The organism is Nonomuraea sp. KM88 (genome assembly GCF_052245635.1).
GTDB lineage: Bacteria > Actinomycetota > Actinomycetes > Streptosporangiales > Streptosporangiaceae > Nonomuraea.
Map to the genome: position 1 here is coordinate 271,664 of NZ_JBQQCC010000012.1, position 49,958 is coordinate 321,621.

The window sequence follows — 49,958 nt, forward strand, 5'->3', positions numbered from 1 at the left end:
ACGGCGGCGGCGTCGACGTCGTCGGAGAAGTCGATCGTGCCGACCACCTGCGAGCGGAACTCGGGGGCGGCGAACGGCGTGGCGTAGGACGACTTCTCCGCCCACGTGTAGAGACGCGAGCTGGAGTCGGCCGTGCGGGCGGTGGTCCAGGCCAGTCCGCCGTTGCCGTTCATCCAGTCGAGCTGCTCGGCCAGCAGGAACAGCGTGGCCACGGCCGGGGTGTTGTAGGTCTGGTCCTTCGCGGAGTTGTCGATCGCGACCGGCAGGCTGAAGAACTCCGGCACGTAGCGGCCGGAGGCGGCGATCTCCTCGACCCTGGCCAGGGCGCGCGGCGACATGATCGCGATCCACAGGCCGCCGTCGGAGGCGAAGCTCTTCTGCGGCGCGAAGTAGTAGACGTCGGTCTCGGCGAGGTCGACGGGCAGGCCGCCGGCACCCGAGGTGGCGTCGACCAGCACCAGTGCGTCGCCGGAGCCCACGCGCTCGATCGGCATCGCGACGCCGGTCGAGGTCTCGTTGTGGGTGAGCGCGTAGGCGTCGACGCCGTCCTCGGCGACCGCGGCGGGGTGGGCGCCGACCTCGGAGGTGATGACGCTCGGCTCGCCCAGCCAGGGCGCCTTCTTCGTGACGGCGGCGAACTTGGAGGAGAACTCGCCGAACGACAGGTGTTGTGACCGGTCGCGGATCAGCCCGAAGGCGGCGATGTCCCAGAACGCGGTGGTGCCGCCGTTGCCGAGCACGACCTGGTAGCCCTCGGGCAGCGAGAACAGGTCGGCGAGCCCGGAGCGCACGCGGCCGACGAGGCCCTTGACCGGCTTCTGGCGGTGGGAGGTGCCCATGAGGCTCGCGCCGGAGGCCGCGAGCGCGGCCAGCTGCTCGGTGCGAACCTTCGAGGGCCCGCAGCCGAAGCGGCCGTCGGCGGGCTTGATGTCAGCGGGAATCACGATGTCAGCCACGTACTGGAGCCTACCGAGCGCCGGAGAATGCCCTGGACCGGGGCCCGGCATCTGAGACATGATGAACCACCTTCATTGATCGTTCGTTGGCTGAGCACGACGGCGGCACCGGCTGGAGGAGCGCCCAGATGGCCGATCTGCGCAGTGTCATCGAGAGGTTGATCCGCCGGCGTGCGCTCCTGCGCGCCGATCCGCCCCTGCCGACCGTGCTGGTGGTCGGCGCGCAGGCGCTCGCGGCGGTCGACCGGCTCGCCAAGCCGTTCGAGACCGCCGTCCCCTACGCCCGCGTCGCGGACGGCGCGCACGAGTCGGTGCTCGACCTGGTGAGCTCGCTGGCGGGCGACGAGGACCACACCGGCAAGGCCCGGACCGACCGTGGCCGCCTGGGCAAGCCGGTGGGCGGGTCGCTGCTGCCGCCGCCGCGCTTCCCGCTCGCGCAGTTCGTGTTGTGGGCGCGGGACAGGCCGGACGGCCGCGTCCCCGACCCGCAGTCGCACAGCGACTACCAGGCCTACAAGAAGCGGCTGAAGGACTGGCGGCGCGGCATGGCCGGTGGTGGCGGCGACGACGTCAAGACGTCGGCCGACTTCCTGGCGCGCGCCGCCACGACCTGGGTGCCGGTGGGCACCCTGGCCGTCTGGTGGGCCGGTGGCGCCGCCGACCTGGTCGGGGTCATCCCCTGGCTGCTCGGCCTCCTGGTGGCCCTGGGCGGCACCGCGGCACAGGGCATGTTGTCGATCAGAGGCTCGCTCTTCACCGGGTGGTTCAGCAGCGAGCCGAGCCTGAAGAGGCGGCGGTTCGAGCGGCTGCCCCAATACGCGCTGCGCCTGGCGGCCGCGCCGGACGACGACATAGAGGAGCTGCTGGTCCACGCCCTGATGCAGGACCTGCACGAGGCGTACAAGAAGTGGATCATTCCGTGGCCGAGCTGGGGGAGAGGCCAGTACTGCCTCCTGGTCCTCCAGATCACCGATCCCGGGGGCACCAACGCGCGGTTCCTGCGGCTGATGGAGGAGATCACCAAGAAGACCGGCCTGTTCGTGCCGATGCTCGTGCTGGCGGCCGTGCCCGGCGGCGTGCCCCCGGCGCAGGCGGCGCCGAAGCCGCTGCGCGACCTGGAGAAGGCGGTCGCGCAGTGGCGTAACGCGGCCAGGCTGGGCGTTCCCGAGCTGCGGCTGACCGTCGAGGCGACGGCCGTGCCCGCGGAGCCGCAGGACGATCCGTCGCCGCCGCGCCGCAGGCGGGCCATGGCCTACTGGACGGCGATGGCGCTGCTGGTGGTCGTTCCGCTCTCACTCGTTTACGCGATCCAGCGCGACAGGGCCGGGCACTGCGGCGGCCTGCCGTGGGTCGAGCGGATCGAGGAGGAATGCGTCGGCATCGTCAACGCGACGAGGGACACGCCCGAGACCCTGTTCGACGGCGACGTGAAAACGCTGATCAAGAAGATCGACGAGAACAACCGCTACGCGATCGACTCCGGCCGGTACATCAGCGTGGTCCTGTTCGGAGAGTTCTCGATCAAGAAGACGGCGCAGGACGACACTCGGCTCGCCGCCGCGGTCTCCGAGCTCGCCGCGGTCGAGGAATACCAGCGTACGGTCACCAGCACCCCCCGGTTACGCGTGCTGATCGCGAACGCGGGCGACAACTTCGACCACGGGCGCAGGACGGCCCAGCTCATCATCGACATGGCCGCGCGGGACCGGCACGTGATGGGGGTGGTCGGCCTGCCGCGCAGCGTGGCCGGCATCAGCGAGGCGATCAGGGAGCTGCACCTGGCGAAGATCCCGATGGTGTCGAGCACGGCGACGGCGGACCGGTTCGGCTACATCGGCAACCCCGGGCTGCCCGACCAGCCGGGCGAGCCCTCCCCCTACTACTTCCAGGTGGGGCCGACCAACGTCCGCCAGGCGGCGTTCGGCGCCCGGTTCGCCCGGCGGACCCTCCTGAAGGGCGTGGCCGAACCGGCCGCGGTCATCGTCGAGGACCGCTCGCAGGGCGACGTGTACACCCTGAACCTGGCGGACGACTTCGAGAAGGCCCTGACGGACGAGGGCGCCGACGTGGAGCGGATCTCGTACACGGTCCAGCAGGGCGGCATCTCCTCGGCGGCGGGGAAGGCGTGCGCGCTCGACCCCGACGTCCTCGTCTACGCCGGGCGGGCGTCCGAGTTCCGCGCCTTCCTGACGGCCGTCGAGGGCAACGCCTGCGGGGAGGTGAAGGTGATCGCGGGCGACGACGTCGTCAAGGTGGTGTCCGACCACGGCGACGAGATCGCGAACACGAAGCAGGCCGAGGTCTACTACCTGGCGCTGGCGCACAGGGCGTTGTGGCCGCGCTCGTCGGCCACCGCGTTCGTCAGCAAGCTGCAGGACAAGGGGCACCCGACGGCCTCCGACGACAACCTCATCCTCACGTACGACGCCGCCGACGTGGTCTACCGCGCCGCCAACGCCGCCTACCAGGCGGCCGGCATGGCCGGAGGGGAGGGGGATCTGGCGCTGCCGAGCCGGGGCGACATCCTCTACCGGCTGGCCAGGACGTCGGGCAACGCCTCATGGGCCGGATCGGGCGGGGTGGTGGGATTCGACCTCACGGAGCGGCACACGCCCATCGACAAGGCCATCGCGATCATGAAGGTGGAGAAGTCGGAATGGGGCTACAGCCGCCCCGTGAAGCGCTGCGGCCGGCTGGACACGAACGAACCGCCCACGAAGGACCCCCTGTGCGTGGACCTGCCGGACAAGTGACCTGGCGTACGGCTGCCGCAGTCCGCGCGGCAGCCGTACGGACCGTGGTCAGTAGTTGCCGACCACCTCGTCGGCGCCCGGCACGTCGCTGAGTGGGCGCGACGAGGGCCCCGTGTAGGTTGCGCTCGGGCGGACGAGCCTGCCCGTCTTCTTCTGCTCCAGGATGTGCGCGGCCCAGCCGGCCGTGCGGGCGCAGGTGAACATCGAGGTGAACATGTGGGAGGGCACCTCGGCGAAGTCCAGCACCACGGCCGCCCAATACTCCACGTTGGTGGCGAGCACCCGGTCGGGCTTGCGTGCGTGCAGCTCGTCGAGCGCGGCCTGCTCCAGCGCCACGGCGACCTCGTAGCGGGGGGCGTCCAGCTCCTGGGCGGTGCGGCGCAGCACGCGGGCGCGCGGGTCCTCGGCGCGGTAGACGCGGTGGCCGAAGCCCATGAGCCGGTTGCCCTTGTCGAGCTCGCTCTGGACGTACTTCTTGGCGTCGCCGAGCTGCTCGACGCCCTCGATCATGTGCAGCACGCGGGCCGGGGCGCCGCCGTGCAGCGGGCCCGACATGGCGCCGACCGCGCCGGAGAGCGCGGCGGCTACGTCGGCGCCGGTGGAGGCGATGACGCGGGCGGTGAACGTGGAAGCGTTCATGCCGTGCTCGGCCGCCGAGGTCCAGTAAGCGTCGATGGCCTTGACGTGCTTGGGGTCAGGCTCACCGCGCCAGCGGATCATGAAACGCTCGACGATGGTCTTGGCCTCGTCCACCCGGCTCTGCGGCACCATCGGCAGGCCCAGGCCGCGCGCGGACTGCGCGACGAAGGAGAGCGCCATCACGGAGGCGCGGGCGAGCTGGTCGCGTGCCTCCTGGTCGCTGACGTCGAGCAGAGGCTTGAAGCCATACGCGGGAGCCAGCATGGCCAGCGCGCTCTGCACGTCGACGCGGATGTCACCCGAGTGGACGGGAATGGGATAGGGCTCCGCCGGCGGCAGGCCCGGCTGGAACTGGTTGTCGACCAGCAGGCCCCAAACGTGTCCGAACGGGACACGGCCCACCAGGTCCTCGATGTCGACGCCCCGGTAACGAAGGGCGCCCCCTTCTTTGTCCGGTTCCGCGATCTCGGTCTCGAAAGCCACGACGCCTTCGAGGCCGGGTTTGAAGTCGGACATGCTTGGCCGCCTCCCTTTCTTGCCATGTCACGGCAATGCTCTGCTTACGGTCGTGGCCGCTTCGGGGCTCGTCGGCTTCGTGGCCTCGCTCTCCCGCCCCGAGCTCCACCGCTCTGTTGATGTCGAGATACCGGCGGGTCAATTTAACCCCCTCCCAGCTCACGGTCGGTCTCGGGACCCGCCGTAAGGCCAAAGCCGCTGGTGGGAGGGTCGGGTGGGATCCTCAGGAGGAGCGCGCAAGAATATCGTCCTGTGGATGCCACCCCGCGCCCGCCCGTGCTGGCTGGGCTACGCCGCACGTACGAAGGCGAGCCGCTGCTCGAGTCCGATGTCGCGCCCGACCCGACCGCGCAGTTCACGGTCTGGTTCCAGGACGCGCTCGGCGCCGGGCTGCCCGAGCCCAACGCGATGGTCCTGGCAACCGCCTCCGCGGGCGGCCGGCCGAGCGCCAGGACGGTCCTGCTGAAGGGCTACGACGAACGCGGATTCGTCTTCTACACCAACTACGAGTCCCGCAAGGGCCGCGACCTGGACGAGAACGCCCGCGCGTCCCTGCTGTTCCCCTGGCATCCCATACGCCGCCAGGTGCGGGTCGAGGGCACCGTGACCCGCATCCCGCACGAGGAGTCGGCCGCATATTTCCGGTCCCGCCCGTACGGCTCGCGCATCGGCGCCTGGGCCTCGCGGCAGTCCGCGGTCGTGCGCTCCAGGGAGGAGCTGGACGCCCGCTACGAGGAGCTGGCGGCACGCTGGCCGGAGGATCCGCCGGTGCCCGACTTCTGGGGAGGTTTCCGGGTGGTCCCGGTGGAGGTGGAGTTCTGGCAGGGGCAGCTCGACCGGATGCACGACCGGCTCCGCTACCGTCGCACGCCACCCGGATGGGTTCTGGAGAGACTGGCCCCTTAAAGTGCCCTAAGTGGCATTCGGGGAGCTGGTCAAACGTCATGTGGTGGACACCCGGCCGCTGGGCGTGCCGGCCTACCGGCGGATCTGGTTCGGCCAGGCCGTCTCGCACGTCGGCGTCGGCGCCACCGTCGTGGCCGTCGGCCAGCAGGTGTGGGAGCTGACCCACTCCTCGTTTTACGTGGGGCTGCTCGGCATGGCCAACCTCGTGCCGCTGATCGTCTTCGGCCTGTGGGGCGGGGCGGTGGCCGACGCCGTCGACCGGCGCAGGCTGCTCATCGTCGGCTCGGTCATCGCCTGGGCGGCGACCCTGCTCATCCTCGTGCAGGCGCTGCTCGACCTGCGCGACATCTGGCTCATCTTCGCCGCCGTCGCGCTCAACGCCACCGGGTTCGCGATCACCGGACCGACCAGGGGCGCGATCATCCCCCGGATCCTCGACCGCGAGCTGGTGCCGGCCGCCAACGCGCTCAACTCGCTGGTGTTCAGCATCGGCGCCGTGGTGGGCCCGATGGTCGGCGCGGTGGTGCTGGCGTCGGGAGGTTACGCCGCGGCGTACGCGGTCGACGCCCTGCTGTTCTCGGGGAGCCTCTACGCGGCCCTCAGGCTGCCCTCACTGCCTCCGCTGGGCGAAGTGACCCGTCCGGGTGCCAGGGCCGTCCTGGAGGGCCTCAGCTTCATCGCCAGGAGCCCGGTGCTGCTGATGTCGTTCGTCGTCGACATCATCGCGATGGTGTTCGCCATGCCGCGGGCCCTCTTCCCCGAGTTGACCGCCGACCGGTTCGGCGGCTCCATGATCGCGCTGGGCTGGATGACCTCGGCCATGGCCATCGGGTCCGTCGCGGGCGCGCTGTTCTCCGGCTGGGTGGGCCGGGTCTCGCGGCAGGGGGTGGCCCTCGTCGTCGTCATCGCCGTGTGGGGGCTGGCCGTCGCGGCCGCAGGGCTCGTGCACGAGCTCTGGCTCGTGGTCACGTTCATGGCCGTCGGAGGGGTGGCCGACGTGATCTCGTCGGTGTGGCGGCAGTCCATCCTGCAGCTGTACGCGCCCGACGAGATGCGGGGGCGGCTGCAGGGCGCGTTCATGGTGGTGGTGGCCGGCGGGCCGCGTTTGGGCGACCTGCGGGCAGGGGCCACCGCGACGGCGTTCGGGCTGAGCGGCGCCTGGGTGGGCGGCGGCATCGCCTGCATGGTGACCGTGCTGGTCGTCGGGCTGTCGGTGGCGGGTTTCAGGAACTTCCGCGCCCAGCAGACCGCCCAGCAGACCGGCCAGGACACCGGCAAGGCGGCGCCGGGCACCGACCAGACGGCGCCGGAAACCGGCTAGGCGGATCACGGGGACCGGTCAGGTGGCCAGGACCCGGGTCAGGCGAACCGGGGGCCGCCAGGCGGCTCAGGACGCGGGTCAGGCGGCGGCGGCCGCGGCCCGCAGGTCCGCCAGGAATCCCTCGTACGCGTCGTCCCTGTCGGGCGCGCGCAGCACCGCCGACGGATGGACGGTGGCCACCGCGAGCGCGTCGCCGAGCGGCACCGGCTCGCCCCGGTGCCTGGTCACCCGGAACTCCCGCCCCAGCAGCGCCCTGGCCGCCGTCGCGCCGAGCACCACGACGACCCTGGGGCGTACCACGGCCAGCTCGGCGTCGAGCCACGGCCGGCACGCGTCGATCTCGGCGGCCGTCGGCTTCTGGTGGATCCGCCGCTTGCCCCTCGGGGTGAAGGAGAAGTGTTTGACGGCGTTGGTGAGGTAGACGGATTCCCGCTCGATCCCGGCTTCCTGCAGCCCTCTGTCCAGGACGCGGCCCGCCGGGCCAACGAACGGGTGCCCCTGCCGGTCCTCCTGGTCGCCCGGCTGCTCGCCGACCAGCATGAACGCCGCCCGCCTCGGCCCTTCGCCGAACACGGTCTGGGTGGCGGCTCGGTGGAGGTCGCAGCCCTCGCAGCGGGCAGCGGCCCCGCGCAGGGCGTCGAGGTCGAGGTGCTCGGGAAGGAACCGGGCCGCTCCGGTGTTGCCGTCCATAACCATCGTCGGTCGTTCTCCCAATAGGCTTCTCGTGACTCCTGTGCCCGCTGCGGACGGGCCCAGTCCCCGCCACGACCGGCGTAGCATTCAGTTGGGAGGACTGCCTTGACCGCACACGGCCTTATCGACACCACGGAGATGTATCTCCGCACGATTTACGAGCTCGAGGAGGAGGGCATCGTCCCGCTCCGTGCCCGCATCGCGGAGCGCCTCCAGCAGAGCGGCCCCACCGTGAGCCAGACCGTCGCGCGCATGGAGCGTGACGGCCTCGTTCGCGTCGAGGGCGACCGGCACCTGTCCATGACCGAGCTGGGGCGCACGCTGGCCACCCGGGTGATGCGCAAGCACCGCCTCGCCGAGTGCCTGCTCACCCAGGTGATCGGGCTCCCGTGGGAAGAGGTGCACATCGAGGCGTGCCGCTGGGAGCACGTCATGTCGGAGTCGGTGGAGTCGCGCCTGGTGACGCTGCTCGACAACCCCACGGTCTGCCCGCACGGCAACCCCATCCCCGGGCTCGGCGAGCTGGGCGCCAGGGAGGCGGCCGAGTCCGGCGACAGCGCGCTCACCACGATGTGCGATGTCGCGGGGGCCAGGGAGACGCCCGTCGTCATCCGCCGAATTAGCGAACAAGTGCAAAGCGATCCCGCTGTGATGCTTAAACTCAAGCAAGTTGGGATACAACCCGGACGCGAGGTGACGCTCGCGGCGAGCGACGATGGTGTGCGGGTGACAGGTGACGGTGACAGTGACGACACTCCCGCGGAGCTTCCGCGTGATGTCGCCGCGCACGTTTTTGTCTCCAAGCGCTGACGCGCGCGCGGCTGCTTGGTTGAATCCCATCTGGGAGGCCCTCCACTCTCCCCTGGCCAAGACTGTTGCAGGAGCGCCCGTGGTCCGCTTTGCAGACACGCCACCCCGAGAGGTGGTCGCCGGATGAAGCGATGGGGGGATCTGTCACAGGAAGCGGCTGATCACCTTGGCGCCGGGTCCGTGCTCGACCACGCCGAGATGGCGGTGGTCGTCACCGACCGTTTCAGCAACCTGCTCTACTGGAACCCGTTCGCCGAGAAGCTCTTCGGCCACACGGTCGCGACGTCGGCGCGCGACACCTCGGTCCTGTCGCTCGGGATCATGGAGAAGGACCACCCGCTCGCCATCGAGCTGGCCAAGCACGTGCTCAAGGGCGGCGTGTGGGAGGGCACGTTCGACGTCAGGCGCGGCGACGGCGCCATCGTCTACGTCCGCGCCCAGGCCGTGCCGCTGCGCCACGAGTCGGGCTCGGTGTCGGGCATCGTCATCCTCGCCCGCGAGGCGCTGCGCAGCAACGAGCGCGAGAAGGACCGGTTCGGGCTGCTGGAGCGCATCGGCGAGCGGCTGGCCGGCTCCCTCTACGTCGAAGAGACGCTCAAGCGCGTGGCCGAGATGCTGGTCCCGCAGTTCGCCGACCACTGCTTCATCGAGTTGACGGAGGGCGACCGGCTCGTCCGCCGGGTCTCGCAGCACGTGCAGGGGTGGGCGCCTCCGTTGGGCACATGGAAGCCGGTGGGCGCGGAGATCCGCTACCCCTCCGGCCACTACGCCGACACCGCGCTGCGCCGCCAGGAGACCATCCTGGTCGAGGACTTCTCCAACAGCAGTTTCCCCGCCCCCACCGAGAGCAGCGCGCGGTTGTGCGGCGAGATCGGCATGACCTCGGCCATCGTCGCCCCCCTGACGGTGCGCGGCGAGACGCTGGGGCTGATGTACCTCGGCCTGTCCAACCTGACCGACCGGCGCAGCCCTCACTACGACGCCTTCGACCGTGACTTCGTGGGCGCCATCGCCACCAGGGTCGCGCTCGCGATCGACAACGCGCTGCTGTTCGAGGAGGAGCGTCACACCGCGGAGTCGTTCCAGAAACACCTGCTGCCCAGGGCGCTGCCGCAGCTCGACGGCCTGCAGATCGCGGTGCGCTACTACCCTGCCGCCCCGCTGGCCTCCCACGGGCAGGGCATCCAGACCCAGGTGGGCGGCGACTGGTACGACGTGATCCCGCTGTCGGCCGGCCGCGTCGGCATCGTGATCGGCGACGTCGAGGGCAGGGGAGCCAAGGCGGCGGCCGTCATGGGGCAGCTCAGGGCCGCCCTGCGGGCGTTCGCGCAGGACGACAAGTCGCCCGCCGACATCCTCGCCAGGCTCGACGAGTGGACGCGCATCATCGCCACGCCGGAGCAGGACGACAGCGGCGCCGACATCAGCATCCCGCCCATCGTGACCTGCCAGTACCTCGTCTACGACGCCTGGTCGCGCCAGCTGTCCTTCGCCAACGCCGGCCACGCGCCGCCGCTGCTGCTCGTCGACGGCCAGTGCGTGGAGCTCGACATCGAGGAGGTCGGCCAGCCGCTCGGGGTGCGCGCCAAGGGCCTGCACGCCGACCTGGTCTACAAGGAGGAGACCCGCACGCTCCCGCCGGGCGCGGCGCTGCTCCTCTACACCGACGGCCTCGTCGACCGCCGCCCCGGCCGCGACGGGCATCCGCCGAGCGAGGAGGAAACGCTCGGGGTGCTCTGCGAGGCGCTGACCAAGGTGTCCGGAGCCGAGGCCGAGCGCATCGCCGACGTCGCCACGGTCGCGGTGCCGGGCGAGATCGACGACGACATGGCGATCCTCGTGGTCCGCTCCAGCGACGTCGATCTCGACGTCGAGGAGCGCACGTTCCCCGCCCAGCCCATCATGGTGGGCGATGCGCGGCGCATGGCGTCGGAGGCGTTCGCGGGCTGGAACGTCCCCGAAGAACGCGCTGAGCTGGCCTGCCTGCTCGTCTCCGAGGTGGTGACCAACGTCGTGCTGCACGCCGCCACCTCCAGCGTGCCGCGCAGGGAGCTGGTCGTGGAGGGCCCGCCGCTGCCGTTCGAGGAGTCGTGGGACGTGCCGGGCCTCGATGACGAGGTGGTCGGCGACAAGGAGTTCACGCTGCGGCTGCGCAGGGGCGAGGAGTCGGTCTGGGTCGAGGTGTTCGACCAGGACCTCCGCCTGCCCCGCATCCGCAGCGCGGGCGAGAACGACGAGGGCGGGCGCGGCCTTTACCTGGTCGATCAGCTGGCCAGACGCTGGGGGTCGCGACCTACCAGGGAAGGCAAAGCCGTCTGGTTCGAGATTCCCACGCGCAGCAGGTGAGTGATTCACTGGGTGAATGGAGCTGGCCTTCGAACGCCGGGGCGCCGGCGCGCCGCTGATCCTCATCCACGGCATCGGTCACCACTGGCAGGCGTGGACACCGGTGATCGACAGGCTGGCCGCCGCCCGCACGGTGATCGCGCTCGACCTGCCCGGCTTCGGCGCCTCGCCGGGACTGCCCGAGGGCATCCCCTACACCGCCGAGTCGCTGGCCGACGCGGTCGAGTCGTTCTGTTCGCTGCTCGGCGTGCGCGAGCCGCACGTGGCGGGCAACTCGCTCGGCGGCTACATCGCGCTCGAGCTGGCCTCGCGCGGCGTCGTACGCACGGCCACCGCGTTGTCGCCGGCGGGTTTCTGGTCGCGTTCCGAGCTGGTCTACTGCCAGTCGGTGCTGCGTGCCCTGCGGGCCTCGGCCAGGGCGATGCCGCAGGGGCAGGTCGTCAGGGCGGCGGAGAACCCGGTGTTGCGGGCCGTGTCGGCCGGGGTGCTGGTCGCCCACCCGTCCCGGCTGTCGCCGACGGCGCTGATCGCGGCCACGCAGGCGCTGGGCAGGGCCGGCGGCTTCGACGAGACGCTCGCGTCGTTCTCCGGGCTGATGCCGCCCGCGCCGCCGAAGTCGCCCATTTCGATCGCGTGGGGCGAGCACGACCGGCTCCTGCTGCGCCGCCAGGCGGTGCGGGCGGCCCGCTGGTCGGGGCAGCGGGTCAAGCTGCTGAAGGGGTGCGGCCACGTGCCGATGAGCGACGACCCCGACCTCGTGGCCCGCGTCATCCTGGAGGCGTAGCGAACTACACCTTGGTCTGGCCCCAGACGAGCAGCATGGCGACGATGAAGACGATCATGACACCGGCGTAGCCGACCGGCCCCATGCGGAACGCCCGGCGCACGCGGTTGAGGCCCCACGCGGCCAGCAGTGCCAGGAAAACCAGGAGGATCAGGCCGCCGTCCATGCCGTCCAGTATGCGGCGTGGGCGGGCTTCCCGCGCGGTGACAGGTCAGAATCCGAAGGACCTGCCGATGATCTCCTTCATGATCTCGGTGGTGCCGCCGTAGATGGTCTGGACCCGGCTGTCCATCCAGGCCTTGGCGACGGGATATTCCGTCATGTATCCGTACCCGCCGTGAAGCTGGAGGCACCGGTCGATGACCTTGGTCTGCACTTCGGTGGTCCACCACTTGGCCTTGGCCGCGTCGACCGCGGTGAGCTGCCCGGCGTTGAGCGCGCGGATGCACCGGTCGACGTAGTGGCGGGCGATCTCCGTCTCGGTGGCCAGCTCCGCGAGGACGAACCTGGTGTTCTGGAACGACCCGATGTTCCGCCCGAACGCCTGCCGGGTCCTGCAGTATTCGATGGTCTGCTCCAGCACGCCCTCCGCCGAGGCCACCGCCGCCACGGCGATCGACAGGCGCTCCTGCGGCAGGTTGTCCATGAGCTGGACGAAGCCCTCGCCGTCGTTCGGCCCGAGGCGGTTGGCGACGGGCACGCGTACGTTGTCGAAGAAGAGCTCGGCCGTGTCCTGGGCCTTCATACCGATCTTGTCCAGGTTGCGTCCGCGCTCGAACCCCTCCATCCCCCGCTCCACGACGACCAGGGTGGTGCCCCGGGCTCCGGCCTCGGGGTCGGTCTTGGCCACCACGACCACCAGGTCGGCGTTGATGCCGTTGGTGATGAACGTCTTCTGGCCGTTGACGACGTAGTGGTCGCCCTCGCGGATGGCCGTGGTCCTGATGCCCTGCAGGTCGCTGCCCGCGCCCGGCTCGCTCATCGCGATGGCGGTGATCAGCTCGCCGCTCACGAAGCCGGGCAGCCACCGCCGCCGCTGCTCGTCGTCGGTCAGATCCACCAGGTACGGCGCCACGACGTCGTTGTGCAGCGAGAAGCCGAGCCCGGTGGCGTTGTTCCGCATGAGCTCCTCGACGATCACCGCGTTGTAGCGGAAGTCCCGGATCCCGGAGCCGCCGTGCTCCTCGGGCACCGAGAAGCCGAACATGCCGAGCTCGCCGGCCTTCTTCCAGACCTCGCGGGGGACCACGCCGTCCTTCTCCCATCGAGCGTGGTGCGGCACGACCTCGCGGGACATGAACGCGCGCACGGTCTCGCGGAAGAGGAGGTGCTCCTCGTCGAAGAGGTCTCGCTGCATCTGTCGCCTCCGGAATAGGGTTCTGTTACTGCGAGGTATACCCCTTTTGTCAGTACGGCGGGAGCCGTGGACACGGGTTCATTACAAGTGGTCGGAGATGGGGGGTTCGGTATGTAGAGCGGGTGTTTTCGACTCTAAGATCTACCGTCGGCGTATTTGTGGCTGATCGGAGTCTCCCGTGAGTCGATGGCGCAAGGCGTTGATCGCCGCATCGGTCGGCGCGGCCGCTTCCACCGCGTTCGTCGTGACCTCCTCCATCCCCGGCCAGGCAGAGACTTCGCTGGTGGCCACCTACCGGTGCGAGGGCGGGATCGCCGGCGCCGGAGTCGACATCGAGGCCACGATCACGCCGCAGATCGAGACCGGCGGGCTGATGAACGTCCGCTGGGGCATCTCGTACAAGGGCAATCCGAGGTTCGGCTCGCCAGGGTTCTTCCCCGCGGGCTCCTCCCTCGACCTCGAAGGCGTCGTGGACATCAGCGGCGCCTGGGTCGGCCAGTTACGGCCGAGGGGCGGCCAGGAGCAGGGCGAGCTGGTGCCGGGCGAGTTCCTCGAACTGCCCGAAGGGCTGTCCGACCAGGGATCCATCGGGCGTTCCGGAACGGTCCGCTTCAAGCCCGGCGCCCTGACGGTCAGGTTCACGCCCGCCGAGGGCGAGGTGATGGTCAACAACAACGCGCCGGACATCACGTACGAGGGTGGCTGGAGGCGGATCACCACCGCGGAGGAGTTCGACGACCACCTCTACGACCTGCACAGGACCAGAACGCAAGAGGCCAAAGCCAAGCTCGACTTCACCGGCACGAAGGTTGCCTACATCGCCAGGCGCGAGCGCGACCTAGGCAAGATCAGGGTGATTCTCGACGGCAACGTCGTCACCGACCCGCTGGTCGAGCCGGGCAAGGACCGCAGCGGGACGCCGATGACGGGCACCGCGTCGAAGGAGGTCCTTTGGGAGTCGCCGCAGCTCGCCTATGGACCGCATACCCTGGAGATCGTCAACACCGAGGCGAAGGTCGCCTACGTTGACGCGTTCAGGGTGACGGTCAGCGACATCACCGAGCCGCCGGACCACGACCAGGCCACATGCAAGCTTCAGGGTGACCCCGGAGCCATCGACGTCACCGTGCCCGGCCCGACGCAGGACCCGACGGACCCTCCCACGGAGGATCCTGACGAGGACCCGACGGACGACCCGGACGACCCGGATGACGACCCCAGTGACGAGCCGACCGACGAGGACAGCACGCCTCCGGAGGGCGACTCCATCGGCGGTGATCACGTGGCCGTGGTTCCCACGGGTTCCAGTTCGAGCTCGTCCACGCCGAAGAGCAGTACCAGCCCGACCGCGACCCGGTACTACCGGGCGCAGGTGCCCAAGACGCCCAAGGGTGGTGTGGACAGCGGCGAGGCGCCGGCGACCGGCGAAGGGCCGCCCCTCGGGCTCATGACCAGCGGAGCCGTGCTGATGGTGGGAAGCGTCGGTGGCGGTGTGCTGCTGCGCAGGCGCAGGGCCGCGCACGCGGGAGGTGCGCGCCGATGACCGAGGGGACGACGCCGATGCAGCGCGCGCTGCCCGGCCTGCTGATCGCCGGCTCCCTCGGCGGGGTGGGCATCGTCATGGTGACGCTGCTCTCGCTGGCGCCACCCGTGGACGACGGGTCGGGGCCGCTCGCGGCGCCGGTGGCCGCGCAGGAGACGCCGACGGAGGTCCCGACGAAGACGCCGGTGGGGAACGCGGGCGCGTTCGTGCTGCCGGCCACCGTCGGGCCCGGGGGTAAGGACGTGCCCCTGACGCCGGCCCGCCTGGACGCGCCGCCTCCGCTGGCTGCCGCACCGGTGGTGCCCGCCATCCCGAAGGCCAAGAAGAAGACCACCACCAAGGTACGGCCGACCCGCATCAAGATCCCCAAGATCAAGGTCAACGCCTCGATCCGGTCCGTCACCCTGGACAAGCAGGGCAAACTCGGCACCCCGCCGCTGAGCAAGGCGGGCCTGACCGGTTGGTACCGCCACTCGCCCTTGCCCGGCGAGCTCGGCCCTTCGATCATCAACGGCCACGTGAGCACCCGCCGGGGCCCCGCCGTCTTCGACCGCCTCCGCGAACTGTCCAAGGGCGACCAGATCTACGTGTACCGCTCGGACGGCAAGGTCACCCGCTTCACGGTCAGCGGGATCGAGCAGGCCAGCAAGAACTCGTTCCCGACCAAGCGGGTGTACGGGAACACCACCAACTCCCAGATCCGGCTCATCACGTGTGGCGGGGTCTACAACAAGACGACCCACCACTACACGGACAACATCATCGTGTACGCAACGTTGTCCAAGAAGAAGGGCTGACCGGCCGATTTCCGGGTTTACGGGAAAGTTGACAGGGACAGATCATAAGATCTCAACCTAACCGTGACCAACGGCTGGAATTCTGGCACGACTGTTGATACTGCGCTGAAATGGAGCTGGAAGTGCTGACGTCCAAGGCGCGGCGCCGCCTCGCCCTCAAGACATCCGCTATGGCCGTTCTAGGCGCAGGGATCTTCGGAGCGATACCCGTGATGGCTGCGGTGGCGGCACCGGCTCCCGTGGCTTATACCTGCGGCAGCTCGGCCGTCACTTTCACCATGGAGCTGAAGACGCCCACGACGGCCAGGCCCAGCGCACCGGTTACGGTGACCTGGGACATTCGCCAGCCGACCTCGGGCTACCTGTCGGCAACGGCCGAGGCCACTCCGACCAGCGTTGTGGCGTCGGGCACCGTCAGCCCCAGCGGTTCGCCGATCCCGGCCACTCCAGTGATCGCCAGCGGTTCCGTCGCGCCGGCGACGACGATCAGCGCCAACTCTCCCGTGCCCATCCCGACGATGACCATGGTCGTCACGCCCACCGCCACTGGAACGGTGGCTCTCAAGGGCGGTGGTTTCTCGGTCATGATCAACGGGGCTGAATACAAATGCCAGCCGGGCGCCTCCGGGGGTCCTTCCGTGAACCTGGTCGTCGGCACCGCCACCGGCACCCCGACCAACAGCCCCACGACCACCCCCACGAAGTCGCCGACCCCGACCCCTTCCAGCCCCAGGCCCACGAGGACCAGCACCCACACGGTGACCGTCACGCCGTCGTCGGAGTCCGAGCCCACCAGGAAGTCCCAGACTCCCAAGGCCGGTGCCGACACGGGCGCGGGTGGGACGATGGGCCCTGACGGCCGGCTGTTCATCCTCACCGGTGGCGCCCTGATCGTCGCCGCAGCCGGGGGTGGGCTTCTCATGCGTCGCCGTAACGCCGCTCGGGGCTGACGGGGATGTCCGGCTACTACCCGTACGGTGGCGGCGCTCCCGTGCCGCCGCCTGAGGACAAAGGGGGCGCGGCGCTCAGGACCGTGCTGATCGTGGCGGCCATCGCCGGTGTGGTGACCGTCGTGGCCGGGCTGCTGATCGTGTTCAGGTCCCCCGACGAGTACGGCCTGGCCAGCAACCGCGACACCCTGGCCCTGGAGGCGCAGCCCAAGCCGTCGGGGCAGCCCGAGCAGGCGATGTTCCAGGGTGGGCCCGACGTGCCGCCGCCGCTGCCGCAGATCAAGGCGGCCCCGCCCATGTTGCCGTCCACCCCGATGCGGCTGGTGATCAAGCGGCTGGGGGTCAACGCGCCGATCAGGTCGGTGGGCCTGGCCAGGAACGGCACCATCCAGGTTCCGCCGTCGAACAACGCCAACCTGGTCGGGTGGTACCGGAACATGTCGACGCCGGGTGAGGCGGGACCGGCGGTCCTGCTGGGACACAAGGACACCAAGACGAGCCCCGCGGTGTTCAACCGGCTGCCGGAGCTCAAGCACGGCGACACCATCGAGGTCAAGCGCCAGGACAAGACCACGGCGGTGTTCACGGTCGGCGGCGTGGAGCAGGCCAGCAAGAAGACGTTCCCGACCCAGCGCGTCTACGGCAGCCAGGAGAACGCCCAACTGCACCTGATCACGTGCGGCGGCACCTATGATCGTCGCACCGGGCACTACACCGACAACGTCATCGTCTACGCGACGATGACGAGCTCCTATCGAAGCTGAGCGCGGAGGCTGGGCATGGGCTGGATGGCGAAGCGACGACTGCGTACAGGCCCCACGGCGGTGCTGCCCGCGAAGCTGGATCCGGCGAAGCTGCTGCGCATCGTGCAGCTGGCCGATCCCGGCGCGCGGAAGGACGGCGACGACATCGTGGCGACCGATGTGCGGGTGTGCGCGCCGGTCGAGGCGGCGGCCGAGCTGACGGGCGGCGTGCTGGAGAAGGCGTGGGGGGTGCGGGTGGCGGCCGAGGGCCCGCTGCCGATCGATTTCTTCGACCGCTACCTCGCCGAGGGGCTGGCCTTCCGGTTGAAGGGGCTGGCGGTGTGCCGGGGCGAGGTGAGCGATCCGGCTGACGCGGCGGAGGGCGGTCCCGCCGTCATCCTCCCGGTACGCCCGACGCCCGAGGAGCTGGCCCCGTTCCTGGAGCCGGAGGACGAGGAGTTCGCGTTCACGGCGGGCGACATCAAGGCCGTGCTCGTGCCGCAGAAGGGCGGCCCGCCCGCTGCGGCGGAGCTGTTGCCGTTCGCGACCGAGCTGACGGCGATCGAGTTGCGCGGCGGGGAGCCGGAGAAGCTGGGCGCGCTCGCCCTTGAGCTGTCCGAGGCGCTGAACGGCCTGGCCGTCGACCGGTGGCGGTTCAGGATCGACGCGGCGGAGGACCTCGTACCGCCGGCGGAATGACCCCAGAACGTCGTTCTGTTGTAGTGTGCACCTAGTAACCGAATATTGCTCGGTTTCCAGGAGGCACTGTGGCAGAGGCGTACATCGTCGGGGCGGTCCGCACCCCGGTCGGCAAGAAGAAGGGCGGCCTGTCCACCGTCCATCCCACTGACCTGGCCGCGCACACCCTGAAGGCGCTGATCGAGCGCACCGGCGTCGACCCCGCGGCGGTCGAGGACGTCATCATGGGGTGCGTCATGCAGTTCGGCCCCCAGAGCATGGACATCGCGCGCAACGCCTGGCTGTCGGCGGGCCTGCCGGAGACCACCGCCGGCGTCACCATCGACCGGCAGTGCGGCTCCTCGCAGCAGTCGATCCACTTCGCCGCCCAGGGTGTCCTGTCGGGCACCCAGGACCTGGTCGTGGCGGCCGGTGTCGAGTCGATGAGCATCGTGCCCATGGGCGCCTCGATCACGGCCGCGCTCGAGAAGGGCATGCCGTTCCCGTTCGGCGAGATGTGGGTCGAACGCTACGGCAAGCAGGAGATCTCGCAGTTCCGCGGCGCGGAGCTGATGTGCGAGAAGTGGGGCTACACGCGCGAGGTCCTGGAGCAGTACGCGTTCGAGTCGCACCAGCGTGCCGCCAAGGCCATCGCGAACGGCCACTTCAAGGACCAGATCGCCCCCGTGAACGGCGTAGAGGACGACGAGGGCCCGCGGCCCGACACCACCCTGGAGAAGATGGCCGGGCTGAAGACGCTGAAGGAGGGCGGGCAGATCACCGCCGCCACCTCCTCGCAGATCTCCGACGGCTCGGGCGCGGTGCTGATCGCCTCCGAGCAGGCGGTCAGGGAGCACGGCCTGACCCCGCGCGCCCGCATCCACCAGCTCGCGCTCATGGGCGACGACCCGGTCTACATGCTGACCGCGCCGATCCCCGCCACGCAGCGGGCGCTGAAGAAGGCCGGCATGTCCATCGGCGACATCGACGTCGTCGAGATCAACGAGGCGTTCGCGCCGGTGCCGCTGGCGTGGATGCACGAACTCGACGCCGACCCGGCCAGGGTCAACCCCAACGGCGGCGCCATCGCGCTCGGCCACCCGCTGGGCGGCACGGGGGCGATCCTCATGACCAAGCTCCTGCACGAGCTGGAGCGCACGGGCGGCCGCTACGGGCTGCAGACGATGTGCGAGGGCGGCGGCCAGGCCAACGTCACCATCATCGAACGCCTCTGAGCGAAAAGGGCGCGAGCGCCGCCTCCAGGCGTACGGGGGAGGCGGCGCTCGCTCTTCACTACCATCCCTGGTAGTTGTCCTTCGGTCAGCGGCCCTTGGACGGCACGCGCCTCGGCGGCGCGATCGGGCGCTGCGGCATCTTCGGCATCTGCCGCGGCGTGGGCAGCTGCGGCCGGTTCTTCTTCTTGTTGCCTGCGCGAACTCGCATGAGGAAGCTCCTTTACGTAACTCTCGACGCGGCTCGGAGGCCGGTCGGCAAGCTCAGCTGCCGCGTCTGGACGGACTGGCGGTCTTGCTGGCTGAGCACGGGCGCTGAGGCCCGGCGAATCACAGGTAAAGGCGCATGCCCATGAAGTTAGAGGGCCGCCGGTGGCTCGCGCAACCGAATTAATCCTTGGGCAGGAGGCTGCCGAGGGGGCCCAGGTCGAGGTTGAGGTCCGACGGCTCCAGGTCGAACCGCTCGCAGAGCTCCTCCATGGCCTCCTCCAGCCGCATCAGGGTCATGCCGAGCTGTTCGATCTGCTCGTCGGACAGGTCGCCCCGCTCCATCCTCCGTACGGACTGCCGCTCGACGAGCTGGCGCAGCAGCTCGACCAGCGTGAGCACTAGCCGGGACAGGTCGCGCTCCACCGCCTCCGCGTCGGTGTCGATCCGCAGCCGCGGCTTCCTGGCCTGGCGGGCGGGCTCGGCGGGGTCACTCGTCATCGCGGATCGAGGTGATCAGTGCGTGGATGGAGATGCGTACGAGGTCGATGTCGGCGATCGACAGGACGAGGTCGCCGCTCACCACGACGCCGCCGGCGAGCAGCCGGTCGAGCAGGTCGACCAGCGCCACCCGCTGGGCGGGCAGCCGGCCCTCCTCGGCGAGCATGGCGCCACGAGGCTCCGGATACGTCATGGTTCACCCCCTTCGTCCAGCGCGGCGAACGAGTACGGCGCCCACGGGCCGGTCAGCTCCAGCTCCCCACCCTCGCCGCGCAACTCGTCCACCGTCCGTACGAACTCCGCGTGCCGCTCCTCGTCGACGAGGTAGGCGCCGTTGAGGATCATCCATTCCTTGCGCCCGGAGAGCTGCGGGTCCTGGGCCCGGTGGCGGCGGTCGGCGACTGCGACGGAGGCCAGCCGGTCGTGGACCCGCTCGGCCCGGGCACTCGCCCGCCGCCACGCCTCCTGCCTGTTGCGCAGCCCCGCCTGGCGCTTGCGCAGGTACGCCGCTCCCGGCCCGGACGCGGCACCACCACCCTCCTGCGCGGCGGCGGGCTCGGCCTGCTCCGAGGGGTCGGCGTACACCTTCACCCCCCACTCCTGGCGGCCGGTGATGCGGTCGAGCGCGTGGCAGAAGTCGTCGTGCCGGTCCTCCAGCAGGCCGGCGACCTGCTCGTCGCCGCTGTAGACGGTGACCAGCCGCACGGGTACGGCGGGCACCGTCACCGCCACCGCCTCGACCACGTGGTGGTGCGCCCTGGCGGTCGCGTCGAGCCAGTCCAGGTCCTCCATGGACCGCTGCAGCGGCTCCTCCCCGAAGTCGGCCAGCGGCACGGTGCTCACGTACGCGACCAGCCCGGAACGGTTGATCGCCCGCACCGGCGTGCCCGCCACCCCCGCCAGGCCTTCGGGGGAGGGGGCGCCGGAGTCGCGCGTGACCACGTACAGGTACGTGCCTGCGTCACCCGTCATCTCTTCTCCTTCCGGCGCCACGCCGCCGCGGCTCGACGTCTTCCTCCTCCTCGACGTGGCCCTCGATGGCGGGCGGGGCGGAGCGGCCATCCTCCAGGGCGGCGAGCCTCCGGCGCAGCCGGCGGTTCTCCTCCTCCAGGCCGCGGTCCTTCCCGGTCAGCCACGGGTCGTGCTCCCACCAGTCGATGCCCATCTCCTTGGCGGTGTCGACCGAGGCGACGACCAGCCGCAACTTGATCGTCAGCAGTTCGATGTCGAGCAGGTTGACCCGGATGTCGCCCGCGATGATCACGCCTCTGTCGAGCACCCGCTCCAGGATGTCGCCCAGGTTGGCCGGCTCCCGCCCGCTGCCCGTCGAGGACGGGTAGGCGCGGCCCGCCGGGCGGGCCGGCTCCATCATCATCCGCCCTCCCCCTGGTCGCCGCTGGCCCGCCGGTAGCGGCGCAACCTCCGGTACGACTGGAGCTCGCCGTCCGCGTCCAGCTCGGCCTGGTAGAGCGCCAGCACGTCGCCCGAGGACGGGATGCGGCGGTCCTCCACGACTTCGACGCCCACCACCCAGCCGTCTCCCTCCGGCTTGACCAGCGTGATCCCCTCGGACTCCCGGCCGGTCAGCTCGACGATGTGGCGCAGCCCAGCCGCGCCTGCGCTGGACGCCGACAGGCTCCTCGCGCGGGAGCGGGACCGCGGCTCCTCGTCGTGCGCGGCCTCCCCGTCCGGCTCCTCGTCGGCCTGCTGCTCCTCCACGGCCTCCTCGGGCTCGGCGTCCTGCTCGGCAGGGCGTCGTGCGCGGACCCTTCGCTGGGCGGGCACACGATCACCTCCTTCCTTCCCCGGGCGGGCCGGTCAGCCTGGCGAGGATCTCCTCCATGGCCTGTGCGGCCTCGTCCTCCGACATACGGCCCTCGTTCCTGGCCTCCTCGATCGCCTCCAGCTCCCGCCGCACCACCGCCGGATCGTGCAGCTCCCGGTCGACCTGCTCCTGGATCAGCTCACCCAGCCTGATCACGCCGCGTACGGGCGCGAGCGGCCAGGTGAACAACGAGCTGATCAGCCCCATCAGCCGTCACCGGAGCCCTGCGCCACGATGAAGTCGTACGCGGCCAGCGGCCCGAGCAGGCGCAGCTCGACCCTGCCCGACCAGCGCTCCTCGATCTGGCCCAGCGCCTGTTCCAGCTCGCCCTCGCGCGACGTCTCGACGAGGACCGCGAGGTGCACGGCGTCCAGCTCGTGGCTGGGGTCGCGCAGCGAGGTGAGCGTGGCGACCGGGGTGACCGCGTCGAGCACCTCCTGCGTGTCGGCCTCCCGCTTCGCGTTGATGGCCTGGTCGACGATCTCGCCGATCTGGATGCGCGCGTCCCTGGTCGCCTCCTCGGGCTGGTCCTTGATCTGCGTACGCAGCTCGGCCAGCTGAGGGTGCTCCTCCATGATCTCGGTGAGCACGGCCCGCTCGACGTAGCGGCCCTTGACGACGTACTGGGCCCGGCCCTCCAGCTCGTCGAGCGCCGCGTGGAACTCGTCGTGGTGCGGCGCGAGCAGCTCCTCCACGACCGCCTCCGGGTTCGTCACGACCGCGCCGAAACGTACGGGCAGCACCGGCACCTCGGCGGCGGTGGCGTCCAGCAGTCCCTCGTGGGCCATGAGATCGTCGGGCGTGCCCAGCGGCCGGTCCAGCCGCAGCTCGCTGACCAGCGCGGCGATGTCGCCATGCCGGACCACCGTCACCTTCGCCGACGGGTTGCCGACGCCACCGCCGGCGTCGTCGGACACCTCGACGTCCGCCGGGACGATGCCGTAGACGTACGTGCCGACGCGGGTCTCAGGCTCCGCCCCGTCTTTCTTGTGCCGTTCGGTCGCCTCGGAGGTCGACATGTCAGTCACCACCCTTCCGCCGCCGGGAGGGCTGCCGTTCCTGATCGTCCGCCGAATCGCCGACCAGGCCGCCCAGCTTGTCGGCGGCGGATTCGAGCACTCCCTGGACCGCGTCCTTGCCCTTGTCGGCGACCATGCCCTGCTTCATGTTCTGCATGAGCTCGGGCAGTCCCTGGCCGCCGGACTCCGACAGGTCCAGCCGGTTCACCGCCTCGGCGTAGCGCAGGTAGGTGTCGACGCTGGCGACGACGATTCGCGCGTCGATGGTCAACAACTCGATGCCGACAAGCGAGACCCTGACGTAGGCGTCGATGACCAGCCCTTTGTCCAGGATGCTGTCGATCACGTCGGCCAGGCCTGTCGCGGTGGGGCGTTGCGCCACACCACCTGAGGCCGGCTGCACAGTCATAGTGCCCTCCTCATGATCCGCGGATGGGGGACGGCTCAGCCGCCGCTGCGGCTCGCCGTCCTGCGGCGTACCGGAGCCCGCCGGGCGCGGGGGCGCGCCTCTTCCTCGGGCTCCTCTTCGGGCTCCTCTTCGGGCTCTTCTTCGGGTTCCTCTTCCTCTTCTTCTTCCTCCTCGTACTCGTCCTCGGCTTCGCCCTTCTCGGGCTCCTCGGGCTCCTCTTCCTCCTCCTCGTACTCGTCCTCGGGCTCGCCCTCCTCCGGCTCCTCCTCTTCCTCCTGCTCGCCGGCGGACTCCTGCTCCTCCTGGACGGCCGTGTCGTGGTCCTTGACCACCTCGCCGTCGCGGATCTCGCCGCGCCAGCCGCCTTCGGCGATCTCGTCCGGGTGCAGCATGACCTGGGTCATGACATGCCGGGCGAAGTGCTTGAGCTCCAGCCGTACGCGGCGGCCCTGCGCCCGCCAGAGGTTGCCGGTGCCCTCGAAGAAGCCCTTGGGGTGGTATTCGAGGGTGACCATGATCCTGGTGAGGTCGGGGGTGAGCTCGTGGAAGCTCACCGCGCCGTCGACGTACCCCTTCGCGCCCTCCGAGCGCCAGATGACGCGCTCGTCCGGCACCTGTTCGCGGATCGTGGACTTCCACTCGCGGTGCGACCAGAGGATCTGCGCCTTCCAGGTGAGCTTCTCGTCGGACTCCTGGTTGACCGCCTCGACCTTCTTCATGAAGCTCGGGAAGTCCCCGAACTGCGTCCACTGGTTGTAGACCACCCGGATCGGGGCGCCGACGTCGATGGTCTCGACGATGTTGGTGACCTTGAGCTTCTTGCCGCCCCCGCCCTTGCCGCCCAGCTTGCCGACCAGGCCTTTGAAGGCGCCCTTGGCCGCGCCGGCCACGGCCGAACCGCCGACGGACTTGTCGGAGCCGGTGACCGCGCCGAGCAGATTGCCGCCGCCGCCCTCCGCGAAGTCGGACAGCCGTCCGGTCACGCCCTCGACCTTGTTCGTCACGGACGACAGCGCGTAGTGCGTCGCGGCCTGGCCGAGCTTGCGCAGCCCGGACTTGATCGGGTTGCCTCCACCGGACACCTGCTCGCCTGCCTGCTTCGCCGTCTTGCCGGCCGTCTCCGCCGCCCTGCCAGAGCCCTCGCGTACGGCCTTGCCCGCCTTGCCTGCCTGGCCTGCGGCTTTGCGGAGCGGCTGGGCCTTCGTCGCCTCGGTCATCGCGCTCACCCCGCCGATCTCGTCACGGGCGCGGGACGCTTGCGACCTGTGCCCGGCTTACGGGCCCGCGTGCCCTTGGCCAGCGCGCCCTGCTGGGGACGGGCCCTGCGGGCGCGGGGCGGCTCGGGCTCCTCCTCCGGCTCGGAGGTCTCCTGCTCGGGTTCGGAAGCCTCGTCCGCGGGTTCGGCGGCCTCTTCGTCGTCCTCGTACTCGTCTTCCTCGTCTTCGGCGTGCTCGTCCCGGGGCTCTTCCTCGGCCTGGTCGCCGCTCTGGAGGGATTCGGTCCGCTCCTGGAGCTTCTCGGTGAGGGAGTTGATCTGCCGGGTGGCGGCGGCCATGACGGCCGCCTTGCCGACGTCCATGAACTGGCCGCGCAGGCGGTTGGTCAGCTCGTCGATCTCCGGCGAGGACCCAAGGATCTTGCCTCCCTGCGCCAGCAGCCCGCCGTCGCCCTTGCGGTATTTGCCGGCGACGCTCGCCGCGGCGAGCATGGCGGCCGTGCGCAGCTTGTGACGCCGGCCGAGGTAGTAGCCCGCGGCGAGAGCCAACGCCACTCTGGCCTTATCACTCATGGCATGCGCTCCTTTGTCCTCTCGGGGTGACCGGTACGTGGCCGGACGGTCCCCCCGTGCCCGAGAGGGGGATAAGGAAACGCATATCCATATAAAACGGGCATTTTCCAGAATTGGGTCGGGTTTACGGTGGAGGCAGCGGCGTCGGAATGGTCTTCTGCACCTGCTGGTACACCACCGACGTGCGAAACCCGACGATCTCCTTGCGCTTGCTCAGCCTGTCCAGCAGGAACGCGTGCAGGTGGTCCAGGTCCTGCACGGCCACGTGCAGCAGGAAGTCATCGCCCCCCGCCAGCACGAACACGCTGAGCACCTCCGGCATGCCGGCCGCCGACGTCTTGAACTCCTCGATCACCGCCCTGCTCAACGGCCGCACCTGCACCGACACCATGGCCTGGACGCCGCGGTTGAGCGCCGCCGGGTCGATGTCGGCGTGGTAGCCGCGGATGACGCCGCGGCGGGTGAGCGCCCTGACCCTCTCCAGGCACGTCGAGGGCGCGACGCCGAGCCGGCGCGCCAGCTCCCTGTTGGACTGCCGCGCGTCAGTCTGCAGCAGCCGTACGATCGCCGAGTCGAGTTCGTCCATGACCCTGATGGTTCCACCGCCGCAACCTCAGCGCCCGCCCTCCGCCCGCCGCCCCGGGGTGACCAGGCCCGACTCGTAGGCGTACACGACGAGCTGGGCGCGGTCGCGGGCGCCGAGTTTCGTCATGGCCCTGCTGACGTGGGTCTTGGCGGTGAGGTGGCTGATCGTCAGGTGTTCGGCGATCTCCTCGTTGGACAGGCCGGCGGCGACCAGCGTCATGATCTCGCGCTCCCGGGCGGTGAGCGCGTCCAGCGCGGGCGGCGCGACCGGTCGCGGCGGCGTGGCGACGAACTGCTCGATCAGCCCGCGCGTCACGGCCGGAGCGAGCAGCGCGTCGCCCCTGGCGGCCACCCTGACAGCCTGGATGAGCTCGGCGGGCTCGATGTCCTTGACCAGGAAGCCGCCGGCTCCCGCGCGCAGCGCCGCGAAGACGTACTCGTCGAGCGCGTAGTTGGTGAGCATCACCACGTGAACGGCCGCGAGCGCGGGGTCGGCGGCGATCCGCCGGGTCGCCGCGATGCCGTCGAGCAGCGGCATCCTGATGTCGATCAGCGCCACGTCGGGCAGCTCCGCACGGGCCAGCTCGACCGCCCGCGCCCCGTCGCCGGCCTCGGCGACCACCGTGATGTCAGGCTCGGCGTCGAGCATCGCCTTGAACCCGCCCCTGATCAGCGGCTGGTCGTCGGCGAGCAGCACGCGGATCATGCCGGACCCGCCAGCGGCAGCTCGGTCTCGACCCGGAACCCGCCGCCCGGCCTGGGGCCCGCCGACAGGGAGCCTCCCGCCGCCACCGCGCGTTCCCGCATGCCGATCAGCCCCATCCCGTGCCCCGGCCTCCCGTCCACCGGCTCCCCGTCGTCCGTCACCCGGAGCGTGACCGTGCCTCCGCCATATTCGGCGATCACGCTGGTGGCGGGCGTGCCCGCGTGCTTGAGCACGTTGGTGAGGGCCTCCTGCACGATGCGGTACGCGGCCAGGTCGGCCCCCTCGGCCGGCGGCCTGGGCTCGCCCAGCACCTCGTACGTGACCGGCAGCCCGGCCCGCCGCGCCCGTTCGACCAGCGCCGGCAGCCTGGCCAGCCCTGGATCGCCTCCGTCGTCGACCCGGCGCAGCACCCCCAGCGTGGCGCGCAGCTCCCGCATGGCGTCCTGGCTCGACGCCCTGATCGCCGCCAGCGCGTCGCCCGCCGGCGCCGGGTCACCCTGGGCGAGCAGGTGCGCGGCGGCCCCTGCCTGGACGTTGATGACGGAGATGGTGTGCGTGAGCGTGTCGTGCAGCTCCTGCGCGATCCACAACCGTTCCTCCCCGGCCCTGCGCAGCGCCGCCTCCTCCCGGGTCCGCTCCGCCTCGGCCGCGCGGAGCTCGACCTCGCGCAGGTAGGCCCGGTGGGTCGCCACCATCTGCCCGACGACGACGACCGCGGCCAGGAACCCGGCGGTCCACCACACGCCGTCGAACACCGCGTAGGCGCCGTGCGGCACTGCGACGGCGAGGTAGAGCGCCGCGTCGAAGGCCACCGCCACGACCACGCCCTCCGGCAGGCGGCCGAGCGCGACCACGGTGTAGACGGCCAGCAGCACGGGCGCGGCGGCGAAGATGCCCGGATAGAGCAGCGCGTAGTAGGCCACGCAGGCCGCCGCCGAGGCCACGGCCACGGTGACCGGACGCGCCCGCCGCCAGGCCAGGGGCAGCGCGGCGGCCAGCAGCAGCGCGCAGCCCAGCACGTCGAGCGCGCGCTGCTCGCCGGTCCTGGCCACGGCCAGGCTGCCCGCGACGAGCCCGGCGGCCAGGGCAGCGGCGACGGCCGCGTCCGTCGTCCACCTGGTCATCCCGTCACGCTAGCCGAGCCGCGCGCGGCCGGCGGCCCGGCGTACTTCCCTCGCAGTACGCGAGCGCCGCCGCCGGCGCGAAGTCTTCCCCGGCAGTACGCGCGACGCCTTCGCCGGCAGGACGATTTCCCCGCCGCGCGTCGCCAGCGTTGACGGCATGACGAGAGACGTTCCCACACCCTGGACGCGCCGCCTGCAGATCCTCACCGCCGCGGCGTCGGCCGTCTTCACCGCGGGCACCGCGCTGCAGAACTTCCTGATCATCAATCTGGAGATGATCGAGCACAGCATGCGCCTGGCCGGGCTGAGCCCCGCCGAGGCGGCCGCCGCGGCTCCCGGCCTGCTGGCGTTCCTGCGCGGCGTGGGGGTCGCGTTCATCGCCGGCAACGCGCTGGGCCTGCTGGCGCCGCGCGGCTGGACCTGGGTGTTCTGGGTCGTGCTCGCGGTGAACCTGGGGCAGGCCGCGGGGCCGTTCGGGATGATCCCGCCGGAGGTCTATCAGGCCAGCCTGGACCTGTACGGCCCGGCGGGCATCCTGCCGACGGCGGTCACCGACGGCGGGGCGGCGATTCTGGCAATCGTGCTGCTGATCTCTCTGGCGGTGTTCCGCCGCCCATGGGCGCGTTCGTCGTACGAGAAGGCGCGATAGACGCCGGCAGGCCGGGCAGTACTCCTACCACAGGACGGCCCAACGCCGGGAGGTTCCATGACCGAGCACGCCAAGTACGCGGAGTCCAGAGAGGTCGGCGAGCAGGCGCGCGAGACGGAGTGGACGCGGCCCAGCTTCGCCAAGCAGCTCTTCCTCGGAGACTTCCGGCTGGACCTGGTGCATCCGGTTCCCTCGCTGCCCGGCGACGCGACCCGGCGGGGCGAGGAGTTCGTCCGGGCCATGCGCCGCTTCCTGGACGCGGAGGTCGACCCCGCGCTCATCGAGCGGACCGCGCAGATGCCCGACGAGGTGGTCAAGGGGCTGGCGCAACTCGGCGCGTTCGGGATGACGATCGGCAAGGAGTACGGCGGGCTCGGGCTGCCGTACCTGTACTACTGCCGCACGCTCATGCTCGTCGGCTCGTACTGCCCCGCGCTGGCCACGCTGCTGTCGGCGCACCAGTCGATCGGGGTGCCGCAGCCGCTCAAGCTGTTCGGCACCGAGGAGCAGAAGCGCGAGTTCCTGCCGAGGTGCGCGAGGGGGGAGATCTCGGCGTTCCTGCTGACCGAGCCCGACGTCGGCTCCGACCCGGCCCGCCTGTCGACCACGGCCGTGCGTGACGGCGACGACTACGTGCTCGACGGCGTCAAGCTGTGGACGACGAACGGCGTCGTCGCCGACCTCCTCGTGGTCATGGCGAGGACCGGCAAGAAGATCAGCGCGTTCGTGGTCGAGGCCGACTCGCCGGGCATCACGGTCCGGCGGCGCAACGGCTTCATGGGCCTGCGCGGCATCGAGAACGGCGTCACCGAGTTCTCCCAGGTCAGGGTGCCGGCGAAGAACCTGATCGGCAAGGAGGGGCAGGGCCTCAAGATCGCCCTCACCACGCTGAACACCGGCCGGCTGTCGTTGCCCGCGACGTGCGCGGGCAACACCAAGTGGGCCGTCAAGATCGCCCGCGAGTGGGGCAACGAGCGTGTGCAGTGGGGGCGCAAGGTCGGAAGGCACGAGGCGGTGGCCACGAAGATCGCCTTCATCGCGGCAACCGCGTACGCGCTCGAAGCCGTCTGCGAGCTCACCAGCCGCATGGCCGACGACCAGCGCAACGACATCAGGATCGAGGCGGCGCTGGCCAAGCTGTTCGCCTCCGAGCTGTCGTACCAGGCGCTGGACGAGCTGGTCCAGATGAGGGGCGGGCGCGGCTACGAGACCGCCGAGTCGCTGGCCGCCCGCGGCGAGCGCGGGGTGCCCGCCGAGCAGATGTTGCGCGACTCCCGGATCAACCGCATCTTCGAGGGCTCGTCGGAGATCATGCACCTGATGATCACGCGGGAGGCGGTGGACGCCCACCTGTCGGCCGCCGGCGAGCTGATCAACCCTGACGCCTCCCGCCAGGAGCGTGCACAGGCCCTGCGCCGGGCCGGCCGCTTCTACGCCACGTGGCTGCCGACGCTGGTGGCGGGCACCGGCAACCTGCCCACCGCGTACGCCGGCTTCGGCCCGCTCTCCGCGCACCTGCGCTTCGTGGAGCGGACCAGCAGGAAGCTGGCCCGGTCCACCTTCTACGGCATGTCCCGCTGGCAGGGCGGGCTGGAGCACAAGCAGGCCTTCCTCGGCCGGATCGTGGACATCGGGGCCGAGCTGTACGCCATGACGGCCGCCTGCGTCAAGGCGGAAGAGGACTCCAAGGACCTGGGGCAGCGCCCGTACGAGCTCGCCGACACCTTCTGCCACCAGGCGCGGCACCGCGTCGCCGCGCTGTTCGAGCGGCTCTGGGACAACAGCGACCACCAGGACGTGCGGCTGGCCGGATACGTGCTCGACGGCCGCTACGACTTCCTGGAGGAGGGCGTGCTCGACCCGTCCATCGAGGGGCCGTGGATCGGCGCGCCGGAGGGCGGGGAGAACGTACGGAGAAAAATTCTCTGACACCCGGTCTAGACCGGATGTGAGCTTTCTCGGGTCTGAGTGTTGCCGAACTGATACGAGCCGGTATAGACCGGTTGCTGAACTCAGGCTTACAGTGACGCAAACGCGTGGAGCTGTGGCTCGCGCGCCCCCCAACCCCTGGGCGGGGTCCGTTGGCTGGTACGGACCAGCGTCACCCGTCCGACGAGAAGGCGGTATGTCCAGTGAAGACGAAGCTTGCGGGCGGCGCCGTTCTCGGCCTCGCCACGGTGCTGGTCCTGTCCAGTTGCGGATCCGGCGGCGGTGCCCAGGAGTCGGGCGACGGTCAGGTCACGCTGAAGATGGTCGCCGCCGACTACGGCGACGGCCCCGGTAAGCCGAACTCGGGCGAGACGTTCTGGAAGGGCGTCGTCGACGAGTTCGAGGCCGCCAACCCCACCATCAAGGTCGACGTCCAGGTCATCAACTGGAACGACATCGACAAGCAGGTCGCCACCATGATCCAGAACGGTCAGGTGCCCGACATCCTGCAGACCGGCGACTATTCCGGCTTCGTCAAGGACGGCCTGCTCCACAAGGTGGACGAGGTGCTCTCGCCGAACGTCTCCGGCGACATGCTGCAGAAGTTCGCCGAGTTCGGCAAGGTCGACGGGACGCAGTACGGCATCCCGTTCGTCTCCTCCGCCCGCGCCCTGTTCTACAACAAGGACCTCTTCGACAAGGCCGGCGTCAAGGAGCCGCCGAAGACCTGGGACGATCTCAAGGCCGCCGCGGGCAAGCTCAAGGAGGCCGGCGTCACGCAGCCGTTCGGCCTGCCGCTCGGCCAGGAGGAGGCCCAGGCCGAGTCGTTCCTGTGGATGCTCGGCAACGGCGGCGGCTACACCGACGCCTCCGGCAAGTGGACGATCGACTCGCCGCAGAACGTCGAGACCTTCACCTACATGAAGGGCCTGGTCGAGGCCGGTCTGACGACTCCCAACCCGGGCACCAAGGACCGCAAGACGGTCTGGGAGGACTTCGGGGCCGGCAAGGTCGGCATGGTCAACGGCGGCCCCATGTCCATCCCGATCTTCGACGCCGCCGGGCTGGAGAACTACGGCGTCGTGCCGATCCCCGGCAAGACCGGCCCGCTCGACACCACCCTCGGCGTCATGGACTGGATCATGGCGTTCAACAAGAACGGCCACGCCGCCGAGATCAAGAAGTTCTTCGACTTCTTCTACACCGGCAACGCCGCCCAGAAGATCTCCGAGACGTACAAGCTGCTGCCCGTCACCAACGGCGGCATCGAGAAGCTGTCGGGCGACGAGAAGCTCAAGCCGTTCCTCGACGCGCTGCCGAACGCCAGCTTCTACCCGTTCCAGGACCCCAAGTGGGCCGTCGTCAACCCGGCGATCAAGCAGACCATCGGCGGTGCCGTCAAGGACGACCCGGCCAAGGTTCTCGGCGAGCTCCAGAAGACGGCCGAAGCGGCCGGCTAATCATGAGAAGGTTGCGTGCCCTGGAGCCGCTCGCGTGGGTCGGGCCCGCCGTGCTGCTGATCGTGCTGGTCGTGCTCTGGCCCGTGATCGAGATGATCAGGTCGTCGTTCCTCAAGATCAGCCGGTTCGGCATCGTCCAGGGCGGCAACGGCCTGGCGAACTACGAGAAGCTGGTCGGCGAGAAGGACTTCGCCGACATCATGGTCCGCAGCGTGGTCTGGGTGGTCGCGGTCGTCGTGCTCACCGTGCTGATCTCGCTGGCCCTGGCCCAGCTGTTCAACCAGCACTTCCCGCTGCGCAAGCTCGCCCGATGGGCGCTGATCGCGCCCTGGGCCGCGTCGGTGCTGATGACGGCGATCATCTTCAAGTGGATGCTCGACCCCGAGGTCGGCGTGATCAACCAGATCCGCGTCAAGCTCGGGCTGATCGACGCGATGGGCGGGGCGGCGGCCGACCAGCTCGGCGACGCCTCCACCGCCATGCCGTGGCTGGTGTTCGTCGCGGTGTTCGTGTCGGTGCCGTTCACCACGTACGCGCTGCTGGCCGGCCTGGCGACGATCCCGTCCGACGTCTACGAGGCGGCCAGGATGGACGGCGCGGGCCGGCTGCGGACGTACTGGTCGATCACGCTGCCGCTGCTGCGCCCCGCGCTCACCGTGGCGGCCCTGATCAACGTCATGAACGTCTTCAACAGTTTCCCGATCATCTGGGCCATGACCCACGGGCAGCCCGGCTATTCGACGGCCACCTCCACCATCTTCATGTTCATCCTCAAGAGCTCCGACATCGGCGAGTCGGCGGCCATGTCCGTGGTCAACTTCGGCATGGTGATCGTGCTGACCGTGATCTTCCTCAAGGTTTCCCGCTGGAACAAGGAGGTCACGTGATGGCCGTCAACACCATGGCGCCGCGCACCAGGCCCCGCCCCCCCGTCCGGCCCGATCGCGGAGCGCCGCGCCGCATGCCGAAGCTGAAGACCGTGATCGTCGCGGCCGCCGCGTACGTCATCTCGTTCCTGTTCCTGTTCCCGTACGTGGTGATGCTGCTCACCTCGCTGCGCTCCCAGGACTCGCTGCGCGAGGTGTCGTTCTGGCCCGAGGAGTGGGTGTGGTCCAACCTCACCAACTTCTGGACCAGCGGCCTGGCCGGCAACCTGTGGGTGACGCTGAAGGTGGCCGCGGGCTCGACGGTGCTCGTGCTGCTGGTGGCGCTGCCCGCGGCCTACTATTCGGCGCGGCACAGGTTCAGGGGGCGCACGGCGTTCCTGATCCTCGTGCTGATCACCCAGATGTTCCAGCCCACCGCCATGCTGGTCGGCATCTACCGTGAGTTCTTCCAGTTCGGACTGGTCGACTCGATCTGGTCGCTGATCCTCGTCAACGGCGGCTTCAACCTGGCGTTCGCGGTGTGGATCCTGAACGCGTACTTCGCCTCGATCCCGCGCGAGCTGGAGGAGGCGGCCTTCATCGACGGCAACGGGCGGTTCGGCGCGCTGTTCAGGATCACGCTGCCGCTGGCCCTGCCGGGCGTCATCACAGCGCTGATCTTCACGTTCATCGCCGCGTGGAACGAGTTCGTGGTCGCGCTGACCCTCACCACGACCCCGGAGAACCAGCCGCTGACCGTGGCGCTCAACTCGTTCATCGGCCAGTATCAGGTCGACTGGCAGAACCTGTTCGCCGGCTCCGTGATCGCCACCATCCCCGTGATCATCCTCTTCGCGCTGATCGAACGGAAGGTGGTCGGCGGGCTGACCGCCGGGTCCATCAAGTGACGCGCGGCCCGGCAGCCACCCGCGGCCGGCCTCGCCGTCACTGCTTGGGCTTGGGCACCCGCGCGACGCAGAACACCGTCTGGCCGAACGGCGGGCGGACGAAACGCTCGATGAAGCGGGTCAGCGGGACCACCGTGCGGTCGTAGACCTTGACCAGGCGCGGGTCGGGATAGCCGACGCCGCCCCGGCGCACGGCCGCCCACCAGGCGATGCCGCCCAGGAAGTTGATCGGCTTGAGCACCTCGACGTCGAGCCCGGCCTTGGCTACCGCGGTGCCCAGCGTCTTGGGCGTGTAACGCTGGACGTGCCCCACCTTGCGGTCGAAGTCACCATAAAGCTGCATGTAGCCGGGCACCCAGATGATGATCCGCCCGCCGGGCAGCGTCACGCGGGCCAGCGAGCGCAGCGCCTCGGCGTCGTCCTCGATGTGCTCGAGGACGTTCATCATGACGACGGTGTCGACCTTGTTCTCCAGCGGGATGTCGGTGGGCAGCCCGAACTGCAGGACATCGATCTCGTCACGGTCCGCGAAACGCTTCTCCAGCTGCTCGACGCAGTAGGGGTCGAAGTCGCTCACGACGAGCCGGTCGAGCCGCGGCAGGAACTGCTCGGCGAAGTGGCCGAGCCCGGAGCCGATCTCCAGCATCGAACGCCCGACATGCGGGGCGACCATGTCGAACTCGTACTGCCGATAGTTCTTGGCCTCGTCCCCACCCAGGTGGTTCTCCAGGGCCTCGTCACCGGCCGCCGGTTGTACTACACGGTCATACCCAGAAGACATAATCCCGTTCCTTCTAGGGGCTGATGGATTGCCCGAGTCTAATGCCCCGATCAACGGCCACGTTCACCTGAACAGCGAAACACCCTTCCGCGCGCCGCCAGGATGCGATGGAATCTGAGCCGCCATGGACGACGACGAGGCGATCGCGCGCTCGCTCACCGGTGACCTGGCCGCCTACGAAGCGCTGGTCACCCGCTACAGCGCGCTCGCCCACCGTACCGCCGTCATGCTGGGCGCGGGCGACGAAGCCCAAGACGTCGTGCAGGAGGCGTTCGTCAAGGCGTACCGGCACCTGGCGAGCTTCCGCAGGGACGCGCCGTTCCGCCCGTGGCTGCTGCGCATCGTCGCCAACGAGACGCACACCCTGACCCGGTCGCGAGGGCGCAGGGGAGAGCTGGCACTCCGGCTCGGGGCGACCGCCGACACGGCGGCGCCCGACGACCCCGAGGGCGCCGCCGTCGCCGCCGACCGGCGCACGCGGCTCCTCGCGGCGGTGCGCGACCTCCCAGAACGGGAACGCCAGGCCGTGGTCTGCCGGTATTTCCTACAGCTGACCGAGGCGGAGACCGCGCAGGTGCTCGGCTGGCCCGTCGGCACCGTCAAGTCCAGCACCCACCGCGGGCTGGCCCGGCTGAGGAAGGGGGTGGGCGATGAACTCGCCTGAGCCGTACGACGAGCTCGAGGCCGAACTGCTGGCGCTCGGCGACCGCATCGACGTCCCCAGCCTGCCTGCCTCCGACGTCGCCGCCGCCGTACGCGCCCGCCTCGAACCCACCCCCGAACCGCGCGCCACCGAACCACCCACCCCGAACCCGCGCGCCACCGAACCACCCGCCCTGGACCGGCCCGCCGGCGAGCGCTCCAGGACACCGGAGGTGGCGGGCCGGCGGGAGGCGGCGGGACGTGGACGGCGGACACCGGGGAGAAGACGGGCGCGGTGGAAGGTCGTGACCGCCGTCGTCGTGGCCGTCCTCGCCGTCACCGCCGCCACCCCCCAAGGACGCGCCGCCGTGGCGACGATCCTGCGCTTCGCCGGAGTCGAGGTGGAGCTCGGCGACACCCCGCCCGAGCCGGTCACCACCCGGACGCCCCTGCCCGCCGAGCAAACGGCGTCCCTCGCCGATCTCCCCGAGCTGGTGGACTTCGCGGTCAGGGTTCCGGCCAGGCTCGGGAAGCCGCAGCGCGTCACGGTCGCCGACCACGGCAGGGTGGTGTCGATGTACTGGCCGGGCGGTGTGCGGCTCGACCAGTTCAGCGGGACGGTGGGGCCGTACTTCTACAAGCAGCTCGGCCCGCCGTGGCCCGACCGCGTCATGGTGGGCGCGTACGAAGCCTGGTGGCTGCCCGGGGACCACCCGCTCGGCTACATCAGGCGCCAGGACGGCACCCACGTGCCCCTGCGGCAGGCGGCCCCCACCCTCGTCTGGCAGCAGGGAACGCTCAACTACCGGCTCGAAGGCGCCGGCGACGTGGGCGAGGCGGTCGCCGTCGCCACGTCACTCGGGTGAGGGCGAGCTCGTCAGCCACTCGTCCACACCCTGCAGCAACTCCTTGCGCACCGACTCAGGAGCCGTCGACGACCGTACGGACTGCCGCGCCAGCTCGGCCACCTCGGCGTCGCTGAAGCCGTGCACCTCCCTGGCCAGCTCGTACTGGCGCAGCAGCCGAGTGCCGAACAGCAGCGGGTCGTCGGCTCCCAGGGCGATGGGCACCCCCGCGTCGAACAGCCGGCGCAACGGCACGTCCGCGTCCCGCTCGGCCACCCCGAGCCCCACGTTGGACGAGGGGCAGATCTCGCAGCAGATCTGCCGGTCGGCCAGCCGCTGCATCAGCCACTCGTCGTCGGCCGCCCGCACCCCGTGGCCGACGCGGTCGGCCCCCAGGTCGTCGACGCACTGGGCCACGCTGCGCGGCCCCATCAGCTCGCCGCCGTGCGGCACGGCCAGCAGCCCGCCGCGTTTGGCGATCCTGAACGCCCGCTCGAAGTCGCGCGCCGCACCCCGCCGCTCGTCGTTGGACAGCCCGAACCCGACCACCTTGCCGGCGTACTGCGTGGCGAGCCTGGCCAGCGTGTTCGCGTCGAGCGGATGCCGGATCCTGTTGGCCGCCACGATCACGGCGATCCCGATCCCGGCGTGCTCGGCCGCCCGGTCCGCCGCGTCGAGCATCAGCTCGAGCGTGGCCGTCAGCCCGCCGAACCGCGGCGCGTAACCCGACGGGTCGACCTGGATCTCCAGCCACCGCGACCCGGCCGCGACCTCGTCCTCGGCGGTCTCGGCCAGCAGCCGGTAGACGTGCTCCGGCCGGTTGAGCACGGACCGCGCGATGTCGTACAGCCGCTGGAACCTGAACCACCCGCGCTCGTCGGTGGCCCGCAGCTTCGGCGGCCAGTCCTGCTCCAGCGCGTCGGGCAGGTGCAGGCCCTGCTCCCTGGCCAGCTCGATCAGCGTCGAGTGGCGCATCGAGCCGGTGAAGTGCAGGTGGAGATGGGCCTTGGGAAGCGCGTGCAAGGGCCTTGGCATCCGCATATTTTGCCACCAGGGCCGAAAAGATCGCGGCAGGAGTCTGCGGGAACACGCGGTACGGGGGAGACCTCACGGGGGATCATCGAGAAATGATCCCCGAGGCGCGGGCCGGCAGGCAGGGATGGCGCACGGCGCTGGCGGCGCTGGCGTTCGCGGCGGCGGCCCTCATCATCTACGGTCTCTTCTCCTCAGGGTTCGGACGCCCCCCGCGGGCCGCCGTGGAGACACCGCAGCCCGTTCCCGCACCGCCCCCAACGGCGGACCGTACGCCCGCGACCGGCGCGGCGAGCCGTACGCCCGCGACCGAGAACCGGACGCCCGCGGCGGAGGACCGGGCCGCGGCGGCGGCGGCCGTTCCCGCCAGGCGTGCCGCGGCGCCCGCGCTCGCGGTGATCTCCGGCGACCTGTGGCTCACCTACCTGCCCGCCGGGCTGGCGCGCTCCGGCGGCGGAACGATCGGGCATGAGCCGGGCGTCGAGGGCCGCTGGGCCAGGTGGAGCGCGGGCGGTGACGTCGTCGAGGCCCGGGTCGAGCAGGGCGCCGTGGCGGCCGGCTGGGCGCGCTACCGCGAGCGGGTCGCCGTGCTGAACGCCCGCGCCATCACCGTGCGGGGCAGGCCCGCCGTGGTGGGCGAGCACCCGAAGGGCGGCCGGATGATCGCCTGGCTGGAACGGGCGGGCACCGGTGCGTGGGTCAGGGTCAGCGACTCTCTTGCCGGTGAACTGCTCACTATTGCGACCTCGGCCAGGGCTCCTGTAGGAGACTGAAAGCCTTTGCCCGGCATATGCACTCACGTCATGGGGGGTTGGTCAATGCGGCGTACGGCAGCCGTGCTCCTCGTGTGCGGGCTCATGCCGGGACTGGCCGCCTGCGACGCCCTCGCCGGCCAGGTGCCGCCGACGGACCCCGGCACCGACGCGGGCAGCCGGTCGCCGCTCTCGGCGTCGCCGCGCCCCGAACCGGACACCCAGCGCCGGACCATCGCCCTGGCCTGCGGATCGACCGAGGTGCACATTCCCGCCTCGCCCGCCGGCCTGGCACGGGCGGGCTCGTTCAACCGCCTCGAGTCGCTCCGGCGCCGGACCAAGGTCAGGGGTCTGGCCTGGCTGCAGAACGACGAGCGCCTGTACGTCGGTGTGGTGTGCGGCGTGCGCACCGCCGAGCAGTTCGTGACGCTGGTGCCCAGGTCGACGCTGAGCGCGTACTGGGGCAGGCCGGCGCTGCACTGGACCACGCGCAACGGCCTGCGCAACTTCATGTGGCTGGAGCGGCCGGGCACCGCCATCTACATCGCCGCGACACCCGGCCTCGCCGACGAGATCAGGCCGCTCGCCTCCGAGATCGCGCAGAGCGTGGCCCAGTGACGTGCGCGCGAGTTGCGCGGTGAGTGACCCGGTGAGTGGTCCGGTGAACGGTGGACTCAGCGGGCCTCGGCCAGCAGCTTGCCCAGCCGGCTGACGCCCTCGACGAGGTCGTCGTCGCCCAGCGCGTAGGACAGCCGGAAATATCCCGGGGTTCCGAACGCTTCGCCGGGCACCACCGCGACCTCGGCCTCCTCCAGGATCAGCTCGGCCAGCTCGCCGGACGACGCGGGCCTGTGGCCGCGCAACTCCTTGCCGAGCAGCTCCTTTACAGAGGGGTACGCGTAGAACGCCCCCTTTGGTTCCGGGCACAACACGCCCGGGATCTCGTTGAGCATCCGAACCATCGTCTGGCGGCGCCGGTCGAACGCCGCGCGCATCTCCGCCACCGCGGACAGATCTCCCGAAACCGCGGCCAGCGCGGCCATCTGGGCGACGTTGGAGACGTTGGAGGTGGCGTGCGACTGCAGGTTGGTCGCCGCCTTGACCACGTCGGACGGGCCGATCAGCCAGCCCACGCGCCAGCCGGTCATCGCGTACGTCTTGGCCACGCCGTTGAGGATCACGACCCGGTCGCCCAGTTCGGGGACGGCCGTGGCGATGCTGGTGAACTCGGCGCCGCCGTACACGAGGTGCTCGTAGATCTCGTCGGTGACGACCCACAGCCCGTGCTCGGCGGCCCAGCGGCCGATCGCCACCGTCTCCTCGCGCGAGTGGACGGCGCCCGTCGGGTTGGACGGCGAGACGAACAGCAGCGCCTTCGTCCGCTCGGTGCGCGCCGCCTCGAGCTGCTCGACGCTCGCGAGGTAGCCGGTGGACTCGTCGGTCACGACGCTGACCTGTGTGCCCCCGGCCAGCTTGATCGCCTCGGGGTAGGTCGTCCAGTAGGGGGCCACGACGAGGACCTCGTCACCGGGGTCGAGCAGCGTCGCGAACGCCTGATAGACGGCCTGCTTGCCGCCGTTGGTGACCAGCACCTGCGACGCCTCGGCCTGGTAGCCGGAGTCGCGCCGGGTCTTGTCGGCGATGGCCTGCTTGAGCTCGGGCAGGCCGCCGGCCGGCGTGTACTTGTGGAAGCGCGGGTCGCGGGCCGCCTCGATCGCCGCCTCGACGATGTAGCCGGGCGTCGGGAAATCGGGCTCGCCCGCGCCGAAGCCGATGACGGGGCGTCCGGCCGCCTTCATGGCCTTGGCCTTGGCGTCGACGGCCAGCGTGGCCGACTCGGAGATCGCGGAAATTCTCGCTGAGATGCGGGATCGGGTGGACATGCGTCCATGCTCCCACGGGGCACTTCGCAGGCCACACGCCCGCGTGACCTGGGCCATCAGGATTTGGTTCGACGTGGCAGGCATTCCCCCGTATGCTTTCGCGTGGTCCTTCCGCCGCATGTCGGCGAGCGGTTCGGTCCAGGCAGTGAGTCGATCAGGGTAGTCTGGTCGATGACATAGGGCACTGGCGCAATTGGTAGCGCACCGGTCTCCAAAACCGGCGGTTGGGGGTTCGAGTCCCTCGTGCCCTGCGAGTGCGGTCCGCGCAATAATGGGCGTGTAAGCGCGCCGCAAAACTGCGTTGGATACGACTGATTCAGGTGAGGACTGTGGCGATCGACACGCGCGGCGAGACCGCAGGCAAGCCGGGTGGCGAAAAGAAGACACGCACTTCACCTGCCCTTTTCTATCGGCAGGTCGTCAACGAGCTCCGCAAGGTCATCTGGCCGACACGCAAGGATCTCATCACCTATACGACGGTCGTTCTGATATTCGTTCTGATCATGGTTGCGATCGTTTACGGGCTCGACAGCGGCCTGGGATGGCTGGTTCTGCGGATCTTCGGCGGAGCCTGATCGAGAGCCCGGCCGGTGTCGTCTGACGGAGCCGCCATTCGGTACGAGAGCAAACGACAAGACGAAAGAGGAAGAGTCACCGTGTCCGAGTCTTCAGTTCCGGCCGAGGAGCCCCGCGGCGAGTGGGGCGACGAGCTGGAAGAGGCTGCCGAGGAGGCCGCCGAGTCGGCCGTCTCCGAGGCCGAGGTCGCGGAGAGCGACGAGGCAGCCGATGCCGAGGCTTCCGCCGTCGAGGACGATGCTGCTCTTCTTCCTGAGGTCGATCCGGTCGAGGAGTTCAAGAGCTCCCTGCGCGGCCTGCCCGGCGAGTGGTACGTCATCCACTCCTACGCCGGCTACGAGAACCGCGTGAAGTCCAACATCGAGAGCCGCAACGTCTCGCTCAACATGGAGGACTACATCTACCAGGTCGAGGTGCCGACGCACACCGTCCAGGAGTTCAAGAGCGGCAAGAAGGTGCCGGTCAAGGAGCGCGTGCTGCCCGGCTACGTGCTGGTGCGCATGGAGCTGACCGACGAGTCCTGGGCCGCCGTCCGTAACACGCCCGGGGTGACCGGCTTCGTCGGCCTGTCCAACAAGCCCAGCCCGCTCAGCCTCGACGAGGTCGCCAAGCTGCTGGCGCCGGAGCCGACCGAGGAGAGCAAGAAGGCCGCGGCCAAGACGACCACGGGCCCGACCGTCGAGTTCGAGATCGGCGAGTCGGTCACGGTCATGGACGGCCCCTTCGCCACGCTGCCCGCCTCGGTGAGCGAGATCAGCCCCGAGTCGCAGAAGCTCAAGGTGCTCGTGTCGATCTTCGGCCGTGAGACTCCCGTCGAGCTCTCGTTCAACCAGGTCTCGAAGATCTAGGACGATCACCTACACTTAGACGTTCGGCTGGCCGCCCTGTCGCGAGGGGTGGCCTTCCGACATGTCAGGGCTGCATCCGCAGTCCGGCAAGCATCGCAATCAGGACCCGGAGAAGGACACATGCCTCCGAAGAAGAAAATCGCCGCACTGGTCAAGGTGCAGCTGCCGGCCGGTCAGGCCACCCCGGCGCCGCCCGTGGGCACCGCCCTCGGTCCCCACGGCGTCAACATCATGGACTTCGTCAAGCAGTACAACGCTGCCACCGAGGCCCAGCGGGGCAACATCATCCCCGTTGAGATCACCATTTTCGAAGACCGCAGCTTCTCCTTCATCACGAAGACGCCGCCGGCGCCTGAGCTGATCAAGAAGGCTCTCGGCATCGACAAGGGCAGCGCGGTCCCGCACCGTGACAAGGTCGGCAAGCTGAGCCGCGAGCAGCTGCGCAGCATCGCCGAGACCAAGATGCCCGACCTCAACGCCAACGACGTCGAGGCGGCCGAGAAGATCATCGCCGGCACCGCCCGGTCGATGGGCATCACGATCGCCGACTGACACCCTTTTCCCGTTCGTGGGAGGGCCCAGCGGGCCCGCAGACCACTCAGGAGTCACAAGACATGAAGCGCAGCAAGGCGTACAAAGACGCGGCCGCCAAGGTCGACAGCGACAAGCTCTACTCGCCCGCCGACGCCGCGAAGCTGGCCAAGGAGACGTCGCCCACCAAGTTCGACGGCACCGTCGAGGTCGCACTGCGGCTGGGCGTCGACCCTCGTAAGGCCGACCAGATCGTGCGCGGCACGGTCAACCTCCCGCACGGCACCGGTAAGACCGCCCGGGTCCTGGTCTTCGCGACCGGTGACCGTGCCGAGGCAGCCCGCGAGGCGGGCGCCGACATCGTCGGCGCCGACGAGCTGATCGACGAGATCTCCAAGGGCAACCGGCTCAACGAGTTCGACGCCGTCGTGGCCACGCCCGACCTGATGGGCAAGGTCGGCCGCCTGGGCCGCGTGCTCGGTCCGCGTGGTCTCATGCCCAACCCCAAGACCGGCACCGTGACGCCCGACGTCGCCAAGGCCGTCACGGAGATCAAGGGCGGCAAGATCGAGTTCCGCACCGACCGGCAGGCCAACCTGCACTTCGTCATCGGCAAGACGTCGTTCAACGAGCGCCAGCTCGTCGAGAACTACGCCGCCGCCCTTGACGAGGTGATGCGTCTCAAGCCGTCGGCGGCCAAGGGGCGCTACCTGAAGAAGGTGACCTTCTCCACGACGATGGGCCCCGGCGTTCCCGTCGACCCCAACGTCACCCGCGGCCTCACCGCCGACCTGGAGGCCTGACCTTCCGCACTCCTCGCAAAAGAGCCTCGCCCCTGTTCAGGGCGGGGCTCTTTCGTCGTTGCCGCCGTTACGAGCCTTCCCGGAGCTCCGAGGTCCGTGCGCGGGGGCGGTGCCGTCGAGGCGTGGGATGCCGGGCGGCGGGGCACCACTTGTGGAGAAGATGTGTGGGGTCTGTGAGGGTTAACCCTGGGTTTTCCCTTAGTTCTCGGGGGAAGGCGCCACGGCGGCGGAACTTAAACGTAAGGTCAAAACATGCTGAAGCGCATAAGTCTCTCCGCGGCCGGCGCCGCGCTCGTCGTGGCAGCGGTCGCCGGTTGTGGATCGAACGCCCAGCCCATCCAGGTCAATCTGGCCGCCTCGGAGGTCCTCTCGCAGGCCGCGCAGAAGACCGCGGAGGTGACCAGCTACACCGTCGACGCCGTCGTCAACGTGACGCATCCCCAGGAGGGAACCGGCAAGGTGCAGGGCCGCATGCTCTACCAGAGCAAGCCCCAACTCGCCGTGGACCTCACCCTGGACACCGCCGACATGGGAGGCAGGAGCCTGCCGGGTGGCGCGCGCGCCGTCCTCCAGGGCGACACCGTCTACGTCAAGGTCGAGGCACTCAACGACCTCGTGGGCGCCACCAAGCCGTGGATCAAGGTCCCGCTCAGCGGGATGGCCGACTCCAGCCAGGTCAACCAGGTGCTCACCCAGATCCAGCAGTTCGACCTGGGCAACATGACCAAGCTCATCACGGCCTCGCAGGACGTGAAGTCGGTCGGCAACGAGAGCGTCAACGGCGAGGACACCACCCACTACAGCGGCACCTTCCCGGTCGACGCGGCCGTCCAACAGCTTCCCGCCGACAAGCAGGAGAACGCCAGGACGGGCCTGGCGGAGCTGAAGGACGTCAAGTTCGACATCTGGGTGGCCGCCGACGGCCTGCCGCGCAAGCTGACTCTGAACGGCTCGAAGGAGGGCGGCACGCTCGACGCCACCCTGTTCTTCAAGGGGTTCAACGAGCCGGTCTCCATCGACGCGCCGCCCGCGGACCAGGTGGGTGAGCTGCCCAAGGGCAAGACCAGCTGAGAACGATTTGGAAACTCGGCCGCCAGCACGTAGTCTGGTCGGTGCCGAAGACCGCCGGTCGTCGTCAGGTGCCTCAAAGCCTGGCGACCGAAGGATCCACATCATGTGGACGGCCCGCGCAGGTGTGATGCGAGTTTCCCACATGGTGTGATCCGTGTGCGTGAGCCCCGTGCGCCCTGCGCTCGGGGCTGTTCTCATGTCGAGGGGCCTTCGCCGGTGGCACATCTGGAAGGAGGCCCATGGCGAGGGCGGATAAGGCGACAGCGGTTGCCGAGCTCAAGAACGAGTTCGAGGGCAGCGCTGCCGCCGTTCTGACCGAGTACCGCGGTCTCACCGTCGCGCAGCTCAAGGAGCTGCGCACCTCTCTCGGTGAGAATGCGAAGTTCGCCGTGGCGAAGAACACCCTGACCAAGATCGCGGCCGACGAGGCCGGTCTCGCGGGCCTCGAGAGCCTGCTCACCGGTCCGACCGCGATCGCCTTCGTCAACGGCGACGTTGTCGAGGCGGCCAAGGGTCTGCGTGACTTCGCCAAGGCCAATCCCCTTCTGGTGATCAAGGGCGGCGTCCTTGACGGCAAGACGCTTGACGCCACCGAGATCACCAAGCTTGCCGACCTCGAGTCCCGCGAGGTCCTCCTCGCGAAGCTGGCCGGCGCCATGAAGGCGAAGCAGAGCGCTGCTGCCGCGATGTTCGCCGCGCTGCCGACCAACATGGCCCAGCTGGCCGACGCCCTGCGCGCGAAGCGCGAAGAGGCTGGCGAGTAACACGGGGGTTGCCGCAACTCCGCGGTCCCGTTCCTAGTTCTCAGCACGTCCTAACGTAAGGAAACCATCATGGCGAAGCTCAGCACCGACGAGCTGCTCGACGCGTTCAAGGAGATGACCCTCCTCGAGCTGTCCGAGTTCGTGAAGCAGTTCGAAGAGGTCTTCGACGTCAAGGCCGCCGCGCCCGTCGCGGTCGCCGCCGCCCCCGCTGCCGGTGGCGCCGGCGCCGAGGCCCCCGCTGCCGAGGAGCAGGACGAGTTCGACGTCGTCCTCGAGGCCGCCGGTGACAAGAAGATCCAGGTCATCAAGGAGATCCGCGCCCTCACGTCCCTGGGCCTCAAGGAGGCCAAGGACCTGGTCGACGGTGCTCCCAAGCCCGTGTTCGACGGCAAGGTCAACAAGGAGCAGGCGGAGAAGGCCAAGGCTGCCCTCGAGGGCGCCGGCGCCACCGTCACCGTGAAGTAACTTCCCCCTTCACGCTCGCTCTACGGAAAGAGGCGGCTGCACCCTGGTGCCGGGTGCGTCCGCCTCTTTTCGCGTTTCCGGGGGCGCTCCCGCCGACCGGACCCGCGTGACGGCGCTGGTGTCCATGTAGTCCCTGGTGTGGACGATCTCGCCGTCCCTGATCCGGAGAACCAGCAGGCCGGGAACCGCGACCAGCTCCCCGCCCACCTCCACGACGGCGTCCTGCTCCACCACCACGACCTCCGGGTCGTCGGTACGCCGCAGGGCACGCCGGCGCACCTCACGCACCGCGAAAGGCATCCGGTCCCACATGTCGCGGTAGCCCGTACGGACCTCCTCGCGGCCCCTGAACGGCGGCAGCCCGCCGAACGGGAACTCGTGCAGCCCGGTTTCCGCGTAGAGGCCGGCCAGCTCGTCCGGGGACTTGTGCAGCATCGCCGTGTGGTAGCCCGTGACGATCTCTTCGATGGACATGATCGAGCCTTTCGCTCAACGTACGTTGACTCAACGAGCGTAGAGCGAAAGGGGTGGGTCGGTCAACGCGAGTAGAGTCGGGTCGATGGGCGAGAGAGTGCTACCCCGTGCCGAGAGGCGGCGCAGGACCGAAGGGCGGATCCTCGACGTGGCCAGGGCGCTGTTCGCCGAAGTCGGCTACGAGCGCGCCACGATCAGGGCCATCGCCAGGTCGGCCGAGGTCGATCCCGCCCTCGTGATGCAATATTTCGGCAGCAAGCAGGAGCTCTTCCAGCAGTCGGTGCGCGGGGCGGCGGCCTCCGGCACGGACGAGGGCGAGGGCCAAGGCGAGGGTGCGGAGGGCCTCGTCGAGCGGTTGCTCGGCACGCTCGGCGTGAAGCTGGGCGAGATGCCGCAGGGCTCGCTGGCCATGATGCGGTCGATGCTCACGCACCCCGAGGCCGCCGCGTCGGCGCGGCAGGTCCTGGGCGCGCAGATCGACCGGCTCGCGGAGTCCATCCCCGGCGAGGACGCGCGGTTGCGCGCCGCGCTGATCATGACGGTCATGGTCGGCGTGACCGTGGGCAACCAGCTGCTCGAGCTCGACGAGCTGCGCGGGGTGCCGCCGGAGGAGATCGCCCGGCTGCTCCGTCCCAGCCTGCGCGCGCTTACTGGACCCGACGTCTCATAACCGGCCCGTAACAAGTTGCCGGATCGGGTTCACATCAGGCGGATCGCCGTTACCGTGGGGCCACATCCCCCGGAATGCCGAGGTGGCCAGTGGGCGTCGAAGTCGTGGTCGACGGGTTGACCAAGTCGTTCGGCCGGCAGGTCATCTGGGAGGACGTCTCCCTCACCCTCCCGCCCGGCGAGATCTCCGTGCTGCTCGGCCCTTCGGGCACCGGCAAGTCGGTCTTCCTCAAGTCCCTCGTCGGCCTGCTCAGGCCCGACCGCGGCCACATCTGGATCGACGGCTACGACCTGGCCCACTGCGACGAGGGCAGGCTCTACGAGCTGCGCAGGTTGTTCGGTGTGCTGTTCCAGGACGGCGCCCTGTTCGGCTCGCTCAGCCTCTACGACAACATCGCCTTCCCGCTGCGCGAGCACACGAGGAAGTCCGAGAGCCAGATCCGCGCGGTCGTTATGGAGAAGATGGAGCTCGTCGGGCTGCTCGGCGCCGAGTCGAAGCTGCCGGGGGAGATCTCCGGCGGCATGCGCAAGCGGGCGGGGCTGGCCAGGGCGCTGGTGCTGGACCCTGAGATCATCCTGTTCGACGAACCCGACTCCGGCCTCGACCCCGTGCGCACCGCGTACCTCAACCAGCTCATCGTCGACCTCAACGCCGAGATCGAGGCGACGTTCCTGATCGTCACCCACGACATCAACACCGCCCGCACGGTCCCCGACAACATCGGGCTGCTCTTCAGACGCGAGCTGGTCATGTTCGGGCCGCGCGAGATGTTGTTGTCGAGCGACGAGCCGGTGGTGCGCCAGTTCCTCAACGCCAGGAAGCACGGGCCGATCGGCATGTCCGAGGAGAAGGACGTCTCGGAGCTGGAGGCCGAGGCGCTACTGGGGCACGATCCCGGCGCGCTGCCGCCGATCCCGCCGCAGCTCATGCCGAGCGACAACTCGATCCGCAACAGCCAGCGGCCGCCCGGCACGTGGCTGGCGGCCAACGGCGTGATCCCGCCGCAGGGCTCGTTCGTGGACGAGCGCGGCCGCAACTGGCTGGAGGAGTATCCGCGCCTGGTCAACTCCCACCTCCACGGCGCCAGATAGCGCACAGGCGGCGGGGCCACCACTTCGACAGGCGATGTGCGTCGTCGACGCCTCAGCGGGGCTCTCAGGCCCGGCCAGGGGCATTCACGGGTTTTCGGCTGGCTTGTCATGAGCTGGTGAAATGCCGCCTCGGTTGGTTGAGGGGCTCCACGCGCAAATGCCAGGTTATGATCCCGGCGACCGGCCGTGGAAGGGGTGAGCGCGTCGTGGCAGGGCTCGCGGTTCGGCCCGCTCGCATCCTCATGGCGGCACTCGGCGGGGTGCTGGTGGCGCTCGTGGGCACGGGCGTGTGGCTCGCCGCGCAGACGCGCGACGAGCAGGCCAGGGCGGACGACAAGCAGGCCGCGCTCCAGGCGGCGAGCACCCACGCGATCAACCTCATCTCGCTCGGGCACCGCACCGTCGACGACGACATGAAGCGCATCCTCGACACCTCCACCGGACCGGCCAGGGCCGAATACGAGGCCGACGCCGGCAAGCTCCGGTCGACCACCGTCGCGAACAAGGTCGTCCAGCACGGCGTCCTGCGCGCGACCGGGCTGGTCTCGCTGACGGGGGCCGTCGCGAAGGTGCTGGTCGTGGCCGACGTGGAGATCCGCTGGGACGGCTCCGACAACCCGCCGCAGGAGCGCTACTACCGGTGGTCGATGGACGTCACCAGGACCGGCGGCGCCTGGCTGGTGTCGAAGGTGGTGCAGGTCGCGTGAGGATCTTCACGATCGCGCTGCTCGGCCTCCTGGTGGCCGTGGCGGGGGTGCTGGTCCCGGTGATGTGGTTCGATCTGCGCTCCCTGCGCGCCGCGGACGAGGCCGCGGCGGAGGCGCTGTCCGCCGCCAAGAGGGTGGCGCCTGACCTGCTCTCGTACGACTACCGGACGGTGGACAAGGACCTGGCGCGCGCGAAGGAGCACACCACGGGGGAACTGACCACGTACTACGGGCAGCTGGCGACGAGCCTGGCGTCCAGGGCGAAGGCCCAGAAAATCATTCAGACCGTGTCCGTGGCGGGGGCCGGCGTCGAGCGGGCAGAACCCGACCGGGTGGAGGTTCTGCTCATCGTGAACACGGGTACGGTCAAGGAGAGCTCCGGCAAGGACGGGCCCCAGCAAGGGTTCACACAGAACCGGGCAAGGTTGGTGATGGTTCGGCAAGAGTCCCGATGGCTGGTGGCCGATCTGTCGACCCTGCTCGGGACCGCCTGACCCCCGGCGCGCCGCTTCCTTCAATTGTTATCAAAAAACAGGTTTAGTGCGGTCAATGCCAGGGGTACCTCAGTCACAGCTACACCGGTTGCCGGCATGGGTTCGGCCCTCGGTGTGACAGAGCGTTAACCGCCCCCGTTCGCGGGTATCGTCTTGGGCCTGGCGGTAGGCGATCGGTCACACAGGAGAGAAAACCCAGCGTCCGGGCCCCTAGTCGGCTAAAAGTCGCGCTTGTGGGCTTGACGTATCCGCCTGAACGGGCGATGCTGCGACCAACGTGGAGCATGCAGCGAGAGTGAAGTGGACAGGCGTGTGCCGTTCGGCTACACTGCCCCTTTGCGCTGCCCTTTGACGACCCGCGATGCTTGCTCACGTTGCGAGGTTGTCTGGCGTGCGTGTAGTCAGTCCGCCGCGAGCCCTCGGAAGGACATCTGTTGGCAGCCTCGCGCAACGCCTCCGCCGTACCCGCTGGTCCCCGTCGCGTGTCATTTTCGCGCATCCAGGAGCCTCTCGAAGTTCCTGACCTTCTCGCTCTGCAGACCGAGTCGTTCGACTGGCTGCTCGGCAACGAGAAGTGGAAGGCCCGGGTAGAGGCGGCTCGCCAGGCCGGGCGCAGGGACGTCCCGACCCAGTCGGGTCTCGAAGAGATCTTCGAAGAGATCAGTCCGATCGAGGACTTCTCGGGGACCATGTCCTTGTCGTTCCGCGACCACCGGTTCGAGCCGCCGAAGTACTCCGTAGACGAGTGCAAAGACAAGGACATGACCTTCTCCGCCCCGATGTTCGTGACGGCGGAGTTCATCAATAACACCACCGGTGAGATCAAGAGCCAGACGGTGTTCATGGGCGACTTCCCGCTCATGACGCCGAAGGGCACGTTCATCATCAACGGCACCGAGCGTGTCGTGGTCTCGCAGCTGGTCCGTTCGCCTGGCGTCTATTTCGAACGTAACGTCGACAAGACGTCCGACAAGGATCTGTACGGCTGCAAGGTCATCCCGTCCCGGGGTGCCTGGCTGGAGTTCGAGATCGACAAGCGCGACAGCGTCGGTGTGCGCATCGACCGCAAGCGCAAGCAGGCCGTCACCGTGCTTCTCAAGGCACTGGGGTGGACCAACGAGAAGATCCTCGAGCGTTTCGGCCAGTACGAGTCGATGCGGGCCACCCTGGAGAAGGACCACACGGCCGGCCAGGATGACGCGCTGCTCGACATCTACCGCAAGCTGCGGCCGGGCGAGCCGCCGACCAAGGAGTCGGCGCAGACCCTGCTGGAGAACCTCTACTTCAACCCCAAGCGGTACGACCTGGCCAAGGTGGGCCGCTACAAGATCAACAAGAAGCTCGGGGTCGACGCCGAGATCACCCAGGGCACGCTGACCGAGGACGACATCGTCGCCACGATCGAATACATCGTCCGCCTCCACGCGGGCGAGGAGTCGATGGGGGAGATCATCGTCGAGATCGACGACATCGACCACTTCGGCAACCGCCGCCTGCGCAGCGTCGGCGAGCTCATCCAGAACCAGGTCCGCCTGGGTCTGGCCCGCATGGAGCGCGTCGTGCGCGAGCGGATGACCACGCAGGACGTCGAGGCGATCACGCCGCAGACCCTGATCAACATCCGCCCGGTGGTCGCCTCCATCAAGGAGTTCTTCGGCACCTCGCAGCTGTCGCAGTTCATGGACCAGACCAACCCGCTGGCCGGGCTGACGCACAAGCGGCGTCTGTCCGCGCTGGGCCCCGGTGGTCTGTCGCGTGAGCGGGCCGGCTTCGAGGTCCGTGACGTGCACCCGTCCCACTACGGCCGGATGTGCCCGATCGAGACCCCTGAAGGCCCCAATATCGGCCTGATCGGGTCGCTGGCCTCCTACGGCCGCATCAACGCCTTCGGCTTCGTCGAGACCCCCTACCGCAAGGTGGTCGACGGCAAGGTCACCGACCAGATCGACTACCTCACCGCCGACGAGGAAGACCGTTTCGTCAAGGCGCAGGCCAACACGGTGCTCAACCCCGACGGGTCGTTCGCCGACTCCCGGGTCCTCGTGCGCACCAAGGGCGGCGAGACCGAGCTCGCCCGTGCCGAGGAGGTCGACTACATCGACGTGTCGCCGCGCCAGATGGTGTCGGTGGCCACGGCGATGATCCCCTTCCTCGAGCACGACGACGCCAACCGCGCTCTCATGGGCTCCAACATGCAGCGCCAGTCGGTGCCGCTGCTCAAGAGCGAGGCGCCGCTGGTCGGCACCGGCATGGAATACCGCGCCGCGACCGACGCCGGCGACGTCATCAGCGCCGAGAAGGCGGGCGTGGTCGAGGAGGTCTCGGCCGACTACGTCACCGTCATGAACGACGACGGCACCCGCACCACCTACCGCGTCGCCAAGTTCAAGCGCTCCAACCAGGGCACCTCGTTCAACCAGAAGCCCATCGTCGCCGAGGGCGACCGGGTCGAGGTCAACCAGGTGATCGCCGACGGGCCGTGCACCGACCAGGGTGAGATGGCGCTCGGCAAGAACCTCCTGGTGGCG

Annotated in this window: 56 protein-coding genes and 1 tRNA gene (1 of these 57 cut by a window edge); 33 read left to right on the plus strand and 24 right to left on the minus strand. The window is 69.6% G+C overall.

Going from position 1 to position 49,958, the window contains the following annotated elements; all coding sequences use genetic code 11:
* Positions 1-956: the 5' portion of a phosphoserine transaminase gene (gene serC, locus ACTWPV_RS32385; RefSeq protein WP_347650552.1), read on the minus strand. The gene continues 154 nt to the left of window position 1, outside the view; the window shows 956 of its 1,110 coding nt (coding positions 1-956); the start codon lies at positions 954-956; the stop codon falls past the left edge of the window.
* Positions 957-1,042: 86 nt separating this feature from the next.
* On the opposite strand from serC, the gene ACTWPV_RS32390 reads away from it, so the two are divergent.
* Positions 1,043-3,709, plus strand: a complete 2,667-nt coding sequence (locus tag ACTWPV_RS32390) for a hypothetical protein (protein ID WP_443154687.1) — start codon at positions 1,043-1,045, stop codon at positions 3,707-3,709.
* Between the two features lie 48 nt (positions 3,710-3,757).
* Here ACTWPV_RS32390 and ACTWPV_RS32395 read toward each other — a convergent pair whose 3' ends face one another.
* Positions 3,758-4,864 carry a citrate synthase 2 gene (locus ACTWPV_RS32395; protein ID WP_347650550.1) on the minus strand — a complete coding sequence of 369 codons (1,107 nt, stop codon included), beginning with the start codon at positions 4,862-4,864 and terminating at the stop codon, positions 3,758-3,760.
* 252 nt (positions 4,865-5,116) lie between these two features.
* Here ACTWPV_RS32395 and pdxH point away from each other — a divergent pair, with 252 nt between their 5' ends.
* Positions 5,117-5,770: a pyridoxamine 5'-phosphate oxidase gene (gene pdxH / locus ACTWPV_RS32400; RefSeq protein ID WP_443154688.1), complete on the plus strand. Its 654-nt coding sequence runs from the start codon at positions 5,117-5,119 to the stop codon at positions 5,768-5,770.
* A 10-nt stretch (positions 5,771-5,780) separates the two neighbouring features.
* On the plus strand, positions 5,781-7,091 hold the full coding sequence (locus ACTWPV_RS32405) for an MFS transporter (RefSeq protein ID WP_443154689.1): 1,311 nt from the start codon (positions 5,781-5,783) through the stop codon (positions 7,089-7,091).
* Positions 7,092-7,169: 78 nt separating this feature from the next.
* On the opposite strand, the gene ACTWPV_RS32410 is transcribed toward ACTWPV_RS32405, so the two are convergent.
* Positions 7,170-7,781, minus strand: coding sequence for a UdgX family uracil-DNA binding protein (locus ACTWPV_RS32410; RefSeq protein WP_347650547.1), 612 nt, complete (start codon positions 7,779-7,781; stop codon positions 7,170-7,172).
* Between the two features lie 108 nt (positions 7,782-7,889).
* Between ACTWPV_RS32410 and ACTWPV_RS32415 the strand changes: the two genes are divergently transcribed.
* The 3 genes from ACTWPV_RS32415 (at position 7,890) to ACTWPV_RS32425 (ending at position 11,724) form a co-directional block, all read left to right on the plus strand.
* Positions 7,890-8,594 (plus strand): metal-dependent transcriptional regulator, encoded by a 705-nt coding sequence (locus ACTWPV_RS32415; RefSeq protein WP_443154690.1) that lies wholly within the window; start codon positions 7,890-7,892, stop codon positions 8,592-8,594.
* 123 nt (positions 8,595-8,717) lie between these two features.
* Positions 8,718-10,940, plus strand: a complete 2,223-nt coding sequence (locus tag ACTWPV_RS32420; RefSeq protein WP_443154691.1) for a SpoIIE family protein phosphatase — start codon at positions 8,718-8,720, stop codon at positions 10,938-10,940.
* Positions 10,941-10,956: 16 nt separating this feature from the next.
* Positions 10,957-11,724 carry an alpha/beta fold hydrolase gene (locus ACTWPV_RS32425; protein WP_443154692.1) on the plus strand — a complete coding sequence of 256 codons (768 nt, stop codon included), beginning with the start codon at positions 10,957-10,959 and terminating at the stop codon, positions 11,722-11,724.
* 4 nt (positions 11,725-11,728) lie between these two features.
* Here the strand turns inward: ACTWPV_RS32425 and ACTWPV_RS32430 are convergent, their stop codons facing one another.
* The gene (locus ACTWPV_RS32430; RefSeq protein ID WP_443154693.1) at positions 11,729-11,890 is read right to left on the minus strand and encodes a hypothetical protein; all 162 of its coding nucleotides are present in this window, start codon (positions 11,888-11,890) and stop codon (positions 11,729-11,731) included.
* A 45-nt stretch (positions 11,891-11,935) separates the two neighbouring features.
* Complete coding sequence (locus ACTWPV_RS32435; RefSeq protein ID WP_347650542.1) at positions 11,936-13,081, minus strand: acyl-CoA dehydrogenase family protein; 1,146 nt, start codon at positions 13,079-13,081, stop codon at positions 11,936-11,938.
* Positions 13,082-13,259: 178 nt separating this feature from the next.
* Between ACTWPV_RS32435 and ACTWPV_RS32440 the strand changes: the two genes are divergently transcribed.
* Together ACTWPV_RS32440 and ACTWPV_RS32445 are read left to right on the plus strand one after the other, a co-directional pair.
* A complete protein-coding gene (locus tag ACTWPV_RS32440; RefSeq protein WP_347650541.1) occupies positions 13,260-14,624 on the plus strand; it encodes a hypothetical protein in 1,365 nt (454 codons plus the stop codon).
* On the plus strand, positions 14,621-15,421 hold the full coding sequence (locus tag ACTWPV_RS32445; RefSeq protein ID WP_347650540.1) for a class F sortase: 801 nt from the start codon (positions 14,621-14,623) through the stop codon (positions 15,419-15,421). Before ACTWPV_RS32440 ends, ACTWPV_RS32445 begins: the two co-directional genes overlap by 4 nt.
* A gap of 358 nt (positions 15,422-15,779) precedes the next feature.
* Here the strand turns inward: ACTWPV_RS32445 and ACTWPV_RS32450 are convergent, their stop codons facing one another.
* Positions 15,780-16,235, minus strand: a complete 456-nt coding sequence (locus ACTWPV_RS32450) for a hypothetical protein (protein ID WP_443154694.1) — start codon at positions 16,233-16,235, stop codon at positions 15,780-15,782.
* A 141-nt stretch (positions 16,236-16,376) separates the two neighbouring features.
* On the opposite strand from ACTWPV_RS32450, the gene ACTWPV_RS32455 reads away from it, so the two are divergent.
* The 3 genes from ACTWPV_RS32455 (at position 16,377) to ACTWPV_RS32465 (ending at position 19,027) form a co-directional block, all read left to right on the plus strand.
* Positions 16,377-17,135, plus strand: coding sequence for a class F sortase (locus ACTWPV_RS32455; RefSeq protein WP_347650538.1), 759 nt, complete (start codon positions 16,377-16,379; stop codon positions 17,133-17,135).
* Positions 17,136-17,159: 24 nt separating this feature from the next.
* Complete coding sequence (locus ACTWPV_RS32460; protein WP_443154695.1) at positions 17,160-17,813, plus strand: hypothetical protein; 654 nt, start codon at positions 17,160-17,162, stop codon at positions 17,811-17,813.
* 68 nt (positions 17,814-17,881) lie between these two features.
* Positions 17,882-19,027, plus strand: a complete 1,146-nt coding sequence (locus ACTWPV_RS32465) for an acetyl-CoA C-acetyltransferase (protein WP_443154696.1) — start codon at positions 17,882-17,884, stop codon at positions 19,025-19,027.
* An 85-nt stretch (positions 19,028-19,112) separates the two neighbouring features.
* Here the strand turns inward: ACTWPV_RS32465 and ACTWPV_RS32470 are convergent, their stop codons facing one another.
* The 14 genes from ACTWPV_RS32470 to ACTWPV_RS32535 all read right to left on the minus strand — a co-directional run bounded on the left by ACTWPV_RS32470 (position 19,113) and on the right by ACTWPV_RS32535 (position 27,189).
* Positions 19,113-19,235 carry a hypothetical protein gene (locus tag ACTWPV_RS32470; protein WP_347650535.1) on the minus strand — a complete coding sequence of 41 codons (123 nt, stop codon included), beginning with the start codon at positions 19,233-19,235 and terminating at the stop codon, positions 19,113-19,115.
* Positions 19,236-19,414: 179 nt separating this feature from the next.
* The gene (locus tag ACTWPV_RS32475; protein ID WP_443154697.1) at positions 19,415-19,732 is read right to left on the minus strand and encodes a gas vesicle protein K; all 318 of its coding nucleotides are present in this window, start codon (positions 19,730-19,732) and stop codon (positions 19,415-19,417) included.
* Positions 19,722-19,925: a gas vesicle protein gene (locus ACTWPV_RS32480; protein ID WP_347650533.1), complete on the minus strand. Its 204-nt coding sequence runs from the start codon at positions 19,923-19,925 to the stop codon at positions 19,722-19,724. The genes ACTWPV_RS32475 and ACTWPV_RS32480 overlap by 11 nt, the downstream gene beginning before the upstream one ends.
* Positions 19,922-20,704 carry a GvpL/GvpF family gas vesicle protein gene (locus tag ACTWPV_RS32485; protein WP_443154698.1) on the minus strand — a complete coding sequence of 261 codons (783 nt, stop codon included), beginning with the start codon at positions 20,702-20,704 and terminating at the stop codon, positions 19,922-19,924. The genes ACTWPV_RS32480 and ACTWPV_RS32485 overlap by 4 nt, the downstream gene beginning before the upstream one ends.
* Positions 20,694-21,107 (minus strand): gas vesicle protein GvpJ, encoded by a 414-nt coding sequence (gvpJ, locus tag ACTWPV_RS32490; protein ID WP_443154699.1) that lies wholly within the window; start codon positions 21,105-21,107, stop codon positions 20,694-20,696. The genes ACTWPV_RS32485 and gvpJ (ACTWPV_RS32490) overlap by 11 nt, the downstream gene beginning before the upstream one ends.
* Complete coding sequence (gene gvpO / locus ACTWPV_RS32495) at positions 21,104-21,517, minus strand: gas vesicle protein GvpO (RefSeq protein WP_443154700.1); 414 nt, start codon at positions 21,515-21,517, stop codon at positions 21,104-21,106. The genes gvpJ (ACTWPV_RS32490) and gvpO overlap by 4 nt, the downstream gene beginning before the upstream one ends.
* A 4-nt stretch (positions 21,518-21,521) precedes the next feature.
* Entirely contained in the window at positions 21,522-21,764 is a 243-nt protein-coding gene (locus ACTWPV_RS32500; RefSeq protein WP_347616821.1) for a gas vesicle protein GvpG, read from the minus strand.
* Complete coding sequence (locus tag ACTWPV_RS32505; protein ID WP_443154701.1) at positions 21,764-22,576, minus strand: GvpL/GvpF family gas vesicle protein; 813 nt, start codon at positions 22,574-22,576, stop codon at positions 21,764-21,766. Before ACTWPV_RS32505 ends, ACTWPV_RS32500 begins: the two co-directional genes overlap by 1 nt.
* Before the next feature lies 1 nt (position 22,577).
* Entirely contained in the window at positions 22,578-22,985 is a 408-nt protein-coding gene (gvpJ, locus tag ACTWPV_RS32510; RefSeq protein WP_347650529.1) for a gas vesicle protein GvpJ, read from the minus strand.
* A 35-nt stretch (positions 22,986-23,020) separates the two neighbouring features.
* Positions 23,021-24,202, minus strand: a complete 1,182-nt coding sequence (locus ACTWPV_RS32515) for an SRPBCC family protein (protein WP_443154702.1) — start codon at positions 24,200-24,202, stop codon at positions 23,021-23,023.
* A gap of 5 nt (positions 24,203-24,207) precedes the next feature.
* Entirely contained in the window at positions 24,208-24,774 is a 567-nt protein-coding gene (locus ACTWPV_RS32520) for a hypothetical protein (RefSeq protein WP_443154703.1), read from the minus strand.
* A 124-nt stretch (positions 24,775-24,898) separates the two neighbouring features.
* Entirely contained in the window at positions 24,899-25,360 is a 462-nt protein-coding gene (locus ACTWPV_RS32525) for an Lrp/AsnC family transcriptional regulator (protein ID WP_347650526.1), read from the minus strand.
* Between the two features lie 27 nt (positions 25,361-25,387).
* On the minus strand, positions 25,388-26,065 hold the full coding sequence (locus ACTWPV_RS32530) for a response regulator (protein WP_443154704.1): 678 nt from the start codon (positions 26,063-26,065) through the stop codon (positions 25,388-25,390).
* Positions 26,062-27,189 (minus strand): sensor histidine kinase, encoded by a 1,128-nt coding sequence (locus ACTWPV_RS32535; RefSeq protein WP_443154705.1) that lies wholly within the window; start codon positions 27,187-27,189, stop codon positions 26,062-26,064. The genes ACTWPV_RS32530 and ACTWPV_RS32535 overlap by 4 nt, the downstream gene beginning before the upstream one ends.
* A 157-nt stretch (positions 27,190-27,346) precedes the next feature.
* Between ACTWPV_RS32535 and ACTWPV_RS32540 the strand changes: the two genes are divergently transcribed.
* The 5 genes from ACTWPV_RS32540 (at position 27,347) to ACTWPV_RS32560 (ending at position 33,001) form a co-directional block, all read left to right on the plus strand.
* The gene (locus tag ACTWPV_RS32540) at positions 27,347-27,838 is read left to right on the plus strand and encodes a hypothetical protein (RefSeq protein WP_347650523.1); all 492 of its coding nucleotides are present in this window, start codon (positions 27,347-27,349) and stop codon (positions 27,836-27,838) included.
* Positions 27,839-27,895: 57 nt separating this feature from the next.
* Positions 27,896-29,767 (plus strand): acyl-CoA dehydrogenase family protein, encoded by a 1,872-nt coding sequence (locus tag ACTWPV_RS32545; RefSeq protein ID WP_443154706.1) that lies wholly within the window; start codon positions 27,896-27,898, stop codon positions 29,765-29,767.
* A 203-nt stretch (positions 29,768-29,970) separates the two neighbouring features.
* Complete coding sequence (locus tag ACTWPV_RS32550) at positions 29,971-31,227, plus strand: extracellular solute-binding protein (RefSeq protein WP_443154707.1); 1,257 nt, start codon at positions 29,971-29,973, stop codon at positions 31,225-31,227.
* 2 nt (positions 31,228-31,229) lie between these two features.
* Positions 31,230-32,114: a carbohydrate ABC transporter permease gene (locus ACTWPV_RS32555; RefSeq protein ID WP_347650520.1), complete on the plus strand. Its 885-nt coding sequence runs from the start codon at positions 31,230-31,232 to the stop codon at positions 32,112-32,114.
* Entirely contained in the window at positions 32,114-33,001 is an 888-nt protein-coding gene (locus ACTWPV_RS32560) for a carbohydrate ABC transporter permease (RefSeq protein WP_443154708.1), read from the plus strand. Before ACTWPV_RS32555 ends, ACTWPV_RS32560 begins: the two co-directional genes overlap by 1 nt.
* 37 nt (positions 33,002-33,038) lie before the next feature.
* On the opposite strand, the gene ACTWPV_RS32565 is transcribed toward ACTWPV_RS32560, so the two are convergent.
* Entirely contained in the window at positions 33,039-33,782 is a 744-nt protein-coding gene (locus ACTWPV_RS32565) for a class I SAM-dependent methyltransferase (protein WP_347650518.1), read from the minus strand.
* Positions 33,783-33,906: 124 nt separating this feature from the next.
* On the opposite strand from ACTWPV_RS32565, the gene ACTWPV_RS32570 reads away from it, so the two are divergent.
* Positions 33,907-34,446: an RNA polymerase sigma factor gene (locus ACTWPV_RS32570; protein ID WP_347616809.1), complete on the plus strand. Its 540-nt coding sequence runs from the start codon at positions 33,907-33,909 to the stop codon at positions 34,444-34,446.
* The gene (locus tag ACTWPV_RS32575; RefSeq protein WP_443154709.1) at positions 34,433-35,290 is read left to right on the plus strand and encodes a hypothetical protein; all 858 of its coding nucleotides are present in this window, start codon (positions 34,433-34,435) and stop codon (positions 35,288-35,290) included. The genes ACTWPV_RS32570 and ACTWPV_RS32575 overlap by 14 nt, the downstream gene beginning before the upstream one ends.
* On the opposite strand, the gene ACTWPV_RS32580 is transcribed toward ACTWPV_RS32575, so the two are convergent.
* The gene (locus tag ACTWPV_RS32580; RefSeq protein WP_347650515.1) at positions 35,279-36,304 is read right to left on the minus strand and encodes an adenosine deaminase; all 1,026 of its coding nucleotides are present in this window, start codon (positions 36,302-36,304) and stop codon (positions 35,279-35,281) included. The genes ACTWPV_RS32575 and ACTWPV_RS32580 overlap by 12 nt on opposite strands.
* Positions 36,305-36,396: 92 nt before the next feature.
* Here ACTWPV_RS32580 and ACTWPV_RS32585 point away from each other — a divergent pair, with 92 nt between their 5' ends.
* Positions 36,397-37,074, plus strand: a complete 678-nt coding sequence (locus ACTWPV_RS32585; protein WP_443154710.1) for a hypothetical protein — start codon at positions 36,397-36,399, stop codon at positions 37,072-37,074.
* 30 nt (positions 37,075-37,104) lie between these two features.
* Positions 37,105-37,671: a hypothetical protein gene (locus tag ACTWPV_RS32590; RefSeq protein WP_443154711.1), complete on the plus strand. Its 567-nt coding sequence runs from the start codon at positions 37,105-37,107 to the stop codon at positions 37,669-37,671.
* A gap of 56 nt (positions 37,672-37,727) precedes the next feature.
* On the opposite strand, the gene ACTWPV_RS32595 is transcribed toward ACTWPV_RS32590, so the two are convergent.
* Entirely contained in the window at positions 37,728-38,936 is a 1,209-nt protein-coding gene (locus ACTWPV_RS32595; protein WP_347650512.1) for a pyridoxal phosphate-dependent aminotransferase, read from the minus strand.
* A 178-nt stretch (positions 38,937-39,114) separates the two neighbouring features.
* On the opposite strand from ACTWPV_RS32595, the gene ACTWPV_RS32600 reads away from it, so the two are divergent.
* The 8 genes from ACTWPV_RS32600 (at position 39,115) to rplL (ending at position 43,994) form a co-directional block, all read left to right on the plus strand.
* Positions 39,115-39,187: transfer RNA gene (locus tag ACTWPV_RS32600), tRNA-Trp, on the plus strand.
* A gap of 78 nt (positions 39,188-39,265) precedes the next feature.
* The gene (gene secE / locus ACTWPV_RS32605) at positions 39,266-39,511 is read left to right on the plus strand and encodes a preprotein translocase subunit SecE (protein WP_443154712.1); all 246 of its coding nucleotides are present in this window, start codon (positions 39,266-39,268) and stop codon (positions 39,509-39,511) included.
* 81 nt (positions 39,512-39,592) lie between these two features.
* Positions 39,593-40,360, plus strand: a complete 768-nt coding sequence (gene nusG, locus ACTWPV_RS32610; RefSeq protein ID WP_347650510.1) for a transcription termination/antitermination protein NusG — start codon at positions 39,593-39,595, stop codon at positions 40,358-40,360.
* A gap of 120 nt (positions 40,361-40,480) precedes the next feature.
* The gene (rplK, locus tag ACTWPV_RS32615) at positions 40,481-40,912 is read left to right on the plus strand and encodes a 50S ribosomal protein L11 (RefSeq protein ID WP_347650509.1); all 432 of its coding nucleotides are present in this window, start codon (positions 40,481-40,483) and stop codon (positions 40,910-40,912) included.
* 62 nt (positions 40,913-40,974) lie between these two features.
* Positions 40,975-41,694, plus strand: a complete 720-nt coding sequence (gene rplA, locus ACTWPV_RS32620) for a 50S ribosomal protein L1 (protein WP_347650508.1) — start codon at positions 40,975-40,977, stop codon at positions 41,692-41,694.
* Between the two features lie 252 nt (positions 41,695-41,946).
* Positions 41,947-42,765, plus strand: a complete 819-nt coding sequence (locus tag ACTWPV_RS32625; protein ID WP_347650507.1) for an LppX_LprAFG lipoprotein — start codon at positions 41,947-41,949, stop codon at positions 42,763-42,765.
* 239 nt (positions 42,766-43,004) lie between these two features.
* Positions 43,005-43,529, plus strand: a complete 525-nt coding sequence (gene rplJ, locus ACTWPV_RS32630; RefSeq protein ID WP_347650506.1) for a 50S ribosomal protein L10 — start codon at positions 43,005-43,007, stop codon at positions 43,527-43,529.
* 69 nt (positions 43,530-43,598) lie between these two features.
* Positions 43,599-43,994: a 50S ribosomal protein L7/L12 gene (gene rplL / locus ACTWPV_RS32635; protein WP_132518411.1), complete on the plus strand. Its 396-nt coding sequence runs from the start codon at positions 43,599-43,601 to the stop codon at positions 43,992-43,994.
* A gap of 9 nt (positions 43,995-44,003) precedes the next feature.
* Here the strand turns inward: rplL and ACTWPV_RS32640 are convergent, their stop codons facing one another.
* On the minus strand, positions 44,004-44,468 hold the full coding sequence (locus ACTWPV_RS32640) for a nuclear transport factor 2 family protein (protein WP_347650505.1): 465 nt from the start codon (positions 44,466-44,468) through the stop codon (positions 44,004-44,006).
* Between the two features lie 85 nt (positions 44,469-44,553).
* On the opposite strand from ACTWPV_RS32640, the gene ACTWPV_RS32645 reads away from it, so the two are divergent.
* From ACTWPV_RS32645 to rpoB, 5 genes are all read left to right on the plus strand, one after another.
* Positions 44,554-45,138: a TetR/AcrR family transcriptional regulator gene (locus tag ACTWPV_RS32645; RefSeq protein WP_443154713.1), complete on the plus strand. Its 585-nt coding sequence runs from the start codon at positions 44,554-44,556 to the stop codon at positions 45,136-45,138.
* Positions 45,139-45,227: 89 nt separating this feature from the next.
* On the plus strand, positions 45,228-46,229 hold the full coding sequence (locus ACTWPV_RS32650) for an ABC transporter ATP-binding protein (RefSeq protein ID WP_347650503.1): 1,002 nt from the start codon (positions 45,228-45,230) through the stop codon (positions 46,227-46,229).
* Positions 46,230-46,435: 206 nt separating this feature from the next.
* Positions 46,436-46,936 (plus strand): hypothetical protein, encoded by a 501-nt coding sequence (locus tag ACTWPV_RS32655; protein ID WP_347650502.1) that lies wholly within the window; start codon positions 46,436-46,438, stop codon positions 46,934-46,936.
* Positions 46,933-47,430: a hypothetical protein gene (locus ACTWPV_RS32660; protein ID WP_443154714.1), complete on the plus strand. Its 498-nt coding sequence runs from the start codon at positions 46,933-46,935 to the stop codon at positions 47,428-47,430. Before ACTWPV_RS32655 ends, ACTWPV_RS32660 begins: the two co-directional genes overlap by 4 nt.
* 434 nt (positions 47,431-47,864) lie before the next feature.
* A partial coding sequence (gene rpoB / locus ACTWPV_RS32665; protein WP_443154715.1) for a DNA-directed RNA polymerase subunit beta occupies positions 47,865-49,958 on the plus strand: 2,094 nt, incomplete at its 3' end.

What these genes read in the sequence shown, in the direction of transcription:
- ACTWPV_RS32565 (WP_347650518.1), bottom strand. Translation starts at nt 33,782, where the DNA reads ATGTCTTCTGGGTATGACCGTGTAGTACAACCGGCGGCCGGTGACGAG.
- ACTWPV_RS32435 (WP_347650542.1), bottom strand. Translation starts at nt 13,081, where the DNA reads ATGCAGCGAGACCTCTTCGACGAGGAGCACCTCCTCTTCCGCGAGACC.
- ACTWPV_RS32570 (WP_347616809.1), top strand. Translation starts at nt 33,907, where the DNA reads ATGGACGACGACGAGGCGATCGCGCGCTCGCTCACCGGTGACCTGGCC.
- gvpJ (WP_443154699.1), bottom strand. Translation starts at nt 21,107, where the DNA reads ATGATGATGGAGCCGGCCCGCCCGGCGGGCCGCGCCTACCCGTCCTCG.
- gvpJ (WP_347650529.1), bottom strand. Translation starts at nt 22,985, where the DNA reads ATGACTGTGCAGCCGGCCTCAGGTGGTGTGGCGCAACGCCCCACCGCG.
- ACTWPV_RS32530 (WP_443154704.1), bottom strand. Translation starts at nt 26,065, where the DNA reads ATGATCCGCGTGCTGCTCGCCGACGACCAGCCGCTGATCAGGGGCGGG.
- ACTWPV_RS32625 (WP_347650507.1), top strand. Translation starts at nt 41,947, where the DNA reads ATGCTGAAGCGCATAAGTCTCTCCGCGGCCGGCGCCGCGCTCGTCGTG.
- ACTWPV_RS32575 (WP_443154709.1), top strand. Translation starts at nt 34,433, where the DNA reads ATGAACTCGCCTGAGCCGTACGACGAGCTCGAGGCCGAACTGCTGGCG.
- ACTWPV_RS32425 (WP_443154692.1), top strand. Translation starts at nt 10,957, where the DNA reads ATGGAGCTGGCCTTCGAACGCCGGGGCGCCGGCGCGCCGCTGATCCTC.
- ACTWPV_RS32645 (WP_443154713.1), top strand. Translation starts at nt 44,554, where the DNA reads ATGGGCGAGAGAGTGCTACCCCGTGCCGAGAGGCGGCGCAGGACCGAA.
- rplL (WP_132518411.1), top strand. Translation starts at nt 43,599, where the DNA reads ATGGCGAAGCTCAGCACCGACGAGCTGCTCGACGCGTTCAAGGAGATG.
- ACTWPV_RS32525 (WP_347650526.1), bottom strand. Translation starts at nt 25,360, where the DNA reads ATGGACGAACTCGACTCGGCGATCGTACGGCTGCTGCAGACTGACGCG.
- rplK (WP_347650509.1), top strand. Translation starts at nt 40,481, where the DNA reads ATGCCTCCGAAGAAGAAAATCGCCGCACTGGTCAAGGTGCAGCTGCCG.
- rplJ (WP_347650506.1), top strand. Translation starts at nt 43,005, where the DNA reads ATGGCGAGGGCGGATAAGGCGACAGCGGTTGCCGAGCTCAAGAACGAG.
- ACTWPV_RS32580 (WP_347650515.1), bottom strand. Translation starts at nt 36,304, where the DNA reads ATGCCAAGGCCCTTGCACGCGCTTCCCAAGGCCCATCTCCACCTGCAC.
- ACTWPV_RS32520 (WP_443154703.1), bottom strand. Translation starts at nt 24,774, where the DNA reads ATGAGTGATAAGGCCAGAGTGGCGTTGGCTCTCGCCGCGGGCTACTAC.
- rplA (WP_347650508.1), top strand. Translation starts at nt 40,975, where the DNA reads ATGAAGCGCAGCAAGGCGTACAAAGACGCGGCCGCCAAGGTCGACAGC.
- ACTWPV_RS32410 (WP_347650547.1), bottom strand. Translation starts at nt 7,781, where the DNA reads ATGGACGGCAACACCGGAGCGGCCCGGTTCCTTCCCGAGCACCTCGAC.
- ACTWPV_RS32500 (WP_347616821.1), bottom strand. Translation starts at nt 21,764, where the DNA reads ATGGGGCTGATCAGCTCGTTGTTCACCTGGCCGCTCGCGCCCGTACGC.
- ACTWPV_RS32445 (WP_347650540.1), top strand. Translation starts at nt 14,621, where the DNA reads ATGACCGAGGGGACGACGCCGATGCAGCGCGCGCTGCCCGGCCTGCTG.
- ACTWPV_RS32430 (WP_443154693.1), bottom strand. Translation starts at nt 11,890, where the DNA reads ATGGACGGCGGCCTGATCCTCCTGGTTTTCCTGGCACTGCTGGCCGCG.
- ACTWPV_RS32455 (WP_347650538.1), top strand. Translation starts at nt 16,377, where the DNA reads ATGTCCGGCTACTACCCGTACGGTGGCGGCGCTCCCGTGCCGCCGCCT.
- ACTWPV_RS32420 (WP_443154691.1), top strand. Translation starts at nt 8,718, where the DNA reads ATGAAGCGATGGGGGGATCTGTCACAGGAAGCGGCTGATCACCTTGGC.
- ACTWPV_RS32485 (WP_443154698.1), bottom strand. Translation starts at nt 20,704, where the DNA reads ATGACGGGTGACGCAGGCACGTACCTGTACGTGGTCACGCGCGACTCC.
- ACTWPV_RS32595 (WP_347650512.1), bottom strand. Translation starts at nt 38,936, where the DNA reads ATGTCCACCCGATCCCGCATCTCAGCGAGAATTTCCGCGATCTCCGAG.
- ACTWPV_RS32395 (WP_347650550.1), bottom strand. Translation starts at nt 4,864, where the DNA reads ATGTCCGACTTCAAACCCGGCCTCGAAGGCGTCGTGGCTTTCGAGACC.
- ACTWPV_RS32640 (WP_347650505.1), bottom strand. Translation starts at nt 44,468, where the DNA reads ATGTCCATCGAAGAGATCGTCACGGGCTACCACACGGCGATGCTGCAC.
- ACTWPV_RS32515 (WP_443154702.1), bottom strand. Translation starts at nt 24,202, where the DNA reads ATGACCGAGGCGACGAAGGCCCAGCCGCTCCGCAAAGCCGCAGGCCAG.
- ACTWPV_RS32535 (WP_443154705.1), bottom strand. Translation starts at nt 27,189, where the DNA reads ATGACCAGGTGGACGACGGACGCGGCCGTCGCCGCTGCCCTGGCCGCC.
- ACTWPV_RS32585 (WP_443154710.1), top strand. Translation starts at nt 36,397, where the DNA reads ATGATCCCCGAGGCGCGGGCCGGCAGGCAGGGATGGCGCACGGCGCTG.
- ACTWPV_RS32560 (WP_443154708.1), top strand. Translation starts at nt 32,114, where the DNA reads ATGGCCGTCAACACCATGGCGCCGCGCACCAGGCCCCGCCCCCCCGTC.
- ACTWPV_RS32460 (WP_443154695.1), top strand. Translation starts at nt 17,160, where the DNA reads ATGGCGAAGCGACGACTGCGTACAGGCCCCACGGCGGTGCTGCCCGCG.
- ACTWPV_RS32470 (WP_347650535.1), bottom strand. Translation starts at nt 19,235, where the DNA reads ATGCGAGTTCGCGCAGGCAACAAGAAGAAGAACCGGCCGCAGCTGCCC.
- ACTWPV_RS32505 (WP_443154701.1), bottom strand. Translation starts at nt 22,576, where the DNA reads ATGTCGACCTCCGAGGCGACCGAACGGCACAAGAAAGACGGGGCGGAG.
- ACTWPV_RS32555 (WP_347650520.1), top strand. Translation starts at nt 31,230, where the DNA reads ATGAGAAGGTTGCGTGCCCTGGAGCCGCTCGCGTGGGTCGGGCCCGCC.
- ACTWPV_RS32480 (WP_347650533.1), bottom strand. Translation starts at nt 19,925, where the DNA reads ATGACGTATCCGGAGCCTCGTGGCGCCATGCTCGCCGAGGAGGGCCGG.
- ACTWPV_RS32540 (WP_347650523.1), top strand. Translation starts at nt 27,347, where the DNA reads ATGACGAGAGACGTTCCCACACCCTGGACGCGCCGCCTGCAGATCCTC.
- ACTWPV_RS32590 (WP_443154711.1), top strand. Translation starts at nt 37,105, where the DNA reads ATGGGGGGTTGGTCAATGCGGCGTACGGCAGCCGTGCTCCTCGTGTGC.
- ACTWPV_RS32475 (WP_443154697.1), bottom strand. Translation starts at nt 19,732, where the DNA reads ATGACGAGTGACCCCGCCGAGCCCGCCCGCCAGGCCAGGAAGCCGCGG.
- ACTWPV_RS32545 (WP_443154706.1), top strand. Translation starts at nt 27,896, where the DNA reads ATGACCGAGCACGCCAAGTACGCGGAGTCCAGAGAGGTCGGCGAGCAG.